The organism is Sphingobacterium sp. UBA1897, from assembly GCF_002337775.1.
Classification (GTDB): domain Bacteria; phylum Bacteroidota; class Bacteroidia; order Sphingobacteriales; family Sphingobacteriaceae; genus Sphingobacterium; species Sphingobacterium siyangense.
Map to the genome: position 1 here is coordinate 1,373 of NZ_DDGR01000018.1, position 57,671 is coordinate 59,043.

Sequence of the window (57,671 nt, forward strand, 5' to 3'; positions counted from 1 at the left end):
GACGCCAATAAGCTAATATATCATCAAAAAGGAATTCTGAGATAATAGACTTTAATCTTCTTCTGTATAAAAGTCGATCAACGAGGAGATATAAGGATCTTCCCATCCATCCGAGATATTTTCAAAGTCTTCATCCGGTATATTTGTCTGCCTAATCTCCAAGGATGTTCCTTTTTTATGTTCATGCAGCTTTAATGTAACGATAGAAGGGCTGTCTGTTTCACCGAAATACCATTCTTGTACAATTTTTGTCGAAGGTTCCAGTTCCAAGAATCGGCCAGTTATAGCACCATCCCACAAAGAGAATTCCCCATTGACAGTAGGGTCTATAGACACAAGGTCCCCTGTCCAAAGACGAGCGGTAATTTCGGTCGTTAATGCAAGATACAGCTCCTCTGGAGTTGCAGGAATAATAGCATATTTCTTGAATTCTTTCATGGTACAAAGTTACTCTTTCTTGTAATTTACCACTTATTTTGACTTCATTTTTATTTATCTTAATTTTATCGCAAACTATTGGGACAATATGAGTAATTTTCTGCCAAATTCTTTAGTGAAAAAGTTAGGAGTGAATCCGTTATTTGATACTGATGCATTTATTAAGATACATGAGGAAGGTATTCGGGCGACAGCAATACGCCTAAACCCTAATAAATTAGAAGATTGTCCGTTTCCTAATGCAGGGCAAGTTCCCTGGTGTAATGTGGCTTATTATCTTCAGGATCGTCCAGTGTTTACATTAGATCCATTATTTCATGCTGGAGCATATTATCCACAAGATGCTTCGTCCATGTTCATTGATCATATCATTCGAAGTTTGAAGTTACATGAGGGGAGTATTCGGGCGTTGGATCTATGTGCCGCCCCCGGAGGAAAGTCTACCTTATTAAACAGTAGTTTACATCCGGAATCACTCTTGGTTGCAAATGAAATTATCAAAACGAGAGTTACAATCCTACAAGATAACTTAATGAAATGGGGAAATGCGAACACAGTAACTACAAATAATGATCCTGCAGCGTTTAATCGTCTTCCTGGATACTTCGATTTGATGGTTGTTGATGCGCCATGTTCTGGATCTGGAATGTTTAGAAAAGATGCCGATGCCATCGATGAATGGTCCGAAGCTAATGTTAAGCTTTGTAGCGAAAGACAACAACGGATTTTGGTTGAAAGCTTGAGTGCTTTAAATAAGGGCGGATATTTGTTTTATTCAACCTGTTCTTATTCGCCGGAAGAGAATGAAGATATTGTCGATTGGCTATTGGATAGCGGCGATTTTGAATCTGTTGAAATCGTTATTGAAAAGCATTGGGGAATTGATCATACAAGTTCTAATAAGCATCGTGCACACGGTTATCGATTTTACCCGCATAAATTAGGTGGAGAGGGCTTTTTTATTGCTGTCCTTAAGAAGGTTGGTGAACAGGAAACATTCAATAGAAAACGAATTAAACCGGAGAAATCAGATGTACCCAAAGGAATTTTAGATAGCTGGATTTCGGATAGTACTAGTTTTCATACTTTCCTTCATCATGAGGATGTATATGTTTTCCCAAAAATGTATGAGGATGATCTAAAGTATCTACAAAATGTGCTCTATCTTAAGAATGCGGGAACCAATGTCGGCAAGCTTAATAGAAAGGAGCTAATACCAAGCCATGCACTGGCCTTGAGTAATCATTTGACCAAAGACTTTCAATCGGTAGAATTGTCGCTTGAAGATGCCCGTAATTACCTTAGAAAGGAAAATATAACTGTGGATACGATTGGCCAAAGTCTTCAAGGATGGACAATAGCAAGTTTTGAAGGTAAACCTTTGGGCTGGATAAAGGTATTGACCAACCGAATCAATAACTATTATCCAAAGGAATTGAGGATTGTAAATTTGTAAAATATAGCGGCATTGAACACGGAGAATGTGTTTATAAAAGTTGTGCTCAGGAAAGGCTTACGATAATTGAACAGATATCTTTAGCAACTTCTTCTTTCGATTTTAGGCTAAACTCATGGGTATTTCCAGCCCGATCGATTATAGTAACTTTATTGGTATCTGTTGCGAAGCCGGCCCCTTTATCCTGCATGGAATTGAGTACGATAAAATCCAGGTTTTTTCGAATCAATTTGTCTTTTGCATTTTCGAGCTCATTATTGGTTTCCAATGCAAACCCAACGAGTAATTGCTTTTCTTTCTTTTTAGCCCCTAAAGTAGCCAGAATATCTGCCGTTTTTTTCAGCACAATGGAGAATTCGTTTTCTTTCTTTTTTATTTTTTGGCTAGCGACTTCAACTGGTGTGTAGTCTGCCACAGCAGCACTCATCACAACAATATCTGCGGCTTCAAAATGTTCTTCACAGGCATGTAACATCTCAGCTGCCGAGGTTACTGAAATGGTATCGACGCCTTTGGGTAGTTTAAGGGCGCTGGGGCCTGATACTAGCGTGACGTCTGCGCCAAGTTCTTCAAGTTGTGTGGCGATAGCATAGCCCATTTTTCCACTTGAATGATTGCCAATGAATCGGACTGGGTCTATAGCTTCATAAGTAGGACCTGCAGATACTAACGCTTTCTTTCCTGCTAAGGGTAGTCCTTTTTCCGAAAATTTAACTAAGAAATCCAGTATTTCTTCTGGTTCCGCCAAACGTCCCTCACCCACTAGGCCACTAGCCAATTCCCCTTTTCCTGGAGGAATTAGGATATTGCCATAAGAACTAAGCTTATTGATATTGGATTGTGTGGACGGGTGTTTCCACATATCTAAATCCATTGCTGGAGCGAATAGCACCGGACATTTCGCTGATAGATACACGGCAGTTAGGAGGTTGTCACAAAATCCATTGGCCATTTTGGCCAGTGTATTTGCCGTTGCGGGAGCGACTAAAATGTAATCCGCATTTAAGGCAATTTCGACATGATTATTCCATTCCCCGGTATTCGGCTGATAATAATCAATTAAAACAGGATTTTTGGAAAGAGTGGAAAGCGTAAGCGGAGTAATAAAGGCTGTCGCTTCTTTTGACATGACTACGTTAACTCGGGCATCTGCTTTTACTAAAAGGCGGATGAGGGATGCAATCTTGTATGCGGCAATACTGCCGCATACAGCAATTACAATATTTTTCCCAGCTAAAGCCATTGTTTAAGGATTAGTCCTGCTCTTTTGAAGGATTTCTGTAGTAGACTTTATCGTGTAAAAATTCATCAATAGCAACCAAAGTAGGCTTTGGCATACGCTCGTAATGTTTTGAAATCTCAATTTGCTCACGGTTTTCGAATACCTCTTCCAAGTTATCGTTGTTACTTGCAAATTCCGCAAGTTTTCCGTTCAATTCTTCTTTAATGTCTACTGCAATTTGGTTCGCGCGTTTAGAAATAACTACAATAGATTCATAGAGATTGTCTGTGCCTTTGTCCAATTGTCTCAAGTCACGTGTAACTGTAGAGTTTGGAATTGAATTGTTATTTTTTTGACTCATCTTTTTGGGTATTTTCTTTTTCTTTTTTCGCCTTTTGTTCTTTGATATATACTTCCTGCTCTGCAACGGCTTTATTATAATCCTTCACTTGAGAGAGGGCGGTTTTAATCCCTTTTTCAGAATTTTCACGAAGGGATTCTGCCTCTTTCATATGTTTGCTATTCGGAAAATTACTTGCGAAGCTACGATAATAGTCCAAGGCATCATCAAATCTACTTTCTTGTTTCAGGAAGAAACTTTTGGACGCATAGATGTATTGTGCTTTTAACGTTAAAAACTCAATCTCTTCCGCGTATTTTGTATCAGGGTATTCTTTTAATACATTCTGTAATGCGATGACAGCTGCCCTGTAATCATCCGTCAGCCCCATGTCATAGTACAGTCTTGCATTAGCAAATGCTTTAAGCTCAAGCTTATCTCTTAATTTCTGAATAAGATCTGCGGCTTCTTTGGACCGTTCCGATTCGGGATAGAGATTGACAAAGAGCTGTAATGCATCAATTGCTTTTTTTGTATTCGCTTGATCCAACGTTGATCTCGGAGAATCCAAGTAATAGCAATAGGCATGCATAAATCTACATTCTTCTGCTCTTGCACTGTTTGGATAAACATCTGCAAAATCCTTAAAGTGAAATGCCGCAGATGTATAATCTTTCAGCCGGTAGTTGGCAAATGCCAAATAATAGTAAATATTTTCTGCTTCAGCTTGTCCACGGAATTTGGTCCGCAAGTCATCAAACAAAACTAACGCCTTTGTATATTTCTTTTTCTCATAAAGTTTTACGGCCTCTTCGTACTTTTGAGCGATGTTATTGCTTGCGCGCAATTTCTCAAATTTACTTTTACAACCAGTAAATACCAATAGAAACATCATGCCGGCACAGATAGCCGCTATACGCCTATTTAAAAACATTTTACAAAGATAAGTGAATTTGTTATACTAATCAATTAAATTTTACTGCGCAATATAGTTTAATAATTATTTGATCGCAAAAACAACATTTCTTATTAACATTCTTTAACTCGATTAGAGCTATGAAGAAGATATATTGTCATATACTTGTTGTTTTTCCATTGGTAGCGAGGCCTAAAAATACACATTTTAAAATATTTGATTATCTTTACATATTACAATCATTGAATAGCATTAAGAGTATGACTTTAAAAGAAAAAGTTGAGCAAGCATTAGATACCTTGAGACCATATTTGGAGACTGATGGCGGAAATGTGAGTGTTGAAGAGATTACAGCGGATAATGTCGTGCGTTTAAAATTATTGGGAGCATGTGCTTCATGTTCAATGAGCATTATGACCTTTAAAGCTGGTTTAGAACAGGCAATTAAGAAAGCTGTTCCTGAAATTACAGCAGTGGAGGCTATTAATTTAACAGATCCCGATTCCCCAGAAGCAACTTTACCCCCTGTTAATTAGTTTTTCTACTTAACACAATTTAACGGCTAGTTCGGCTACTTTTGTTTAAATTTGTTCCATGAAGTTGCTGGTTTCTATATTATTTGCTGTATTCCTATCTTTTTGTTCCTTTGCTTTACATGCTCAGGAAAGGAAGATTGTTCAGTACTCCGGTATCGTAACAACGGTTGGGTCTAGACTTCCTGTAGGTTATGCGACCGTCACTAATTTATCTTTCAGGAATGAAGCATTTGCGGCAAATAACGAGGGCTATTTCTCTTTTGTAGCACACGTAGGAGATACCATTCGTTTTACTTCCGTCGGTTTTGATCCTTTAGTTGTCACTATTCCTGATGTTCCTGGAGATAAATATACCGCAAATATCATTATGCAAAATCTGGTTACGGAACTCCCGATGGTAACACCTTATCCATGGGCAAGTATCGAAGAATTTAACATTGCATTTATGAATCTAGACGTTTCTGAAGATAACATCGTGAGAGTTAGGAGGTCCTTGTCTTATGAGTCATTAGCGGCAATGGCAGCTGTAATACCACGTGACGGAAATGAAATGCGTTCAATTAACAATGCGCAAAGCTTTAATACGATGAATAATAAAGTCATCAACCAACGTTATGCTAATCCATTGTTAAATCCTTTTGCATGGGGCAGTTTAATTCAACAGATTACAAAAGGTAGCCAGAGCCGAAAAAGCTCAAGTTATTAATCAGTTGCCTTTAATTTATTTAATTCTCTGACACTTAGCTTTGCTGAGAAATAGGAAACCAGACCAGAGATGCTAGTCACGGTTATGAACACCAAAATGTAGTCACTCCACTTACTTACCATAGGATAGCTGTCAATAATTGTATTTGCTCCATCTTCTACACGAATGATTCCATAGGCTGACTGGATATAGTTGAATATGCCGCCAATCAATAGGCCCAATACACAGCCAATAATGGCGATCATAAGGCCTTCATAAAAGAAGATACGTTGAATTAGATCATTCGACCCACCGAGACCTTTCAGTATCGTCATATCCTTTTGTTTGTCTAGTACAAGCATGGTTATGGAACCTACAATATTAAAGATTGCAATCACACTGATCAAGGTCAGTATAAAGAAGACAACCCAGCGTTCAACACGTACATTTTTATATAAGGTAGGGTTTTGTTTTTCCCTATTCTTTACAATGTAATCCGGTCCTATTTTCTTCTGTACTGCTTGCTCAAATGAATTAACATCCACACCATCTTTTAGGTAAAACTCGATCGATGAAACGCGCTCATATTCTCCGAGAACCTCTTTAGCAAATGAAATTGGTGTAATAATCAAATTGTCAAAATCTTGTTGATAGCGCAATACTCCTCCCGGAGCTATGGATCGTATGTTGAATTCTTCTGCAGGATTGGAAGAATTCTTTACTCCCTTTCTCGGAGAATACACTTGAATTTGTTCCACAGAGTTCTGCATAGGAATTGCCAGATTTGCCTGTACGCTTGCCCCTATAATTGCGAGGTTAGTAGAATCATGAGTAAGTTCGTACTGACCATCTACGAGGATACTGTCTCCGGCCTTTTTACTTAGCGATTGAGGTTCGACGCCTTTTATATTTGCAATAAATTGTCTATTTGAATATTGCAGTAATACTTTCTCTTGTAGAACCTCCGTGTAATGAACCACATTGGAATCTTTTCGTAATTCACTGAAGACAGCCTGTTTACTGTCAAAGAGTTTTCCTTTCTTGGGTTCAATCTTCAGTTCAGGAGCAAACTTACTGTACATAGATAGTATCAGCTGTTCCATTCCATTGAATGAAGATAGCAAAATGATTAAAGCAGCACTACTTACCATTACGCCAATTACACTAATAGAAGAGATGATATTAATGGCGTTAACTGATTTCTTAGAAAACAGATATCTTTTTGCAAATAGAAATGGCAGATTCATGACTTTTATCCTCGGATAAATGGATTAGAATTTTTTTCAAAGCCAATCGTTGTCGATGGCCCATGCCCAGGATAGACGATCGTGTCGTCGGGCAAGGTATAAAGTTTTGTTTTTATGCTATCCAAAAGCTGCTGATGATTTCCCCCAGGAAGATCAGTACGGCCAACGCTATTGCGAAATAGGACATCTCCTCCGATCAAGAATTTTTGATTAGCTGAATAAAAGCAGATATGTGCAGGGGAATGTCCAGGTGCAAGAATGACCTTTAGCTCATCATTATCCAAATAAATGGTATCATTCTCATTTAGAAATGTTTCTCCAATTGGTGAGATGTCATATCGGATGCCCATTTGAGGAGCGTAATTCTGAACCGCTACTAAAATTGGTACTTCACCTTCGTGGAATTGTGGGAGCAAGCCAAATTTCTCATGGACAAAACTATTCCCCAAAACATGGTCAATATGGCAATGTGTATTTAATAGGAGTGTCGGCTTGAGATTATTGTTTGCGATGAAAGCTAATAGTTCTTGCTGATCTTGCTCGCCATACATCCCTGGATCAATAATAATGGCATTTCCTGACTCGTTATAGAGTAGGTAAGTATTTTCCTGATATGGATTGAAAGTGAATGTCTTTATCGTAAGCATAATGGTAAAATTACAGTTTTTATTGATTTCTTACTATTGAAAGCTCAACTATTCCAGATTTCCCAGTTTTTTTCTGCTTGTAGAACCAGCATTTCATATCCGTTTTTCGTTCTGGCGCCTTTTTCTTTGCTTTTTCGAAGAAATGCTGTTTCCTCTGGATTGTAAATGAGATCATAACAGAGGTGGTTCTCAGTTAAGAATTCGTAAGGAATTTTCGGATATTCTGCCGTATTGGGGAATGTACCAACCGGTGAACAGTTTATAATCACTGTATGGTCAACTAGGATCGCAGCATTAAGGTCATTATAAGTGAGCTGGTCTGCCTGTTTGGTTCTGCTTACTAAAGTATGCATTATTCCAAGTTGATTCAGGGCATAAATGACAGCCTTTGCAGCACCTCCATTACCTAAAATCAAAGCTTTCTTATCCGCCAGGGGATTCAGTAGCGGCCTAAGCGATTCCTCAAAACCGTAGGCATCAGTATTGTAGCCTTTTAGATGTGTTGTGCCATCTGATGAGTGGCTGATTCGAATGCAGTTTACAGCTTGTATTGCACGAGCTTCTTCTGAGAGCTCGTCCAAGTAATCCATAACCTCTATCTTATAGGGAATGGTCACATTAACACCATAGAAATCTTTATTGGAAGCAATCGTTGTAAAATCGGCTATTTGAGCAAGTGGATATAAATCGTAATCCACATCGGTAATATGTTCTTGATGAAATTTTTCTAAATAATATTTTTTTGAAAAAGAATGCCCTAATGGGTATCCTATTAAGCCTAATTTTTTCATTTGAATTGCGAAAAGTACGTTTTGGGGAAAGGAATATATCTTCATTTTAGTACCCGGTCATTGCGTGGCAACGACCGGATGTGGCGCCTATTGTATGTTTAATCTTTCGGCTTTGTATATTTTTTTACAATTTCAGTAATAATCTGATTCCCTTGTAGCTGTGGAAGGTAATCAAAAAGAATATGATGCTTATCGGGATCCGTCGCCAGACCAAGCTCTAAAAAGTTCAGCGCTTCATTGTATTGTCCATTGGCAAATAGATAAGCAACCACACGATAGTACAGCTCTGCAGCATTTGGATTTTGTGTGATGGCATCGGATATTACATCAATGGCTTCTTCAATTTTACTTTGTTCAAATAGAATGGAGGAATAATCGAGCCACGCATCTATATCTGTTGGGTTCAAAGCGACTACCTTTTTATAGGCTTCTTCTGCAAGATCTATTTGTTGTAGTTTGTATCGGGCATCGGCAATCGCAAACCAGTAATCGGGGTTTGTATCTTCCAGCTCCAATGCTTTTTTATAGAAATGAAGAGATTCAAAATAACGCTCTTCGAAATCTAAGGTGACCCCAATACCGAACCAGGCATCAGCAAGCTCCGCATCTAATTTGACTGCCTTTTTATAATAATTGCGGGCTTCCTCCATCTGCTCAAGTTTCTCATAACATTCGCCAATCGCACAATAGGTATCAGCACTTGGTTGCTCATATTCAAATGTTTGTTTGTATACGTCCAATGCTTCCTGATAGCGATCTAGATTAACAAGAGCGTTCCCCTTATTGAAATAAGCTGAAGAAAAGTCTTCTTTAATTAATATAGCATAGTCATAAGCATCCAGAGCTTCCTCAAACCGACTTATTTTATGGTAAGAATTTCCTAGATTATACCAAGCATAGTAGGAGTATGGGTCTGAATCAATGTACTTCTTATAAAAGGAGATACTTTCTTCCTGTCTATCCAATATATCATAACAATAGGCCAATTCATAGAGTGCTTCTTGGTAATCCATATTGAGCTCAAGTGCTTTCTTTAGATAAATTATTGCTTTTTCATAATTCATTTGCGCTTGAAAGATCATCGCAATATGGAAGTAAACTTCATCTTTATTATCTAATAGCGGAAGTGCTTTGAAGAGCTGTTCCAAAGCATTATCAAACTGGCCGATACTACCTAATATGCCACCACGGATTAAGAAGATGTCTCCTTCTGAAGCTTCCAATAATTCCGCTTTATCAAGTGCCGCAAGTGCATTCTGATATTGTTGAATCGTTGAAAACAGTTGTGCCTGTTTCAATAAAAAGGTAATATCAAAAGGGTGTTGGCTGATCGCAAATTCGGTAACCTGTAGGGCCTTAACAGGGTCATTTTTTTCAGCGTAGTAATCAATAATTCCTTCAAAAGCCTTGGAGTCAAAAAAATACTGATCCTCGTTTCGAAGCATTTCCTCATATCTGTCCACCGAGATTTTTCTTTCTTCGGGGTTTTCAAATTCAAAATCCTCTTCCATTCTCAAAAGTTTAAAACCAGTATTCTGTTCTTTAATTCAAAATACTAATTTCTTATCTAATTTGTTCGAACTAATTTTCCACAAATCGGATATCCTCCACAAAGTTAAGGATAAATACGGGTAAAATAAAAAAGCCGGCTTTAAAGCCGGCTTCTAATATAATGGTATAAGTTATATACGATTATTTTTTGATCTCAACACGACGGTTTTGAACACGACCTTCTTCAGTAGCATTAGATGCAACTGGGTTTTTCTCTCCGTAACCGTTAGCAGTGATGCTTGATGAAGAAACACCAGCGTTTACTAAATATTGTTTTACAGAGTTCGCACGGTCTTTAGATAAAGTCACGTTATAAGCTTCAGAACCTTCAGCAGATGCATAACCATCTAATTGTACAGATGAATTGTTATCACGTAATTCTTTAGCCAATTTGTCTAACGTAGAGTAAGATGAAGTTTTCAATACTGAGCTATCAAATTCGAATTGAATTGGAGCGTAGTAACCGTTAGAAGTAACGTTGTTAACAACTGGCTCTGGGAATTTGATTGGACATCCTGAACCATCTACTGGAGTACCAGCTGGAGTACCAGGACATTTGTCAAATTTATCAGATACACCATCACCATCAGCGTCAGCGCTTAATGTGTTAACAGTACCTTCTAAAGTGCTTACACGTTGTTTTAAAGCTTCAACTTCGTTTCTCAATGAAGGATCTTTCAACTCATCGTACAATGTCGCAACTGGGTTAGCAAAAGTCAAGTTTTGTTTGTCTTTCGAACCTAAAGTGAATTCTAAACCAGCCATAACTGTAGAGAATTTACCTTTGTAATCAGTACGAGCTGGACCATACAATAAGTTATCATCAGTGAAGTTCATCGTGTAACCTAAGTTCAACGCAACTACTTCAGATAATTTAAATTTAGCACCAACACCTACTGGAACGAAAGCTGTTAATTTGTTATCGCGGTCACCTTTGCGTTCGCGATCTCCAAAAATACTTGATCCCCATTTCTGACCATCAGGATTGTTCGCGACATTGTATACTTCTGTACCTGTGAAGTCATTATTAGCAAATTGAATAGGATTATTTGCTAATACTCCTAAACCTACTTTAGCGTAGAAGTTAACTGCATTTTCTCTTCTCAAGAAATCAATAGTACCCAATTGGAATACACCGTTCAAGCTAGCTGCCCAGTTTACGTCAGTTTGTACTGATTTTGCACCCAAAGAATTTTCTGCAATAGGTCCAGATTGATCGTGATTGTAAGTTTTGATCTTACCACGGTTTGCTTCTAATTCTAAACCAAAAGTGTGAGAAAATTGTTTACGTACTGTTAAACCATAGTACTCACCTACTTTATTTTGGAAGTAACCAACTTTTTGTCCAAAAGCATTTGATCCTGGAAGAATTGTATTAGGTGTAGTGATACCACCTTGAACTCCGATAGACCAAGTTCTGTATTGTGATCTACCACCGAATACTTGTTGAGCTTGTGCTGTACCAGCGAAACCTAAAGCGGCAACTAATGTAGCAGCAACAGCTGTTTTTTTAATTGTAGAATAGTTCATACTCTTGTTTTTAAGGTTATTATTAATTTTAATTGTTTTCAAACTTAATTCATTGTATTAACACATGGAACAGTACAATTGCCGTGCCAAAGTCTTAAAATTATGTTAAAATTTTGTTTTTGCTATATTTTGTACTAAATTAAGTATTTAATGTGAAACAACAAAACAAAAATCCGCTACGAAAGTAGCAAATTTTTGTTTTGTTTCAATAGGTTTAAGAAAAAAATTAAGTATTTTTTTTCTAAAGCAAATAATGTACGACCAATAACGACAATGCGCCCAACAAAGCTGAAACTGGAATTGTCAATATCCAAGCCCATAACAAGCTGATTGTTACCCCCCAACGTACTGCTGAGACACGTTTGACAACACCAACACCGATGATTGCACCTGTAATGGTATGCGTTGTTGAAGCTGGTATTCCAAAATGTTCTGTGATACCCAAGGTGACAGCTCCTGCAGATTCAGCACAAACACCTTCCAAGGGTGTTACTTTTGTAATCTTGGTTCCCATTGTTTTTACAATTTTCCATCCACCGCTCATTGTTCCGGCAGCGATTGCTGCGTAACAAGTCAATGGAATCCACTCTGGCATGTGTTCAGTCGTTGGGACATAACCACCAGCTACCATAGCGACAAGGATAATTCCCATCACTTTCTGTGCATCATTACCTCCATGTGCAAAGCTCAAGGCGGCCGAGGAAACAAGTTGCAATATCTTGAACCATTTTTCGGCAACACTTGGGCGGGAATTTTTCGCCAGATTGATTACAATCAATGTGATGATAACCGATATCGTCATACCTATGATAGGGGCAAGTACGATAAATGCAATAATCTTTAAAGTAGCATCAATATTGATAGCGTGAATAGGATCTGCGCCAAGGATGAAAGCGTATGCCATACCCGATCCTGCAAAACCTCCAATAAGTGTATGGGATGAACTGGATGGTACGCCATAGTACCAGGTAAATAAGTTCCAACCGATTGCTGCAAGTAACCCTGCGAAAATAACTTCTAATGTAATGTATTCTTCCAATACTGTTTTTGCAATGGTATTGGCTACTTTATGATCTGTAAAGTAGAAGTAAGCTGCAAAGTTGAATATCGCAGCCCATAAAACGGCCATTGCTGGCGTTAAAACTTTTGTTGATACAACTGTCGCAATAGAATTGGCTGCATCATGGAATCCATTGATGTAGTCAAAAGCAATCGCAAGGACAATTACAACAACGAGTAATGTTGACATCATAATCTCGTAGAATTTTTGTGCACTTAAATCGAATGATTATGCGTTTTTAACCAGAATGCTTTCTAATACGTTAGCAACATCCTCACATTTATCGGTTGCATCTTCCATTGCAGATAACACTTCCTTGTGTTTAATTAATGAAATTGCATCTTTTTCAAATTCAAAAAGGTCAGCTACAGCTTTATCGAAAATATAATCCGCTTTGTTTTCTACGCTATTGATGCGAACACATGAATCCGTAATATTGCGGATATTTTTCAAATCTCTAAGCTCATGAATAGCTTTTGATACATGTTCTGTAGCTTCGACTAGTAAGTCAGCAATTTCAATCATTGGCTCGGTGGCCTTTTCAACCTTGTAAAGGTCCATTCTATTGGCGGCTCCATGGATAAAATCTGCGACATCGTCCAATGAGCTTGCCAAAGAGTGTATATCTTCGCGGTCAAAAGGAGTGATAAAGTTCTTTCCCAGCTCCAAATGAATTTGATGCGTGATGTTGTCGCCTCTATGTTCCAAATCTTCCACTTTGCGTGTTAATTCCTTTTTCTTTTCAGGGTTGCTTGAGTTAACAATATCTTTTAACAACTTTGACATCTCGATCAAGTTGTTGCCGGCTTGTTCAAACAAAGGGAAGAATTTTTTATCCTTTGGAACGAAGTATTGAAAAATGCTATTTAAAGACATATCTTAAATTTATTTTTGCAAAAATAATACCTTAATGTTAAGTTAATGTTAACATTGATTTTGTTTAAACACAAAAGTGTCATCAATTGTTTAATTACCGGACTGAACTTTTTGTAAAGTAAAGCCAAATGTTGTTCCAATCCCTTCTGTACTACGCACATTTACGTTTTGCTGATGTGCTTCGACAATGTGCTTTACGATAGCCAATCCTAATCCTGATCCTCCAATATCGCGTGATCGGCTCTTATCAGTTCGAAAAAAGCGCTCGAATACACGGCTTAGATTTTTTTCTTCGATGCCATAACCGTCGTCTGTAATTTCGATAAGAACCTGTTCAAACAGTGGGAAAATCTTAATTTTAGTTGTCCCGCCCTCTTTTCCATACTTTAGGGAATTGTCTATCAGGTTGTATAATACCTGATGAATTTTATTGCGGTCAGCTTTAACCCAATGGGGTGTACCCGCTTTGGGTTTGAATTCTATTTTGATATTGTGTTGTTTAGCTTTGTCTTCAAGAGAGTAGGTGGTGTCTTTAATGAGGTCGACGATATCGAATTTTTCTATATTCAGGACCATTTTTCCGGATTCCAGTTTGGATATTTCATCAAGATCCTGAATCAGGTAATTTAGCCGGTCTAGATTCCGGGCAGCCTTATCTAAGAAATTCTTGGCCATTTCCATGTCTTCTTCAATCAGGCCATCTTGCAGGGTCTCAATGTAACCTTGGGTAGCAAATAACGGCGTTTTGAATTCATGAGAAATGTTGGATAAAAATTCTCTTCGGAATTTTTCTTGTGATTTTAACTGCTCTATCTCGTTTTTTTTATCTTTTGCCCATGCTTTGACTTCGTTTTCAGCATCCGTAATCGGATCCTCACTGACATGTTCTCCGATAGCATCCTTAAGATCCTTGCCGAGTTTAAGGTTATGAATTAATTTATACATCGTATTGAGTCTACGATATATGTATTTTTCAAATAGATAGTTAAATAGGAGGAAACTCGTTACCACAGCAACAAAGAAAATGATCAACGCTGTCTGTAGGTCATGTTTATAATAAAAGCTGATCGTGGATATTGCAATACCGACAGTTGCGGAGTTTGCCAATAGTAATTGTCTAAAATTCATTTGCAGAATAAAAAAGGCCCCTGATTTGGAGCCTAAGTTACTTATAATGATATTAATAAATTGTTAAAATTTTCCGATAATCGTTTTTGCTCCAGTAACCTTATCACCAATGTTAACATTGATTTCAGTCCCTAAAGGAAGAAACAAATCTACGCGGGAGCCGAATTTGATAAAACCAAACTCATTGCCTTGCACGACTTCGTCTTTTTCTTTTACATACCATACAATGCGGCGCGCTAATGCTCCTGCAATCTGGCGGAAAAGAACTTCCCGTCCAGCCTTATCTTTGACAACGACTGTTGTTCTTTCGTTATCGGTAGATGATTTGGGGTGCCAAGCCACTAGAAATTTGCCAGGATGGTATTTAAAGAACGTGACTAAACCACTGATTGGGTTTCTGTTGACATGCACATTGACAGGAGACATAAATATCGACACCTGTATCCGCTTATCATGGAAATACTCATTTTCCTCAGTTTCTTCGATAACAACAACTTTTCCATCGGCTGGACAAAGAATCACACCATCCTGCGGGTTAACCACTTTTTTGGGACTTCTGAAAAACTGAACAACTGTAATGAATAGGAATGCTGAGAGCGCATAAATAAGCCATTTAGTGTATTGCGGAGCGTCATAATAATCCGCAACGGCATTGATGATGAAGATAAAAAGTACAGCGATCGCTAATGTGGTATATCCTTCTTTATGAAATTTCATATCTATTTATTTCTGCAAAGATAATTATTTACTCGAATTGTCTATTTGTCTTTCGATTTTAATTGAATGGGTATAGATTTTTCCGTCATTGCCCTGTGTGATTCCGCCAGATACTCTGATAAGGTCGTCTTGAGGCTGATTGTCTTTATATGTAGGGAAATAGAAGTCAACACTTCTCGCAATACGGCTCAAAATGCCATCGAATGGCTCGTCGCCGGAATCTGATATTAACTTGAGGCTTTTTAGATTAGCCATTCCGCTTTTCTTTACTTCCACTAAGTAAGAAAAGTTAACCTGTTTGGTGATGTCTAACCCGGTTTTATTGAGATTGTCGTTAAAACGTTTGGTTAGGAATGCATAAAAATTGGAATAATCATCAAAGCTGCAGGACTTACCGTTAAATAGTTCCGCTCGTATAAAATAGTCGTAAGGGAGGATACTTAGCGACATGAAATCCTCATTATTTAGATCTCCATTGTCGTCATAGGTCGTTGTGAGTACACCATTTGCAAAGCGTTGCGTCATGGCGTAAACTGCTTGCTGACCTACATTGTAGAAATATGTATTCCAATTTCCCTGCGGTCTACCGTTTTTTACCTTCCCTTTGCGTAGGTAGAAATCAAAACCGAACTCCGTAAAACCTTCAAAAGGAATAGAAAATTCATAGTTGCCTTCGCCGTCTATCACCTCCTGTTTGCCTCTGTTGTCCCAGTAATCTTTGATAAAATAGCCTTGCTCATTATATGTAATGGTTAATAAGGGTTTTCCATCCGGGTAGTAATATTTCCAATCACCGGTTGGATGGTTGTTTTGAAAATTTACTTCCCATTTTAGCACTCCATTCGGATGAAAGGCTTGGAATAAGCCTTCTTTTTTACCATCTTTATAGGAACCAATGAGTATTCTCGATCCATTTGGCGCAAAATCGCGGAACTCTCCATCAAAAACTTGCTTTGCAAAATCAAATTTGCTCACACGTTCGATCGTTTTAAACTCACATTCTTTTGAAACTAAATAATAATATTTGTCAAAATAAAAGCGAATCAATCCCTGGTCTAGTTTTTCATAGAATACAGGTTTGTCATCTTGTGCATGTAGCTTTGTAAAGCTACAGACACACAATAATAATAAGATATGGATGAGTTTTCTAATCATAACTTTAATGTGCTTCTAGCCAATTTTTGCCTTCTCCAATTTCTACGATCAAAGGAACACTCGTTTTTATAGCATTGGACATTTTATCCAAAATGATTTTTTTGAATACCTCTATCTCGTCTTTAGGTACGTCAAAAACCAATTCATCATGCACCTGCATGATCATTTTGCCGGATAAACCTCGCTGCTCAATTTCCTTTTGAATGGCGATCATGGCAAGTTTGATTAAATCTGCTGCTGATCCTTGGATCGGAGCGTTGATAGCATTTCTTTCTGCGAATCCGCGAACAGTCATGTTTGCGGAATTGATATCTCTCAGATAACGTCTCCGTTTTAAAATTGTTTCAACGTAACCATTCTCTTTTGCAAACTCGACGGCATCACTCATGTATTTTTTTATCCCTGTATATTGGTTAAAATATTCATTGATGATATCGGATGCTTCCTTACGTGATATGCCAAGATTTTGAGAAAGGCCAAACGCCGACTGACCATATATAATGCCGAAGTTAACTGCTTTCGCGTTGCGACGTTGTTCAGAAGTAACAGCATCAAAATCCATATTGTATACTTTCGCGGCTGTTGCTCGGTGGATATCATGACCTTGGCTAAATGCTTCCATCATATTTTGATCTTTACTTAGCTCTGCAATTAGGCGAAGTTCAATCTGCGAATAATCGGCTGAGAGGATCACATTGTCTTCAGATCTTGGGATAAAGGCTTTTCTGACTTCTCTCCCCCGTTCGGTACGGATCGGGATATTCTGCAAGTTCGGATTCGTTGAGCTCAGACGGCCTGTTGCGGCAACCGCTTGATTGTAGGACGTATGAATGAGCCCTGTTTCGGGATTTATCAACTCAGGTAGTGCATCAACATAGGTTGATTTGAGTTTTTGCATTTGCCTAAAGTTTAAAATATCTTGGACGATATCGGATTTATGGGCCAAAGCTAATAACACATCTTCACCTGTTTTATATTGTCCCGTTTTTGTTTTTTTAGCTTTAGGATCCAGTTGCAGTTTGTCGAATAAGACTTCACCCAATTGTTTAGGGGATGCAATATTGAAATTTACACCTGCTTTCTCAAAGATAGCTTCCTCGAGATTTTTAATGTCCTGCTCCAGTGTTTTTGAAAATTCTTCAAGTGCCGGAACATCAATTTTTACACCGTTTCGTTCAATTTCGGCGAGTATATATACTAATGGGAATTCCACATCCTGAGCGAGCTGCATAGTGTTGGTCTCGACAAGAAGAGGTTGAAATATATTTTTTAGCTGTAGTGTGATGTCTGCATCTTCAGCGGCATATTCTTTTATTTTTTCGACTTCAACGTCGCGCATATTCCCTTGCTTCTTTCCCTTTTCACCGATAAGTTCGGTGATTGATACCGGGCTGTAATTTAGGTAATTTTCTGCGAGTACATCCATTCCGTGACGGGTATCTGGATCAATCAGATAATGTGCAAGCATGGTGTCAAAAAGGGTGCCTTGTACTTTTACACCATAGCGTGCTAATAACAAAATATCGTATTTGATGTTTTGTCCTATTTTTTCAATGTTTGGGTTTTCTAAAGCCCCCTTGAAAATATCGACTATAGCCTGAGCACTCTCCCGATCGGCAGGTGTAGGAACATAATATGCTTTTGCGTTCTCAAAAGAAAATGATAAGCCCACAATGTCGGCAAGGTTTGCATCCAATCCTGTTGTTTCTGTGTCAAAACAAAAACTATCCAAAGAAGCAAGCTGTTGAGCGAGCGCTACTTGTTTTTCGTTTGTATCAACCAAAACATACTCATGTGCGGTATTATGGATGTTATTTATTGCTGCATTTTCGACGCTAACTTCGGTAACAATTTCGGTCGTGGTAATTGTCGTTGTTGTTGTCGAAAATAGATCCATTTGTCCATTTGTAGGGCTGCTCTTGTCAAGGACGGAGAAATCTTCGCCGAAAACTCGTTTTCCAAGTGTTCGGAATTCTAATTCAGCAAATAGCGGTTCAAGGATTTCTTTGTTCGGATCTTCCAGTTCTAGCGATTTTTCATCGAGTTCAATTGGTACATCCAATAAAATAGTGGCTAATTTTTTGGAGATGAGCCCTTGTTCTGCAAAATTCTCTACGTTTTCACGCATTTTTCCTTTGAGTTGGTCCGCGTTAGCGATAATGCCTTCGACAGATCCGTATTCCTGAACAAGTTTTTTTGCTGTTTTCTCTCCAATACCAGGTATACCAGGGATATTGTCCACGGCATCGCCCCAAAGACCGAGGATATCGATGACCTGGCAAACATCAGAGACTTCCCATTTTTCAAGAATCTCTTTGACACCTTGTACTTCTGCTCCATTACCCATGCGGGCAGGTTTGTAGATAAAGATATTTTCAGACACAAGTTGCCCAAAATCTTTATCGGGTGTCATGCAATAGATTTGAAAGTCCTGTTTCTCGGCCTTTTTTGCAAGTGTTCCGATAATATCATCAGCTTCGTATCCATCCATCGTGATAATCGGGATATTGAAGCCCTCGATTAACCGATTTATATAGGGGATAGAGGCAGCAAGGTCCTCTGGCATTTTCTCCCGATGTGCTTTATAAGCTTCAAATTCAATATGTCGAGCGGTAGGTGCCGCTGTGTCGAACACTACTGCTATGTGGGAAGGTTGCTGATTTTTCAATACATCCAATAATGTATTGGTAAATCCCATGATTGCTCCTGTATTTAATCCTGTTGAGGTAATTCGAGGAGTTTTGCTCAAAGCAAAATAAGCTCTATATATGAGAGCCATTCCGTCTAAAAGAAATAGTTTTTTCACAAAATTGAATTTTAGTCTCCTTACAAAGGTAAGAAATTCATCAAAGGGTAAGTTTAATAAATTTTTCCGATTTTTGTACTATGACACATTTAATGCAACAGGATTTATGAGAGGACTGGTAACTAAATCGACAGGTAGTTGGTATCAAGTTTTGGGTGAAGATGATAAAAGATACGACTGTCGTATCAAAGGAAAGTTTCGTACCAAAGGAATAAAAACGACTAATCCTGTTGCTGTGGGTGATTGGGTGCATTTTGATGTGGAACCTGATCAGGAAAGTGCGGTCATTCACGAACTGGAACCTCGTCGAAATTATATTATTCGAAAATCCGTCAATCTGTCCAAGCAAACTCAAATTATCGGAGCAAACTTGGATCAGGCTTTTTTAGTGGTGACACTTGCCTCACCACCAACTTCTTTGGGTTTTATCGATCGCTTTCTAGTAACAACAGAGGCGTACGGAATTCCGGCCGTAATTATTTTCAATAAATTGGATCTATTTAGTGATGAAGGATTGGAGATATTGGCCGACTATAAAGCTATTTATGAACATATTGGTTACCCCTGTTTCGAGGTTTCTGCGTTAACCGGTACAAATATCGACGTTGTCAAGCAACTGCTTAAAGATAAAATAACCTTGGTATCAGGCCATTCCGGGGTTGGTAAATCAACGTTAATTAATGCAATCGTCCCTGAATATGGGTTGAAAACTGGTGAAATCTCCGATTGGTCCGACAAAGGAAAGCATACAACTACTTTTGCTGAAATGTTCGATCTCCCTTTTGGAGGGAAGCTAATTGATACGCCTGGTATTCGTGAGTTGGGAATTGTCGATATAGAAAAACAGGAGCTATCTCATTTTTTTCCAGAGATGCGCGCGTTGATGAATCAATGTCGATTTCATAATTGCAGGCATATCAATGAGCCCGGTTGTGTCATTATGGAGGCTGTGGAAGAAGGCTCTATTGAGAGTTCGCGCTACGATAGCTACCTCAGTATATATCATAATGAGGATAGTAGATCTTAATCTATATAAATCTTAATCTTTATAAAAAAATAGCGCCTTCTTACATCAGGAAGGCGCTATTTTTTGTAAAGCGCGGTAGGATGAAGCCCTTAATGTATCGCTTGTGTTAAATTTAAAAAATCACGGAGATAGGTACACTCCCGCGAAGCGATTGTAAAGAAAGGCGTATCCTTATATTGTGTGCTCAATTCTTTGAAGTATTTATTTTGCATCGAAAAACGATAGAAAGGATTCTTTAATGGCGAGTCATAGTATTGCCAACGCGATTCATTGGTATAGACAAAATCTTTCTGCTCGCATTTGGCAAGCATAAAGGTACATTTCGCTTTGAACTCTTTGTCTGTGCTCAGCGTACGCGCTTTGCTGTACCATTCTTTTGCTGATTTTGTCTGTAGATAATTTCGTTGCCAGTGAAGTGTCGAAGCGGCGTGGTTGTCTGTGGACGACCAGTCATAGGACACCAGGGACCAAGCATTTCCATAGGTACTTGTCTGATAGATACCTGTGGCCATTTGGAAATAATACTCGGCTTTTTTCTGGTTGTTCTTTTCCGTTTTTATGGCATTTTCCAGGCGTGCCATGCGTTCAGCATATTTTAGCTTAGTGGTGGATTCTTTACCATATTTTTTGGGGTAATCATTTATCGTTACAATAAATGGATTCGGTGTAATATCGCTATCATCCGCATCGTACCAGTTTTTAATTTCTTTTATTTTATGGTCTTTAGGAAGTCCCGCTAAAGTTTTTGCTGCTTTTTGGAAATCCAGCTCGCGCAGGTAGGTTGTACCCAGTAATTCCGTGAGATAATCTTTATTGAAATGTTTGATATCCTTCAATAAGAATTTAGATAGGGTATTCTGTTGGGAATTATCCGACAGTAAATTTCTTATTTTTAACAGCGTTTTAGGTGTAAGGCTATTTTCCCAGAAGTGCATTGTTGTCCACTGCATATTATCTTCCAGCGAGTCTTTCACAAAGCCATAGTTGTAAAAGGCATCCGCCTTTACAGCAGCTAAACTAGCCATGGCGGTATCTTGTGTATTCAAATAGTGTTTTACGACAAGATTTTGTAGAATATTCCGGCAGATTAAGCTATAGTTGCTATATTCAAAAGCACTATATCCCCAATTTTGCTTGCGGATATCTTCTTTACCATCAAGTTTTGCTTTTTCTTCTAACCAAGATAGCGTTTTGGTCAATTGAACTTCATCTAGTTGCTTACTACTTTGCCAGTCAGTTAATTGCGTGAGCAATCGGGTAATTTGAAGCTGATCAATCAATTTTGGACTGAGGTCAGTATCTTTTATTTCGGAAAGGTATTCTTTTGCTAACGTATTTTCCTTATTCATCCAGCTTAGGTAGGCAGCAGTAATAAGGCCCAATTGGGGTTGAACATATTTTTTGTCGCGATAAAGTTTTAGGGCAAAATTGCGAAGAGAATCCAGATGTAGTTTAACCTTTCCTTTATCGTCATTTTTACTGTAGTAATTATAATTATCGCTACTGAGGTAAAAAGACTCGTTCATTTCTGTTTCTATCTTATTGACTTCGCGTCCCAATAGTACGGCATTTACGGTGTTGGCAGGATCGAGCTGATAGCAGTCGCTCAGATATTTCAGGGCATAGTCACTTGTGCCAAAGCCTATGATAGCATTGATATTGAACCGATCTGCATCATTTTTTGCATATTGAAATATCTCAGCATCACTGGCTGTGATATAATGGAAATTAGCATAAGCGAGGATGCGCCTTTCTGGACTGGCAGTGAATAATTTGGAAAAGAGATAAGCTGCCCTTGCTGCATCGCCATTTTTGCGGACAGCGCCAGCGTAGTTGGATAGTGCCCAATTGAGGATGGCTTCATCTCCCTTAGCGGATTGCAGGTACTTTTCATAGATCGTCATGCTCTTGGCGTATTCCTGTCCAAATAGATATAAACGGGCGGCTTGATAAGCATAACGGATATAGAGAAAGCTATTTTTTGGGTATTTGGAGATCTGCAGTTCAGCGAGCTCAGCAAATTGAGTAATTTCTTTGAAATTTCGGGTATCCGGATCCCAATAGTTATGTTGAATATTCGTGATGGGTTCCTGCTTTTTGGTGAACATAAAATAAGCGCGTTCAGCTTCATGTTTTCCGTCAATCAACGTGCTTAGGAACGTATTTCCTCTAATGGAATCGGGAAGGTTTGTCCAAGTCGACTTTTGTTGATTGCTCGCTAAATTAGCGGTTGCATCGTTGCTATTGTACATCAATTGTTCGATATCCTTAACCTTGACCTGCGAACCTAAGTGTTTAGCCCAGGTTTCGGCATTGATTAAACTTTCTTTGACTGGAGCTTCTTCCGTATAAAGAAATTGGTAGGGGATAAATTGAAAGGCAGAAAATCCATTGTCCTCCAGATTGGGGAGATAATATGTCGTTTGATTGTCGTAAGGATCCGCTTCAGGACCACAGGCGATATTGGTTGCAATCTCCCCAAAGAAGAAAGCTAATGTAGTGCTAGAAAGTAGCAATAATTTTTTGTAATTCGGCATTGCCATGGTTTGCTAGTGTAGCTTGATCTAAATGATAAAAAATAATCCGGTGTTCTTTTCCTTTCAGCTCTCCCTTCAAAAATTTTGCCGTTTGTAAGAGCTCCTCCTGATTTGTGGATTCAAAACGTATAACATCTCCCTTTTTAAGGTTTGCTTTTGGGAGATCTTTCGTTAAAATATAGAGGTTCGTATTGGGGTTATGGGTAAACAATGACGAGTCTTTGAGATCTTCTTCATTGATATGTTTTGAAATACCGATGTAATTATTATTTCTGAAAACGACAAACCACTGAAATAGCGGTAATGCAATATCCATTTCCATGGGATAGTTGCGTAATGTTCCGCTTAGATAGGTCTTGAGGTCCTGTTGATTTAAAATGGAGTTTTGATTGCCAAATTGTCTGAGATTTCCCATGTTGTAACACATTAACATCGCTTTTTTCACAGGCGGAATTCCGCTGGTGACTGTGTTTTTGACCTGGTGTAGCCGCAGAGTAGAGCTCACGACAACATCTTTTAAGGCCGGCAATTGTTGTAAATAGGTGAGCAGGTAGAAAAATTTATCACGGGATGTCTTTGTCCAATCGCAGTCCAGTTGGAGTTCGGTAAATTTTTCCTTTCCTGCTTGTTGTATTTTAGCCGTCACAAACGGAACAATTTTATTTGCCAGTCCTCTGATTTGCAGGCTATCCATTTCTACAAAAATACGTTGATTGACAAATACTACAGGAATCAACTGCTGTTCTTTGGGGACAGGTTGCGAAAATGTAATGGGGCTAATAGGGACGGCTTGTACACCAGATGGATCGAAATCAATATCCATAATGCGGACATAGATAGATTTCGCGTCAATTTCCTTTAAAGAGCGGCTTTCTACGGTGTCCAACTGGAATACTGTCTTCCAAAAATAGAAGCCTGTTTCATGCTTTATTTTGGTGCAGGAACTTAAAAAAAGTAGAGAGAGCGGTACAAGAAATAAAAATAGTTGTGTTTTACGCAGCATATTCACTTTATTTAGTCGTAATTCAAACAAAATGGGCTTAATTTTGTTTGTTATTCAATAAAATAAAGACGAAATTACAAAGAGATTGTGACTTTATGAAGCCTATTTTCAAATGGATCCTTGGTATTGTAGCGTTTATCCTATTGGCATTGGCTGGAGGTATTTGGTATTTTAGCAATAAATGGAAGCCTCTTTTAGATACTAAAATCAAACAGCTGGTGTCTCAAGCAACGGACAATTTGTATACTATTAAATACGACGATATCCACGTCAACCTATTATTAGGTAATATAACAATAGACAATCTGCATCTCGTGTCAGATAGTTCCATCTATAAAAAGTTGGAGCTGGTCAAAAAAGCGCCAGATAACCGTTTCGAAATTTCCATCAATAGGTTGAAAATAAAAAGCTTTGGTATTCGAAGGGTATTGATGGATAAGGAGCTTTTCCTGAATGATATCACCGTCGAAAGACCAACGATTCATGTCATTAATGAGGTACACCGTTATAATGATACGGTGAGTCGGGGACCTAAAAAACCACTGTATGAGAAAATAAAGGATAATCTGAAAAAAATTCAGGTGCGGGCTGTCAATTTGAATGACATCGATTTTAGATATACGCAAGTCCAAAAAGGGGTTTATCAAGATTTCGAGGTCAAGAAGGTCAAGGTCCGGATAGATGATGTTTTGATCGATTCAACTTCTGAGCACGACAGGCAGCGCTTTTATCATACGAAAATGATTGATATTGAGGTGCCTGGTTTTACCTATAAAACTCCGGATGGGTTTTATAAAGTAAACTTTGATCAGTTGAAAATCAATAGTAAAAACCGCAATGTCCTGCTGACTAAAGTTGCTTATCAGCCGACCCTGAATAAGGCGGCTTATTACCGGAAGAAAGGAGAGGGTGGAAGCTATATGGTGCTGAAAATGGACACACTTCTTTTGACGGGATTCAATTTTGCCGAGCTTTCCCGGGATAAGAAAATATATGCACAAAATGCACGCTTAAAAAATGGTTCACTTTCGATTTACAGTGATAAGCATTATAAAAGCCCTCCAACCAGTCAGATTGGAAATGCTCCGCATATGAAGTTAATGCAAATGTCGACACGCCTGGGAATTGATTCATTGATCTTGGATAATATAGGAATTTCGTATTCTGAAATGAGTGATGAGTATAGTCAAATCGGAACCATTACTTTTGATCACACTTATGGAACACTATTGAATGTGACAAATGATTCGACAAAATTGCTTAAACAGAAGCTAATGCGTGCAAATCTGAGTAGCAATTTTATGAATGCTGGTAAGCTTTCTACCAACTTTGTTTTTGATATGACCTCTAAAGTTGGAGCCTACACCTATAAGGGTACACTTGGGAAAATGGATCTAACAGTCGTTAATAAAATGATCCGTCCATTGTTAAATGTTGAAGTTAAATCGGGCAATCTCAGTCAGATTACATTTGACATTTGGGCTAACGATTACCGTAGCAAAGGAACCTTTAAAATGGATTATGACGACCTCAAAGTTAATATCCTGTCAGAGGCAGGTGATGATGGTCGTCGAGAAAAGAAGGGGCTGCTGTCTTTTATGATTAATCAGGTTTTATTTAATCCGGGCAATCCGGATTTATACGGTAAATATACGGTGGGGCATATTAACAAGCGTCGGGATCCCAATCATCCGTTTTTTAAAGCGATGTGGCAGACTTTGTTGGTTGGAATTAAACAATGTGTCGGCCTTGGTCCAGAACGGGAGGCTAAACTGATGAATACGGCTGGAAAAGTTGAAAAAGTCGTTGGGGGAATCAGCAAGGCCAAGAAAATGATTTCAAGTATATTTAAGAAACACAAAACTCCGGAGGAGTTGCTGAAGGAAGAAAAAGAAGATGAGGCCAAAGAGGCGGCAAAGATTGAAGAGAAGAGGAAGCGTGACCGTGAAAAAGCCGAAAAGGAACTCGAGAAAGAAGGAACGGGAAATTGAGGGGCCGTTTCACGTGGAAAGGTTCCCGTTTGGTGCCGTTGCCCTTATTTTTTAGAAATGGTTGAGGAAGCGATATACTGTATTTATAAATCCTCATTGTCGACTTCGTTAGCGCACCAAAAAATACAACGGAGATAGATTTGCATTTATTGACAGATTTATCTTAGTTTGAGACATTATGATAGATTCGATTTTAAGTTTTATCCGATTTGTTTTCAAATATAAAAATGGACTTGTAGACAAAATCATGTTCTATGTGAGCATGATTTGCGCCGCAATCGTTATTTTTAATGTGGGCTATGTTACTGATCCTACATTGGGGAAATTGCTTGGTAAAACAATTCATTATCTTTTCTTTGTCCTATTTGTCATGATTGCTCTCCGCGAGTCATCTTCCATTTACGCACTCAAAAAAATTGCTGTTGAGCATTACGCGGGCTTAGTTATCCTCATTTACTTTGTATTTATTCTTATTGCCCGTTTTGCAGAATTTGGAGCGCTTTCTGTTTTTTCAAGAGAACAGTGGGTTTATCTAGGAATCTATCTTATTTTTATCGCGGAGTTATCGAAGAGCACACTTTTCTTTGACAATTTTTATTTTAATCCGACAATATTGTTTGTCATCAGTTTCCTGGTTCTTATCTTGCTCGGGACCGTACTCTTGATGCTGCCCCGTACCACGGTAGAAGCTCCGTTAAGTTTTGTGGACGCCTTATTTATGGCAACGAGTGCTGTTTGTATCACAGGCTTGTCAGTTGCCGATATTTCAACCAATTTTAGCATGTTCGGACAAACTGTAGTCATTGTTTTGATACAGGTTGGCGGGTTGGGTATTATGACATTTACAGGTTTTTTTGGCTATTTTTTCTCTGGCGGATTTTCTTTTAAGAATCAATTGATGTTTGGTGAAATTCTAGGTGAAAATAAAGTGGCCTCTGTCATTAAAACCCTATTGACCATGATATTTATTACGCTGCTGTTTGAATTTCTTGGCGCTATACTGATCTTTAGTACCTTAGAAAGTGCTAATTTTCCAAATTTAGGGAGCATGGTTTTCTTTTCGATCTTTCATTCTATTTCTTCATTCTGTAATGCTGGATTTTCGATCTTATCAGGGGGCATTACCAATGAAGCCTATAAATTCAATTACCCATTCCAGTTGGCGTTATCTTCGCTTTTCATTCTTGGTGGTTTGGGTTTTGGAATTGTATTGAATTTCTACACCTATATTAAAGAATCTATATTGCTTTATTATCACCGATGGATCACAAAGAAAAACTATAAGCATAAAGCATGGAGCTTTAGCTTTAATTCTAAATTGGTGCTGGTCTGTAATGCGATTATTATTGTAAGTGCAACTTTGTTTTTCTACTTTTTGGAGCGAGGGAACACCCTTTCTCTTGAAAGGGGAATCGATGGTGAATGGGCAACTTCCTTCTTTATGGCCAATGCAGCGCGTTCAGCAGGTTACAATAGTGTTGATTTGAGTTTTGTCGGGCCACCGACTGTTTTTTTGATTATGATTCTGATGTGGGTCGGGGCTTCTCCCGGATCTACTGGTGGGGGAGTAAAGGTAACTACCGTTGCTGTTTCGCTGTTGAATATTGTTTCTCTGGCTAAGGGAAAAGAATATATTGAGATTTTTAAAAGGAGGATAGCCGGCGAATCTGTTAACAAGGCTTTTGCGATTATTCTGTTGTCGCTATTCGTCGTAGGGTTCAGTTTTTTTATGCTCATTTTTACAGATCCCGATAAGAGTATGAAAGCACTCCTCTTTGAATCACTATCAGCCTATACAACATGTGGATTAAGTTTGGGGATTACACCATCACTCAGTATGGGCGGAAAATTGATTATTGCCCTAACAATGCTCGTCGGACGTGTGGGTATGCTGACTCTGCTGGTCGCTTTTATTAAAAATACAACACGGAGAAATATTGTATTTCCGGAAGAAAAGATCTTGTTTTAGGTAGACCGACAAGCGTATTGACTAACTTTTGATGAACTTATCGGAGTAATATGAGCAGGTAGAGAGAAAGAGAGCTTGGAAATAACAGTAAATTTATTTTAGTTTGAGATATGAAGTATATTGTTTTAGGATTGGGGCATTTTGGACGCTCTTTAGGAGTACATCTTACTGAGCTCGGACATGAGGTGATAGGGGCAGACCGAAATCTCAGTATCGTTGAACAACTCAAGGACAAGATAACGCACACGGTATGCCTAGATACAACCGACCGAGAAGCGGTATCGTCATTACCCCTTAAAGATGCCCATGCAGTCATTGTTGCTATTGGAGAGGATGAGGGAGCTTCGCTCATGACCGTAGCCCTCTTAAAACAGTTGAAGGTTAAACGTATCATTGGTCGTATCGTTTCAGATTTACAAAAGACTGTTTTGGAAGCAATGGAAATCAATGAATATATTATGCCCGAAGAAGAAGCTGCTGAACGATTGGCGATGCGCTTGGACAATATTGATATTGTCGATTCGTTTAAGGTTTCGGATAAATATTCCATTGTGGAGACTAAAGTGCCTGCTCGTTATGTGGGCATGACATTACGTGAAGCGAACCTGACCAATTTATACAAGGTTATCGTGTTGACCACTGTGAAGATCACAGAAACGAAGAAGGACGGTGTGACCAAAGAACAAAAGGAAGCTTCTGGAATTGCTGCCTCGGAAACGATCATGGAAGAAGGCGATATTTTGGTTGTTTTTGGGGAGTTATCCAATATTAATAAGTTAATTCAAAAAGGAGAATAAAATATGTTATTGACAACAACTGGTACTATTGAGGGACACCAAATTGAACGTTATTTGGGGATAGTCTCTTCCGAAGTGGTTCTGGGAGCGAACGCAATCAAGGATATGATGGCGGGTTTTCGTGATTTTTTTGGCGGAAGATCCAATTCTTATGAACGCGCATTCCAGGAAACACGTGAAGCTGCGTTGCGCGAACTTGAAGACCGTGCACGCGCATTGGGTGCTGATGCCGTCGTTGGAGTGCGATTAGACTTTCAAACGGTAGGAACGGGCGGAATGATGATGGTGGGCGCAACGGGAACGGCCGTAAAAATGAAATCTTAATTACCAAAAGCCCTAAATAACATTAGGGCTTTTTTAGTGCTTAAAAGACATGACATTGATCGATCGTATTTAATACCTATTATAAACTTTCTGTTAACAGGGCACTGAGCGATAATTATAATTGTATATAAAAACAAATTTATCTAAGTTTGGCTTTTAAGACTTTTAAACAACCTAAGAAGGTAAATGAAATCATCGAGTTTTATCAAACCGCGTGTAATGTGTTCATAAATACAACGAAAGGCAAGTTATGAATGAACGATTATTTGGTAAGTTGAATAAATTAGATATATTCATCACCTTAAAATGACAAATTTATACGGATGAAAAATTGGTTTAAGGCGAATTCAGCACATTTGATCGTTATTGCGATATTTATTGCGCTCGTATTTTTTTATTTTACCCCTGTTTGGCAAGGAAAAACACTGGCGCAGTCGGATGTGGTACAAGCGCAGGCGGCACAGAAGGAATTATTTGATTTTAAGGCAAAGGATGGTAAAGCGCCTTTATGGACTAACTCTATGTTTGGCGGGATGCCGACTTATCAAATTTGGCAAGAAAATGAGAATAACATTGGTACTTATTTCTTAAAAGCGGTTAAGTTCGCCTTTCCGAGCCCAATGGATACAGTGCTATTTTATTTGTTGGGTGCTTATTTCCTTTTTAGTGTCTTACGGATCAAACCCTGGCTGGCAGCAATTGGTGCAATAGCCATTGCGTTTACATCCTATAATTTTATTTATATTGAAGCTGGGCACATAACAAGGGCTAATGCAATTGCATTTATTCCACCCGTTATTGCTGCGGTTATTATGTGTTATCGGGGAAGTAAATTGTGGGGGCCTGTATTATTGGCGCTGTTTCTTTCGCTGGAGATTCGTGTAAATCACTTGCAAACAACCTATTACCTGTTGATAGTCCTGATGGTATACGTGATTTTCACTTTCGTAGATGCGATTAAACAAAAACAATTAAAAGGTTTTTTTATTGCTTCGGGGAGGCAGATTATCGCTGTGGTCATCGCTTTGATGGTAAATGCATCTATTTTATTACCAACTTGGGAATATAGTAAATTAAGTACGCGTGGACATGCCAATATCACGAAGGTTGATAACAACAACGCCAAAGAGAAAGGGCTTGATAAAGAATATGCCTATGAGTGGAGCCAAGGGATTGGTGAAACCATTACCTTTTTGATTCCAAATGCCTATGGTGGTTCAACTGGTGGACAATTGGACGAAAAATCACATGTTGCTAAATTCCTAATGGAACGAGGAGGTGCGTCGGAGATTCAAGCTGCTCAGATGGCACAAGGTATGCCAACCTATTGGGGCGACAAACGTTTTACGTCGGGACCATGGTATTTTGGGGCCGGAGTTTTCTTCTTATTTGTTTTAGGCCTTGTTATTGTCAAGGACCGCTTCAAGTGGTGGATTTTGGCAACAACCATTTTAGCATTGCTTTTGTCTTTTGGAAAAAACTTTACACTTGTATCAGATCTGTTCTTTGACTATTTCCCGATGTACAATAAGTTTAGGGCTGTTGAATCCATTCTTGTTGTGGTTTCCATTACAGTACCTATGATGGCAATTCTGGCTGTCAACGAGCTTTTGACACGGGCGAAGGAGATTCCAAACTTAGATAAAAAAGTGCTGTATACTTTTATTGGTGTCGGTGGCGTCTGTCTGCTTATTGGCGTGATGCCCGATCTCTTTTTGAACTTTAGAAATGCGGGGCATAGCAATTTAGTAGCAACTTTTGAGCACGAGATAGGCGACAAGGCCTTTGCGACGGATTTGGCAAACCAGTTGGTTCTGGATCGTAAAGATATCGCAAGCAAAGATGCTTATCGTTCCTTTGTCATCGTTCTACTAACTTTTGGATTTGTTTGGGTCTTTTTAAAGAAGAAACTGAGCGAAGGTGTATTACTGGGGACATTGCTGGTCTTATTCTTGTTTGATTTATGGAGTGTAGATAAGCGCTTTTTGAATGACAAATCTTTTATGGAGAAAGGGGCTACAGCACAGCAAGTATTCCAACAACGGGAAGTGGATCAATTGATCTTAATGGATAAAGATCCAAGCTATCGTGTGCTAGACTTGACTTCGGATCCGTTTTCGGATGCCCGTCCATCCTACTTCCATAAATCCCTAGGAGGATACCATGCTGCAAAATTAATGCGCTTCCAGGAAATTTTGGAAAATCAATTTAATGGTGCCCTTAATGAAGATGTGCTGGATATGTTCAACGTACGTTATTTGATTACGACAGATCCTCAGAATCAGTCGCAACGTATTGTAAGAAGAAGTACCGCGGCAGGAAATGCTTGGTTTGTGGATCGGGTAAGTTTTGTGAAAGGAAATGCCGAGGAGATGCAAGCAATCAGTTCTTTTGATCCACATAAGGAGGCGTTTGTGAATCAACAATATCAAAATGAGATTAAGGCTAAAACTTCGAATGCTTCAACGACAGGGGAGATTAAGTTGACATCTTACCATCCGGATAAAATGCAATATGAATATACGGCTGCCAATGATGCCTTTGCGGTATTTTCTGAAGTATTTTATGATAAAGGATGGAAAGCCTATGTGGATGGAAAGGAAACGCCGATTATCCGTGCGGATTATATCCTAAGAGCACTGCAATTACCTGCGGGAACGCATAAGATAGAATTTGTTTTTGATCCAGAGTCACACAAATTTGGTAATTTATTGACATTAATCTCGTCTATTGTTCTTGTATTGGGAATAGGAGCGGCGATATATTTCTCCTTTAGAGGGAATAAAAAAGAAACAGCGGCTTAGTTGCTGTTTCTTTTTTTATTGTGTGAGCTTTAGAATAATTTGAGCTGCGGATCGGTTATTCTAAAGCTTTTTCTATGATGTGGAGTGGAGCCGTGTGCCAATACAGCTGTTCTGTGCTTAACTGTCGGATACCCTTTGTTGTTGAGCCAGTCGTAATCGGGATAATCCAAGGCGATGTTGTCCATGTATTCATCCCGGTACGTTTTAGCCAAAATAGAGGCCGCAGCAATGGATAGGTATTTTCCATCCCCCTTCACAATACATGAATAAGGTATCTCTTGGTAAGGAATAAACTTATTCCCGTCAACAATAATATACTCGGCTTTGGTCTTTAAGAGATCAAGTGCCTTATGCATCGCCAGGTAGCTCGCATTGTGGATATTTATGCGATCTATTTCTTCTGCTGAGACGCTCGCAACGGCATAAGCAAGGGCTTCGCGCTCAATGATGGGGCGTAAAGCCATCCTCTTTTTTTCACTTAGTTGTTTGGAGTCATTAAGAAGTTCGTGATGGTAGTCTGTGGGGAAAATCACTGCTGCAGCGAAAACTGGCCCTGCCAGACAACCTCTTCCCGCTTCGTCACAGCCGGCCTCTATCCACTGCTCCTGATAATATGATAATAGCATGTTCAGTTCTTTAAAATAGCCGAAAATACAAATAAATTTAGAGTTATCTATTGTAACTTCTGTGTGAATATCGACCGTTTACATTAATTAACACTAATAATGTCTTCTTTTGTAAAGATTTAGAGCGCTAGACTATTAAAACGTTGGAATAATTTCCATTAACAAAATAAAAGTTTGTTCTTGTCTAGGCCATATTGTTTCAAATTAAACTTGAGCAATAGTTTTAGAGTCAAAGATTTATCAATTATAGAAATATAAAAATACGTATTATGAGAGGCTTTGTGCTTTTTTTGTTTAGTATGCTGATGGGATGGACCGTTTATGGCCAGACGAAGAGCGTACAGGGAATGTTGAAGGACGACAAGAATCGAATTGTCGCCGGTGCAACAGTGAAATTAACGTCAAAATTGGATTCCATGACGACAGGATCTAATATGGCCGGGATTTTTATCTTTGATAAAGTCAAGGCGGACACCTTTAAAATTACGGTTTCAAACCTTGGGTTCGAACGTTTTGAGCAGGAATTAAGTATCCCTAAAGGCGAATCAAAGCATATTATTCCAAGTTTGACTTTACAACAGAACTCACAGATGCTACAAGAAGTTGTTGTTGATGGAGTCCCTACAGTCGTTGTCAAAAGTGATACCCTCGAATATACCATGAAAGATCTAAAACTCCGCGATGGCGCGGTTGCCGAGGACGCTTTGAAAAAATTACAAGGGGTCGAAGTCGATAAAGACGGCAATGTTACGGCACAAGGAGAGTCTGTTAAGCGGGTTCGTATAAATGGTAAGGACTTTTTTGGTGGAGATGTAAAGACAGCAACACAGAATCTACCGGCAAATATTATCCAAAAGATGCAGGTCATCGATGATTATGGCGATATGGCCAATGTCACCGGTAATAAAACGGGTGATTCAGAAAAAGTATTAAATATTCAGATAGACCCAAAATACAATACAGGACATATGACTACCCTACGGGCAGGCGTGGGAACCGAAGATCGTTACCAGGCTACAGGGATGTGGATGGGGATGCGCGAAGGTGAACAAATTTCTGTATTGGGAAATTTGAACAACACCAATGCACCCTTATTTGACTTTAGTACCGTTGGTGGCGGTGCGCGTCGTGGCCAGGGTGGCGGCGGCCGTCGCGGCGGCGGCATGTTTGGCGGATCGGACGGTTTAACTAAAATCGGTTCTATCGGGCTGAATTACCGTAAAGACTTTAATGATAAATTGACGGTTTACGGTAGTTACAGTTATAGCCATAGCAACAATACAACAATATCGCAGCGCTTTCAGGAAAATACACTACCTAATATCATGCAAACGGATAGTGTTCAATCTAATTCCAATACAGTAGGAGCAAGCCACCGTTTTGAAGCAAATGTTGAATGGAAGCCTACTACGAAAGACTATATCAAAATCTCTCCTCAGTTTGGTTACGACAATAGTGATGTAACGACAGGTACCAATTCGCTAACTTACCGTAGTAGCGTATTTAATAATTCACAGGCCCAAGATATTGTTGCAAATTCTACTGCACCGAGATTTGGAATTAGCGGATTGTACAACCATAAATTTAATGATAAAGGAAGGAATGTTTTTGTAAACATGAACTTCAATAATGCAAAAACAACGAAAGATCAGAATGCCATTCTAGATAGGTTGTTGGCGGATCCCAACAATGCAAATGCTCCACTAGATTCGATCTATGAAAAGACGATTCTAGAAGCAAATAATAAAAGTTGGAATGGGGGCGCTTCGGTGAATTATACTGAACCTGTTTCTGAGAAGGGAAAAGTGGAATTTACCTACGACTTCAACAAAAATAAGTATGACAATTCGAACAAACAACAAGGGTTTGATCGCGATGGAAACCTTATTGCAGAAGATCCCAAGTTGAATTTTGATTATAATTATGATTATTCCTTCACAACACATAAAATCGGGGCAAACTATTTGTATAGTGGCGATAAAATAACCTATTCCATTGGAGCTGCGGCTCAGCCTTCTCAATTAAGAGGTGATGCGATCAGTTCAGGATTAGTGGTTCCAATTCATCGCAACAACATGAACTGGATGCCTATTGCACGTTTTGAATATAAATTTTCGAGACAGTCCAATATCTCTGTGAATTATTCGGGAACACCGAATGAGCCTTCAGTAACGCAGATCTTGCCGTTTGATATGAGTACAAACCGGACCAGTATCGTAATTGGTAATGCAAATCTGAATCCGGAATTTAGCCATCAATTGAATGTAAGATTCCGTCAGAATGATTTTCAAAAAGGAAACAACTTTTTTGCGTTCATTAATGCCGGTTTGACTAACAACAAAATTGTGAGCTTGAGCAAAAGCTATTTTGATGATCTAATGGATTATCAAACTGGCCAAACAAATTCGACGTTAGTTTCCGAAACCCGCTATTTGAATGAAACAAGCGATAAGCCATTTAATGTGAGTTCTTTCTATCATTATGGTAAATCACTGAAAGAAAAAACATATAATATTATGTTAATGGGGGGTGTGTCTTACAATAAAAATATTGGATATGTTTCCACAGAGAAAGATGATAACGTAGGTCAAAAGAACATCGCCCGGAATATTGTATTAAATCAAGGTTTAATGTTTAGATATAATCCTTCCGAGAACCTAGAAATCAATCCAGGGGTACGCTACCAATTTAATCATACAGAGAATTCATTGACAAATCGTACGACGAATGTCTCATCCTGGACACCAACATTGATTGGTTCTGTTAACATAACAAAAACAACCATTTTCGGAGCGGATCTATCCAAGCAATTCAACAGTGGTTATGGAGCCGGCATTAATGCAAATCCTTTCGTCATAAATACCTATTTGGAGCAGAAGTTCTTGAGTCAACAACGCGGTACTGTACGTCTACAAGCATTTGACTTGTTAAATCAACAAACGAATGTTTCAAGAACGGTGAGTGAGTCTATGATTACAGATAGCCGTACCAACCGTTTGGGACGATATTTTATGATTTTGTTTACTTACAAGTTCCAAAAATTCGCTATGGGGAACCCTGAAGGCGAGAACAGATTCCCAGGCGGAATGAGACCACCGCGTATGTAATTTGAATAATCTTATTGCTATAGGATATAAAAACGGTCATAGTGATTTCGCTATGACCGTTTTGCGTTTAAAAATGCCTAGTTTTGTGATCACTTCATGTGCCCTATGATTTGAAGATTGAGCAAAGTGGCGAAAGAATGTACGATTGTATATTTTTTTGGAGGAGATAGTCAAGGCTAACGGGCACACAAAATAGATAGACTAAAGAAGTTACAGCAAGTTTATACTGCATGGAATACGAAATTATTAGACTTTCAAACGGAATACGCGTAGTATTTCAATATCAGAATTTACCGGTTACACATGTCTGCATGGTCATCAATGCGGGGTCTCGTGATGAGTCTGCTGGAAAATATGGTGTAGCCCATTTTATTGAGCATCTTTTATTCAAACGAACAGAAAGACGCTCGACACAACAGATTATAAATCATTTGGAATCCGTTGGCGGAGATTTGAATGCTTATACAACGAAGGAATATACCTGTGTACATGCCTCTATTCTTCAGCCTTATTTAAGTCGTGCCTTAGATCTTTTTGAAGATATCTTTTTTCATTCCACTTTTCCCGATATAGAATTGGATAAAGAAAAATCTGTCATTGTAGATGAAATGGCGTCTTACCTGGATAGCCCAGAAGAGTCTATTGTAGACGATTTTGAGGATCTGGTTTTTCAGGGGTCGGGTTTAGGACACAATATTTTGGGACTGGAAGATCAGCTTCTCGCACTACAAAAGGGCGATATCGTCGACTTTATGCAGGCAAACTATGATACAAATGAAATGGTTATTGGTATCACAGGTAATTATACGCTAAAAGAAGTTGAGCGATTGTTGCACAAGATCTTTGGTGGTGTTCCAGCAAATACAATTATGCGGATGAGAAACGATGTCAATCCAATTATTGAACAGCATCTTGCAGTTGCAAAACCAATTAATCAGGTTCATTACATGCTTGGATCTTTGGCTTACGGTTATCGTGATGAGCGTAAGACAGGGCTGTTGCTTTTGAACAATATGCTTGGCGGCATGGGAATGGGTTCTATTCTGAATCTTTCTATTCGGGAGAAATATGGAATAGCCTATACCATTGAATCTAATTATACTATTTTTTCGGATACAGGGTTATTTAGTATTTACCTCGGTACCGATGAAGAAAAAGTTGAAAAAGCTAAAAAACTCGTCTTTAAAGAACTAGCGAAGCTAACCGAGCAACCGCTATCCGAAACTGCAGTAAAAAAGGCGAAGCAGAAATTTATTGGTCAGATTGCTTTGACCGAAGAGAACCGTATGAGTATGATTATCTCTGCCGCGAAAAACGTGATGGACTATGATCGTGTCATCTTATTGGACGAAGTAATTGAAAAAATTCAGGACTTGACTAATACAGGGCTGCTGGAAATAGCGCAAGATGTATTTGACCCGAAGAAGATGTTGTCGCTAAGTTTTGTTCCCGAAGACTGAATTTAAGGATCGATAGATCCTTCTGAGGAAATGAACAATATGAGATCGAACGGCCGAAGATGGGAATATAGCTGGCTGAAATGAATTTATATTGCATATAAAAAGCAATTTATCTAAGTTTGCGCTTACGGGAATTCGTTCTCATCAACCATTGACTGCAGAAAGCAGATTCAATACCTATTGTAGCAGACAAATAAACGAATAAAAAATATAAGGGATGAAAACAGCATATGTATTTCCTGGTCAAGGGGCCCAATTTGTTGGAATGGGGCAAGACCTGTATAATTTAAATGATGAAACGAAAGCTTTGTTCGAACAGGCTAACGATATTTTAGGATTTCGCATCACGGATGTCATGTTTTCCGGTACAGACGAGGAGTTGAAACAAACCAACGTAACCCAACCGGCTATTTTCTTGCATTCGGTCATTTTGGCAAAAGCATTGGGAGAGTCTTTTCAACCGGACATGGTTGCAGGTCACTCATTGGGTGAGTTTTCGGCTTTGGTAGCAGCGGGCGCACTGAGCTTTGAAGATGGCTTGAAATTGGTTGCACAACGCGCCAACGCGATGCAAAAAGCATGTGAGCTTCAGCCTTCAACGATGGCTGCGATATTAGGTCTGGAAGATGCTATAGTGGAAGAGATCTGTGCTAAAGTTGATGACGTAGTGGTGGCAGCGAATTATAACTGTCCCGGACAATTGGTGATTTCGGGATCTATTGAAGGTGTGGACAAAGCTTGTGCTTTGCTGACCGAGGCCGGTGCTAAGAGAGCATTAAAATTAAACGTGGGTGGAGCATTTCACTCACCATTGATGGAATCTGCCAAAGTCGAATTGCAAGCGGCTATCGAAGCTGTAAACATTTTGTCGCCTCGCTGTCCGATTTATCAAAATATAGATGCCAAACCACAGACAGATCCAGCGGTTATCAAGGAAAATCTTATTGCGCAATTAACTGGCGCTGTACGGTGGACGCAGACAGTACAAAATATGTTGGCCGATGGTGCAACAGCTTTTGTAGAAGTAGGTCCAGGAAATGTATTGCAGGGATTGGTTAAGAAGGTTGACCGTCAGGTGCAGACTTCTGCGGCTTCAGTGACCGCGTAACAAAATGTTCAGTATAAAAAAAGGAATTATTTTGCTGTGCCCTCAAAAAGTGTCCAACTTTTTGAGGGCATTTTTTATGAACGAAAAATCGGAATCACATCAAGAATTACCTGTCCATCCCTGAAAAATGTTTACAAAAGGTCTAATACGGTTCTTACTTTACTTCAAGAATTAACCTGTAAAAATGGTGTCCATTCCTGAAAAAGGTTTACAAAAACCGAATATTAAAATCTTAAATTTAATATTATGAAAAAGCGTATGACAAAACGTAAATCAGGGGGACAGCAAGTTTACAGTGATAGCTTCAAGATCCTCGTTTCCAGAGAATACCTTGCCGGCAAGCTGAGTTATTCGCAACTTGCCCAGAAGTACAATCTTCCGGGGGAAGCCACTCCGCGGTATTTTATGAAATGGTACCAGCAGTGGGAAAACAATCTGGAGCTGGAAGTTTCCCAGACTGTTGAGCCAGAAGACACTGGGGTGAAAAATGAGCAGGATCTCAGGGATGAACTCTTCCAGGCGAACCTCAAAATTACTGCCCTGGAGATGTTGATCAAAAAAGCGGAGGAGCTCCATGGGGCTGATTTTGTAAAAAAGTCTGGGGCCAAATCGTCCAAGAAATGAAGTCGTGTTACCAGAATGTTTCGGTCTCCAGACTTTGTGGACTATTTGGCAGAACAAGGCAATCCTACTATAAATATATGGGCAGAGAACAGGAATACTCCGTTCGCAGCGGGCTTGTGCTGGCGCGGGTACGTGAAATTCGGAAGGACTCCCATCGCATGGGTACCCTTAAACTCCGCAGCATATTGGTCAAAGAAATGGGTAGTGCGATGGTTGGACTGGGAAGGGACGCTTTCTTCAGACTGTTGCGCGAAAATGACCTTTTGGTCAAATGCAAACGCAGGTATGCCATCACCACCCAGTCCGACCACCGTTTCAAAAAGTGGCCCGACCTTGTGCAGCGCAGGCAGGCCCTGCGTCCCGAGCAGATATGGGTAAGTGACATCACCTACATCCGCATCCGGGACAAATGGATCTACCTGTGCCTGGTCACAGATGCCTATTCCCGAAAGATCGTGGGCTACAAACTTACGCACAGGCCAACAGCACAGGCCTGTATATCAGCGCTCAGGATGGCAATATCACATAGAATGTATCCACAGAGCGATCTGACCCACCACTCCGATCGCGGCATCCAGTATTGCAGTACAAATTATGTCACTATATTGCAGGAAAATAGGATTACAATAAGCATGACACAATCCGGAAGCCCGTACGACAATGCCGTGGCAGAAAGGCTAAATGGCATCCTAAAAAGCGAATATCGCATGGCTGAGACCTTTCCAGACTACAAAACGGCACTTGCACAGCTGGTCAAGGCAGTCAATATATACAATCATTTTAGGCCACATATGTCCTGCAATATGATGTCTCCCCAGCAGGCACATCAGCAATTGCAGAACCAAAAAGTTCCCAAAATGTTTCAAAGACGTAACGCTGAGTCAAAAAAGTTCCGCAGCAAAACTAGGGAAACTGTGGTTAGGGAAAGGACAACCGATAACAGTCAGAAAACGGACAATGACAACCAAATCCAGTAGAAAAAATAGGATGTAAAATCTATATAGTAATCTGTTCGGTAAATGTAAACCTATTTCAGTATAAGACATGGATAAGACATAGCGATCAGTTTCGGAGATTACTCGGTGCTTATTCGGTACTTGTTCGGAGCTCGTTCGGTACTTCTTCGGTTGCAAGCGAAGAAACACCGAACGAGCTCCGATCGATATCCGTTTTTTAACCGAGAGAATGCAGAATCAACTATGAGCGTAAAAACTATTTATCCTTAAACATGCTGTAATGATCTTTCATGACCTGCAGCACGAAGTCGTTGGGAGTCATTTTTTCAGGATGTTTGACTTCCATAACCGCCTCAAGACGCTGGACCAAAGCTGTTAAAATGCCCACATCTCTTCTGTCAAAAGCTGTTTGGTAGATCTCTTTGACCGAATTAGCATCCTTGTCGCTCAATTTGATAACCTGTGGAAATAGAATTGGATGATTGTCGAAAGTCTCTTCGTAAATTGTGTCGCTCAATTTTAATGTAGGTTTGAGGCTGATAACGGAAGTTTCTGCGGCGATATCTCCAATGCGTTGCCCATTTTTGGATAAAACGATCGAGGTAATGGCGACACCACCCATCGTCATCCAAATATCTACAATAGATAGACTCCATCTGGACAAGTATTGATAAAAGTTGGCTCGCGAACCGTCAAGTTTAACAACCTTTATTTTCATGATTTTCTTACCTACTGTCTGACCACCAAAGGCGGTTTCGGTAATCAATGTGTAAAAAAACGCGGGTAGGGTCAATGCCATCATAACGCCATAAAAAAGATAGGGATCTCCTGCGTTCATGTTTATGCTGTCCAAGAGAAAGAAGCAAAAGAAATAATAACAGACTATAATAAAATAATCTATTGCAAAAGCGATCATTCTTGAACCAAGACTGGCAAGATTATATTCGATTTTTACATTTTGTGCTGTATTTATCTCAAGCTTATTCATATGTAAATTATTTGAGTTTAATAGCAATATAGCATATCTAGGTCATTTTAGCTCCAATTTGTGCTTTTCAATCATGGATATTTCCTATATTTGGTTCAGCCAGTTAAAAAAATTAATGAGAGAAGCATCCTTTGTAGAACGAAATAAAGAAAAATGGACGTTAATTGAAAATAATTTATCAATTAATATGCAGGTTGATCCAGATGAACTGGCCTCAAATTACATTGAGCTCACTAATGATCTGGCTTATGCACAAACTTTTTATCCTGAAAGTAAGGTAAAGGCTTACCTGAATGAACTGGTCGTGACCGTGCATCAGAAAATCTATAAAGATCAGAAAGCTTCCAATAATAAGTTTAAATCTTTTATCAATGAAGAGATACCGCAGGCGATCTGGTCAATCCGTAGACCTTTGTTGTACTCCTTCTTAATTTTTGTTTTGGCTTCAGTCATTGGTTTTGTATCGTCTGTATACGATATGGATTTTATTCGGCTTATTTTAGGTGACTACTATGTCGATTCGACGATAGAAAGCATAAAAGCAGGAGATCCTGCTGCAGTATATGGGAAGGGGAGCAACTTTGGATCAGCGATTTGGATTACGATTAATAATGTGCGGGTTGCTTTTATGGCCTTTGCTGCCGGACTATTTTTCAGTGTAGGGACAGGTTATGTGCTGTTTAGCAATGGTATTATGCTTGGTGCATTTCACCATATGTTTTTCCAGTATGGCGTTATGGGGAAAGCCATGTCGGCGATTTGGATTCATGGCACTATTGAGATTTCGGTAATTATTGTGGCAGGAGGATGCGGATTGGCCATCGGTAATAGCATTCTATTTCCCAAATCGTTTACACGTTTGACATCGTTTGTCCGTACAGCAAAGATTGCAATGAAAGTTCTCGTCAGCACGATTCCTTTTTTTATTATAGCCGGAACATTGGAAGGTTTTGTAACACGGTATTATAATATGTCAATTTGGTTATGTTTAATAATTATCGTTTTATCCGTACTGGCTATCCTTTATTTTTATGTTATTAATCCTTATCGACTAGCAAAACGATTTCAATGGAAATAGATTTTGAGTTTCAAAAAGAACGGAAGGTGGGGGACTTTATCCAAAGTTTCATAGATCTTTTTAAATTGATCTATAAGCACTTTGTTTCTACTATTTTTGGTTTATCTGCTCTGCCACTGGCGGGGATTGCCTTGGTTTATTATTTTCTGTCTACAAAAATCACATTCTCTGCCAACAGTGATTCTTTTGAGGATATCGATGCTTTTACGTGGGCTGGATTACTCATTCTGGCGCTGATAGCTTTGGGGCTGTACGTTTATGGTATTTCTATCGAATATTTTGTACTGCTCAAAGAACGCAAAAGTACGGCATTTTCGGGAGCGGAGGTGCTGAAGAATTTCAGATCAAACCTCGGGAAATACTTTATGTTTTTGATTGCCATGATATTGGCGTTAATTGTTGTCTTTATTCCCCTGGCCATCGTCGCTGCAATTTGTGCTTTTATCCCTTTCGTCGGAAGTTTTGCGATCGGTATTTTGGGGTCTATGGTTGGCATTTGGTTATTTTGCTCATTTTTATTTTATCGGGAAGGTTATTCGGATTTAGGGAGCTGTTTTACAGATGCCTATGTCATGCTGAGCAAAAAATTGATTCAATATGGTATTGCCACCTATATCGTGAATTTTATTTTTCAAATGGCGGTCATGATGATTTCCATTGTGCCATTGATTATCATGGGGCTTTTATCATTCAACTTCTTAGGTATAGATACCGCCTTTTTTGATTCATCCTGGGGAAAACTGTTGATGACATTGGGAGGCTTATTTATCACGTTATTCACCCTCTTTCTGTATATGTCTGGAGTTTTGGCCAATGGTATTATTTATGAAACGGCCAAGGACCTCAAATTTGGGGAACGTATTTATGGCATGATCGAAAAGATAGGAGGAAAAGATGAATAAACTCTTGTCTTTTTTCTGCATTGCCTGTTTGTCGATTATGTATGCCTGTGATCCCAAACCAAGAAATACAGAATCCAACAGCGATAGGATTGATTCACTTCATGTGCAAATAGATTCGACCTTAGTGGTAGCCGATTCTGTCGCTATTGACTCAATAGCCGTAAAGGCTCCTAATGGCCAGCAGGAAAAAGATGAAATTGACCTGTGGGATCCAACATTATTTGATTCAATCCCAAAATATACCGAAGAACGTTCGTTTAAAATGGATCCTTATCAGGATATCATCAAAAGATACGAGACGGACGATTTTGTTTATTCAGAAAATATTAAAGATCGCGTAGGCGTATTACAGCGCATCCTTGCGCGGCTCGCGGAGTGGATTGGAAGTATCATGCCAGATAATCCCTATAAATTTCGGGAAGAGTTTGGTTATGTATTTGCCTTTTTAGCTGTTATTGCATTAGCGTTTATCCTTTATAAAGTGCTCTACAACAGAAAACAATATTTTATTAAACATAGTGAAGAGGAGAGTGAACTGGACGTTTTAGCGTATGTAGAGCGAAATCTGATGAATAGCAACCTAGAACCTTATATTCAGGAGGCTATTGCCCAAAGGAATTATGCGTTGGGAATCCGATACTTACAGCTATTGAATATTCAGAAACTAGCGCAATCAGATCATATAAAATGGAAGCTGAGCAAAACAAATGCTGAATTTGCAGAAGAGATTCAAAACGAGGAGCTCCGTCGTGGATTTGCTGAATGTACAAGAATATTTGATTATGTCTGGTTCGGTCAATTTGAATTAACAGAAGACAATTTTAGTCAATATCAGCAATTGTTTCACCAATATCAAAAACAGATTAAATGAAGGGATCGGTAAAATTTGGATTGATATTATTGACTGTTGTGTTAGTGCTAATAGCTCTTATCGATGCAACAAGTAAGAAACCTATTATCTGGGATCGGACTTTTGATGCAAAGGATAAAAATCCCTTTGGAGCTTATGTATTGCGTCAAGAACTGAAGCATATCATTGATCAAAAGAATACAACGATTGAGCGACCATTGTATGAGTATCTGGATAGCACAAAGAAAACAGACGCTAACTTATTTTTTTATACGTCCTATTTTTCGTTGGGTGAAGCAGCGGAAGATAAGTTACTGGATTATGTAAACCGAGGTGGGAAAGCAATGATTGTAGCCGAGGATATTGATAATTACCTATTGGATTCCCTGGGTTTGGAAGCAGATAATTTCTATGGTTTTAAAAAAGGTGTAAATATAAAAAGTCAGTTGCGCGTGCGGTTGATGAACGATAACAATAAAATTCATTACAGTAAATCAGATCTTGGCGAAGTATTTAAAAAACTTCCTAAAAATGCGACTATTTTGGGCTCGATCACCTATAAGGAATTTGGGCTACCGAACTTCATCGCGGTTCAATTTGGTAAAGGAACGTTCTATCTTCACCTGACCCCTGATTTATTTGGGAACTATTACTTGCTGAATTCCGCCTCGCAATATGCCTATGTTGCTAAGTCGTTATCTTATCTAAATGATAAGCCGATCGCTTGGTATGATTTTAAAGCGAATATGGAGCAATATCGGACACCTTTGCGTGTATTGCTTATGAATGATGGTCTTCGGCAAGCCTGGTATGTTTTGTTAGCGGGGCTAGTCCTTTTGCTTGTGTTTAGAAGTAGACGTGAGCAGCGGGCTGTGGCGGTAGTGAGTCCGGAACCAAATCTCTCGAAGGAGTTCTGTGGAACCATCGCTACTTTATATTATGAAAATGGTGCACCAGGTAATATGGTCGCAAAAAAAATAGATTACTTCCTGCACGATCTTCGGATGCGCTTTCATTTGGACACGCTGATGTTGCGGGAAGAAGAGTTCATTGAGGAACTGGCAGAGCGGTCTGGGGTTTCGCTCGCAGAGACACAGTCTTTAATCAGGCTGATTGTTCGTATGCAAGATGCTAAACAACATGATGTGGCTGATCTCAAATTGATTAATGATACAATAGAAGAATTTAAACATAAAGCAAAAATGATATGAGTGACTTCGATAAATATATATCTTTTGAAAATCGAATAGATGTGTCCGTTTTATTCGATAAAATGGCGCAGGTAAAGTCGGAGGTGAAAAAAGTAATCGTTGGGCAAGATCAATTGATTGACATGCTCTTAATCTCAATTTTGGCTTCGGGGCATTCTTTGATCGAGGGCTTGCCGGGGGTGGCAAAAACATTATCCGCAAAATTGATTGCCAAAACTATTCACAGTGAATTCAAGCGGATTCAATTTACACCGGATTTAATGCCTTCGGATGTAACGGGATCGTCGATACTCGATTTGAAAAGTAATGAATTTGAATTTCGTCGGGGACCTATTTTTGCAAATATTGTTTTAATCGATGAAATCAATCGTGCTCCGGCAAAGACACAAGCCGCACTTTTTGAAAGTATGGCGGAGCAACAAGTGTCGGTCGATGGAACGACCTATCGATTGCCAGGACCGTTTATTGTTTTTGCGACACAAAACCCCATCGAACACGAAGGTACTTATCGATTGCCGGAAGCTCAGCTCGATCGTTTCTTGTTTAAGATCAATGTGAATTATCCTGAACTTGAACAGGAACTGGAAATATTAAAGGAGCACCATGCCCAAAAAGCAGAGAATAAAGAGGATCAGGTTCAGGCTGTCGTTTCGGCCGCAGAAATTTTAGAATTCCAGAAATTGATCAAATCTATCTTTGTTCACGAAGAGTTGTTAACTTACATTGCTCAAGTTATTATAAAGACACGAACGAATCCAAGTTTGACCCTTGGGGCATCACCGCGGGCTTCTATTGCTTTGTTGGAATCAGCAAAGGCTTCAGCTGCCTTGACAGGCCGAGACTTTGTTACTCCTGAGGATATTCGGAGGGTGGCATCTGTCGTACTGGGCCACCGTGTTATGTTGACTCCAGAAAGGGAAATGGAAGGATTTACCACCGCTTATGTCATCGACCAAATCATTAATTCTGTAGAAATTCCAAGATAATGAAGAAATTAAGGCAGCTTTTTCTAACAAATCAATTCTTCTACACCCTATTAGGTGTAGCAACACTCTTTACATTTTCTTTTTTCGTTAAAGGATTGTTGATTGTGGCTTGGATTGTTTTTTGGATCTGGTTGGCTGTTTTGGCTTTTGATTTTATTGTCTTATTTTCAGGAAAGGGGCGAATTGAGGTCACAAGGGTATATCCTGAAAAATTATCCAATGGCGATGAAAACCCGATGCGTCTGATTGTGAATTCTTTTTACCCGTTTGGGACAAAAGTTGATATTTTGGAGGAGTTTCCGGTACAGCTTCAAATTCGGGATAAAGATTTTGCGACAAGTTTGCTGGCCTTTCAGCGCTCGGAAATTTCGTTTTCCCTGCGACCCACACAAAGGGGTGTTTATCAGTTTGGTCGTTGTATGGCTTTGGTTCAGCGTTTTGGATTTTTCAAAAGAAGGTTTGTTACCAATCAAGAACAGGAAATACCCTGTTATCCGTCCTATATTCAACTCCGAAAATACCAGCTTTTGGCAACAAGTAATCGGTTGAATGAACTGGGGATCAAGCGTATTCGACGGATTGGTTCGGCTATGGAATTTGACCATGTTAGAGAATATGTGCAGGGGGATGACTATAGACACATGAACTGGAAGGCATCTGCAAAAGTAAAGAAGCTGATGGTCAACCAGTACGAAGAGGAGAAGTCTCAACCAATTTATTCTTTTATTGATCTAGGTCGGGCAATGCGTATGCCATTCAACGGTCTTACCTTATTGGACTACTCGATCAATGCTGCGCTGGTCCTTTCCAATGCGACCATCTTAAAGCAGGACCGAGCCGGATTATTAACCTTTTCAAAGGATATCAATGCATTTATAGCCGCTGAGAAGAGGAATAATCAAATGCACAAGATTTCGGAGGCACTATACCAGGTGTCGACCAAATTTGAGGAGTCGGAATTTGGAAGATTATATAGTTATGCCAATGCACATATTAATAAACGTTCGCTGATTTTTGTCTATACAAATTTTGAGACCTTAGATTCCTTAAGACGTCAGCTAAATTACCTGTCGATGTTAAATAGAAGCCACATTATAGTCGTTGTTGTTTTTAAAAACGTAGAAATAGAGGATTTAGCGAAGAGTACGCCGAAAAAGACAATCGACATTTACAACCAGGTCATTGCTGAAAAGTTTATCTATGAGAAACAACTTATCGTACAGGAACTGATTCGCAATGGGTTTCAGACAATCTATACAGCACCGGAAAACCTGACCATTAACTCCATCAACAAATATTTGGAAATTAAGGCACGTGGCCTTATTTAATGATGGAGGTATCTTTGACCATTACTTTTGTCCACAAATGCTGATATTTTTCGATCGCTTTTAAATGAATCGGATGTGTCTCGTACGTTGTAATATCTTTAAGGTTTTTGAAAGTGACAATCAATGTATAGTCAAAGCTGTTGTCTACGACAGGTCTCGGGTTTGTCTGCGCCGGAACTCCATAATTGAGCGTTTTGATGATGTCGATTTTTCGAAGGTCCTCAAAAAATCCAACAAAATTCTTTTTTTCTTTTTCACTGAGATCTTTTTTTAGCCAAAAATTGACAACGTGTACAATGGTGCTGGACTCGATAGCCTCATCCGATTGAACTGTATTTGCCCATGTGGGAGCAGTTACGAGCACCATGGGTGCTAGAAGAAAGTTGCGTCTTTTCATGATTGAAACGGTTTAGAAGCTTTAAGATACAAAACCTTCGTGAATTCACCAATACCAATGACGCTCATCGTGAGAAAAGGTTTTTTGTGTTTAATGAAAAATAGGCGTTTTTAACAAACAAAAAAAGGAAGACATCATGTCTTCCTTTTATCTTTTTATGGAGGGTAGGTTCTTACAAACCAAACTCTTCTTTCACTTTATCGATATAATCCAGTTTTTCCCAAGTAAAAAGTTCAACCTCAATTTGCTTTTTCTCGCCAGTTGAGCTCTCGAATTCCTTGGTTACTTTTTTTGGTGTTCTTCCCATGTGTCCATAGGCAGCCGTTTCTGAATAAATTGGATTTCTCAGACCCAAACGCGTTTCAATTCCGTAGGGAGTCATATCAAACAAATGAGCAATTTTTTCAGCAATCTGACCATCGGTCAAATTTACTTTGCTCGTTCCATAGGTATTTACATAGATTCCCATCGGATCTTTTACACCAATTGCATAGGAAATCTGTACGAGAATTTCATCTGCAACACCTGCTGCCACTAAGTTTTTGGCAATATGGCGCGTTGCGTATGCAGCAGAACGGTCTACCTTAGATGGATCTTTTCCTGAGAAAGCCCCTCCACCATGTGCACCTCGGCCGCCGTAGGTATCGACAATGATCTTGCGACCGGTAAGTCCTGTATCTCCGTGAGGTCCACCGATAACAAATTTTCCAGTTGGATTGATATGAAACTTAATTTCATCGTTAAATAACAACTGAAGTTCTGGTTTCAATTGTGCTTTAACACGAGGAATCAAGATCGTTTTGATGTCATGTGTAATTTTATCCAACATAACTTGTTCCGTATCGAAGTCGTCATGTTGTGTGGAGATTACGATTGCTTCGATTCTTTTTGGTTTGTGATCGTCACTATACTCAAGGGTAACCTGAGATTTTGCGTCCGGGCGCAAATACTTGATTTCGTTATTTTCGCGACGTAGCTCGGCCAATTCATAAAGTAAGCGATGCGATAGGTCCAATGCCAGAGGCATAAAATTCTCAGTTTCGTTGTTTGCATAACCGAACATGATACCTTGGTCGCCCGCACCTTGTTCTTGCCTTGTCTTGCGGTCTACGCCCTGGTTGATATCAGCAGACTGCTCGTGAATCGCCGAAAGAACGCCACAGGAGTTTGCCTCGAACATGTATTCAGATTTGGTGTAGCCAATCTTTTGGATCACCGAACGGGCTATTTTCTGAACATCGAGGTATATGTTTGATTTAACTTCCCCGGCAAGGACAACCTGTCCTGTGGTTACTAGTGTTTCAATAGCGACGCGAGAATCCTCGTCCCATGCTAAAAAATTGTCTATTAATGCATCTGATATTTGATCCGCAATTTTGTCTGGATGCCCTTCAGAAACAGATTCTGACGTAAATAAATAAGCCATGCTTTACGTAATTTTTAATATTGGATTTGCGCTAGAATGAAATAACAGCAAAGTGATAAGAGCCGTGATAGCGAAGGGTTTTTAGCACTTTTTTACTGTGGTTGCAATCTCCTTGTCGTTGCCTTGTAACGCAACAGCACGCAAATCAGTCCACATTCTATTTTTTGTGCGACAAAGCTACAATACTTTGAGGATTATTTAAAATCAAATTTATATTTTAACTTTTAAAAGCATAGGGAAGTGCGCTAATTAGTATAAAGATTACATTATTTTAAGAAATTGGTAATTTCCGCTATCTTTGGATATGTCAGAACGTAAACAAATACTGTTTGTTATTAATCCTATTTCAGGGGGGAAAAATAAAACTTCCTTTAAAAAACAAGTGCTGGATGTGCTTGATCTGCAGAAGTTTGACCCTACTTTTCAGCAGACCGCGAGACCGAACCATGCTTACGAAATTGGGCTGAAAGCGATCAAAGAGGGCTATGATGCAGTCATCGCGGTAGGTGGTGATGGCACGATCAATGAACTGGGCTCCGCTTTGGTGGGATCTGGAATTCCATTGGGGATTATTCCTGAAGGCTCTGGTAACGGCCTGGCGCTCTACTTGGGGGTTCCAATGAATGAAGCTGCTGCTATCCGACGGATTAATCGTTTTGAATCGATAGAGGTGGATTGTGGTGTGATTAATGATAGACGATTTTTTAATATCGCGGGTTTAGGTTTTGATGCCTCTGTAAGTGAAAATTTTGCCAATGAAAATATTCGTGGACCTTTGGGCTATATGAAGTCCGTTTTTAATGTGCTCAGTAAATACCAACCTGCCCATTATAAATTAACGATTGATGGAAAGGTTTACGAAAGGCAAGCGTTTATGATCAGTGTAGCGAACTCTCCCCAATATGGAAATAATGCCTATATCGCACCACAGGCTTCGGTTAACGATGGCATTTTAGATGTCTGTATCGTGCACAAATTTCCGCTTTACATTTTGCCAAAGATGATTTTCCATCTTTTTAATAAATCGGCAGATCAGTCCAGTTATGTCGAGATCATTCCTGGAAAGAACATACAGATCGAGATTGATAAGGTGTCACCGGTTCATGTGGATGGGGAGCCGATCGAACTTGGCGATAAATTGGATATTTCCATTATGCCAAAAGCGTTAAAGATAATTTGTTAAGATCATGAGTAAAAATAAGAAACAGTCCTATGAGGGCGTTGTATATTCAACAGACGACAGCTTCAGCTATCAGCTGGCTGATTTTTTTCAGGAAGCAGATACGTTACCTGTAAATCAGCAAAACTTAAAAGTGCAGCTTGACCGGAAAATGCGGAAGGGGAAAGTTGTTACGTTGGTTACGGGGTTCGTTGGAAAAGCGGAAGACTTGGAGAACTTAGGTAAATTGTTGAAAACGAAGTGCGGAGTGGGTGGAACAGTGAAGGACGGGGAGGTCATCATTCAGGGAGAGTTTAAACAAAAGATCTATGATTTGTTACTTAAAGAGGGGTATCGCGTAAAATTGGTTGGTGGTTAAACAAGTATATCAGGGATAATAGTGGTAAATCTAATGAATTGTCTATTAGGCAAGTATGCTTTGAGTGTGGGATGTCTGGCTGTTCGAAAACATGAGTAATCACTTACTTTTTGTCGTTTAAAATCCTTGATTTTTTTGCATATCAAAAAAAAAATGGCTTTCATTGTAAAATAATTATTGCGAATAAGCGATTTAGCATAGAGTAACAATGATTATATAACGGGAACTGCTGAGAAAAATAACACTGATTAATGGTGTATTCAGTTTTAAAAACAAATTTGATTTTTTTTATATATTTAAGAGGAATATTTTAAATTTGACATTAAATATTAAATTTGCTTTGCAAAATTGGTTTCAAAAGCGAATAAGAGTGCATATAATTTAAACAACATTATATATTTAAACAACAGTAAAAAACTAAAAATTAGAAAAATGGCAAACGCACCTAAAACTGCTGCAAAACAAGAGAGCAACAACGGAGGATCTTTCTTCGCTCAAGCTGCAATCATCATCTGTTTCATCGTTGGTTTCTGTTTATGGAAATTTGTAATGGGTAACCCTGCAAACTTTGTTGACAACAATAATGAAAATGCTCCAAATCCAGGTAACTATTTAGGAATGGTTTACCATGCTGGGGCTATCGTTCCTGTTTTGCTTGGTTTATTCTTAATGGTATGGGTTTTCTCCGTAGAACGTTTTATCGTTATTAACAAAGCTTCTGGTAATGGTAACGTAGGAAACTTCGTTCGTAAGATCCAAACGTTAATCAATGGCGGAAACATCGATTCAGCTATCGCTGAGTGTGACAAACAAAAAGGTTCAGTAGCAAATGTTGTAAAAGCTGGTTTATTGAAATACAAATCAGTATCTGCAGATCCTGAAGTAAACACTGAAAAAGCTGCTATTGCAATTCAAAAAGAAATCGAAGAAACTACAGCATTAGAAATGCCAATGTTAGAGAAAAACTTAAACGTTATCGCTACATTAGTTTCTATCGGTACATTATGTGGTCTATTGGGTACGGTAACAGGTATGATCAAAGCCTTCTCGGCATTGGCAACAGGTGGTGCTCCAGATTCAGCTAAATTGGCAAACGGTATCTCTGAGGCCTTGATCAATACAGCAACTGGTATCGCGACTTCAACATTCGCTATCGTATTGTATAACATCTTTACTGCAAAAATCGATAAATTAACTTACTCTATCGACGAAGCTGGTTTCTCAATCGTACAAACATACGCTGCAAACCACAAATAAGAACTATGATGAAAGTTTTTGATTTTATTTTATGGAAATCAAAAATCAAAAGCATCATAGGATAGAAGATTGAGTTTTTAATTTAAAAAGAAGAATTTAAAATGGGTAAAGCAAAAGTAAAAAGAGCCAGTACGTCGATCGACATGACAGCGATGTGTGACGTATCGTTCTTACTGCTTACGTTCTTCGTCTTAACGGCGACTGCGCGCCAACCGGAGGCTTTGCAAGTAGATACCCCAGCATCGACTACAAAAGATAAGTTACCTGATTCAAATGTAGGTATGATCACAATAGGCGATCAAGGTAAAGTTTTCTTCGGTACGACTGATCAACAGGTTCGCGTAAAAGCACTAGAAAGAATGTCCGCAAAATATGGCGTTGGCTTTTCACAAGAAGATTATGATCGTTTCAAATTGATGGAAAACTTTGGTGTACCAATGTCTAAATTGAAAGGATTATTGGCCCTGGATGGAAGTAAGCGTACAGAAAAAGGTCTGCAAACTGGTATCCCGGTTGATAGTACAGAGAATACTTCAAATGAGTTGTATTACTGGGTTCAAAATGCCCGTCTTGCAGCTGAGGAAGTAAATAAGGAAAAAGAAGCATCTGATAAAAACTTCGTGCATCCAGGACCTTTAAAGATGGCTATCAAAGCAGATGCGAATGAAAAATATCCTTCGGTTAATTTAGTTATTGAAACGTTGCGCAATCAAAAGCAAAACAAATTTAGTTTCATAACAGGCATGCGTGCTGAGGAGAAATAATTGACGATTTAATAAGAACAAACAATGGCAGAATTAAATCAGGATAGTGGTAAAAAAGGCAAAGGCGGGAAAGTAAGATCCAAGAAGAATGGCGGTAAGGTCGACCTTACAGCGATGGTGGATTTGGCATTCTTGTTGATTACCTTCTTCATGTTGACCACGTCCTTAAATAAACCGCAAGCGATGGATGTGGCTATGCCAGACAAAAATAAAATCAAGGAGCAACAAAGCGATGAATTGCTTACAGCAGATAATCGTTCACTTACAATTTTATTGGGTTCTGACAATAAAGTCTCTTGGGTATATGGTCAAGTTGCTCGTCCGATCGAAGGTCCTACTGTTGCTGGTTACGGTGCAGATGGGATTCGTAAGGTTTTGATGGAGAAAAAGGCATATGTACCTCGCGTTTCAGGCGGTAAAGACATGATCGTAATCATAAGACCGAGTGATAAATGTACACAACGTAATCTTGTTGACATTCTTGACGAGATGAAAATTGTAGACGTAAAACGCTATATGATCGGAAAGATTACTCCAGAGGAAGTGGACGTGTTAAAACGTGACAATATCTATAATGATTAGTTATTAGATTGACACAAAAAACTAAAATAAGATGATAGGGTCAAAATTAGATATTTTTAAGAAAGAATGGCTTGACGTCGTTTTTCAAGGCCGCAATAAGGAGTACGGAGCTTATGAGCTTCGTAAGCTAGCGCCTAAAGCGACTAACAGGGGACTTCTTGTCGTTATCGGCATTGTAGTCATAGCCAGCTTCCTTAGTGTTTATGGAAGTAAGCTGTTCCCGAAGAAAGCCGTTGAGGCTCCTCCTGCAGTAACTGAAGTTACTTTGGAAGACCTTGAAGAAATCAAACCACCAGAGCCTGAAGAAGAGGAACCGCTTCCACAAGAACCGGAAGAAAAACCTCAACAAGTGGCTATGGATGTACCGAAAGAAGATTTGGTTCGTTTCCCTGAACCTAAAGTAGCTCCTGCAAACAAAGTTGTGGAAGAAGTTGCTTCTCAGGAAGAGTTGAAAGATCCAAATAAAACTCCAGCGCGTATTACTTTGAAAGGTAGCCCGACTGGTACTTCTGTTGCACGTGGTGAATTTGGTTCGAAGAAACAAGATGGCGCAATCACTGGTGCTGCAAAAGGCGATCCAAATGGTAATGGAGATGAAATTCTTCCATTTAATGCCATCGAGGTTCAGCCAATGCCTGTAGGCGGTATGCAAGCATTTATGTCTTGGGTAGGTTCAAACTACGAGTATCCAGCTGCGGCAACTGAAAATGGTGTAAATGGTGTCGTTGAGGTATCTTTCGTTGTAGAAAAAGATGGTAGCTTAACAGACATCAATATCAAACGCGATTTGAAATATGGTACTGGTGATGCAGCCGTAAGGTTGCTTAAGAAAGCGAAGAAATGGAAACCTGGTATTCAAAATGGTCGTCCAGTTCGTGTAGCGTACACTTTACCAATTCGATTGAACCTTCAAAATTAGAATGACAAATTTTAATTCGAATAATAGTTCAAATTATAGACAGAAATCGCCTCTGAAGCGGTTTCTGTCTATTTTGGGACTATTTATGTTTGGCTTTTATTTTGTTTTGGGCCTTTTGATTATATTCTGGGACAATTTTCCCATTGAGATTAATCCAACCTACAAAACAATCTTTGGTGTCGTATTGATCCTGTATTCTTTTATGCGATTTGTACGGCTTTGGCAAAATAATTTTTAATTAACTGCCCTCTTCTTTTTGGCTACAACCAATTCTCTCTTCAAAAATTAAACTATTTTTTAATTAAACTGTCTTATTTTATGATGTATCATATGAGAAAATATAAAATGGTTCTTGTGATGCTTGGCATCTGTATGGGCATTTTTGTTTCCTGCAAAAATAAAACAAAGCAAGCGAAAGAGGGCGATGATATTTTAACAGGTAAGCTGCCCGTTATTGTGGATCAAACTTTGTTGCCTATTATCCAAGAATCTGCGGATGTGTTTGAGAGCTCTTATCCAAATTCGAGTTTGGAGCTTATTGCTCGTCCTGAAATTAAAGCGGTGAATGCATTGCTTGGCGATTCGGCCTATGTGGTTGTTTTGACGCGCAAGCTGACAAATGAGGAAGATAGCTACTTTAAAAAGCGAGGGATTCAACCTAAAATATTCCAAATGGCGTCGGATGCCGTTGTATTGATCAATAATCGTAACAGTGCTGATACTATAATGCCTCAAAAAGACGTTAAGTCTTTGTTGGAAGGTAACTTAGCAGGACAACGACTGATCTTTGACAACGCCAATTCAAGCACACTACGCTATTTGAAAGATTATTTTAAATTGAACAAAATCGATCCGAAAGCTGTTTCTGCTTTGAAAGATAGTGAGGATGTAATGAAATATGTGAGCGAGAATGCAAATACAGTGGGCGTTATTGGTTATAATTGGTATTTAAAAGCTGTAGAAAAAAATTCGAATTTATTGGATAAAATTCGTACATTGAGCATCGAAAGTGTTGGTAAGGAGGGCGAAAAGGTCAGTTTTTATAGACCATCCCAATCGACTATCGCCGACGGCTTATATCCTTTTGTAAGACCTGTCTACATTATGAACTATCAGCCGAATATGGGCTTAGGTTTAGGCTTCAGTGCCTTTTTGACAGGAGATCGTGGACAACGTATTGTATTGAAAGCTGGACTGGTTCCTGCTACAATGCCTGGACGTGAGATCATTATTAGAGATGAAAGTTATATTAAATAGATAATAAATAGTACAAAAATAGATTATGACAAACAGTAAATTATTATTTAGTCTTTTATTGGCGGGATCTGTGGGCACAGTAAGTGCACAAAGTTTGAAAGATGCTAGAGCAGCCATCGAGGCTGAAAATTATGGTAAAGCGAAAACTATCCTTCAACAGTTAGTGACTAAGCAACCTAAGAATGGAGATAATTATTTCTATTTGGGTCAAATTTATTTGGTAAACGACAGAGCGGATTCTGCCGCTGCGATTTTCAACCAAGGTTTGGCTGCTGATCCAAAGGCTACAATCAACAATGTAGGTTTGGGCTATGTTGACTTAATGAAAAAGGATAAAGCGAGCGCTGAATCTAAATTCGCTTTGGCAACAGCAAAATTAGGTAAGAAAGATTACGAGCCATTATTGGAAATCGGTCGTGCATATATAAAAACGCCTGAGCCCGATTATGCGAAAGCTTTGGAATACCTAACGCAAGCGAAAGAAAAAAACAAAAAAGATGTTGCAATTCCTATCGCATTAGGTGATGCATACCGTGGTTTAAAAGAAGGTTCATTAGCTTATACAAGCTATGGTGAAGCGACTGATATCGATCCAAATTCAGTACAAGCGAAAGTTGGACAGGCTGTTATCGTACGTGGAGCGCAGGCTTTTGATGAGGCAATTGGACAATTGCAGACTATCGCTACAGAAACTCCGGCATACGCACCTACTTACCGTGAGTTGGCTGAAACATATAACCAATGGTCTAGATTGCCGGGTACTTCTGACGAGAAATATGTCGAGTTAAATAAAAAAGGTGTTGAGCAATACAAAAAATACCTGGAAGTTGCGGGTGATAATTCATTGGAAGCTAAAATCCGTTATGCCGATTTCTTGGTTTACGCGCGTCAATACGACGATTTGAAAGTAGTTTCTGAAGAATTAGCTCAAAACCCTTCTGTAGATCCAAAAATCTATCGTTATTTGGGGTATATCGCCTTCCAAAAAGCTAAAGATTATCCGAAAGCATTGGAGTACTTAAACCAGATGTTTAGCAAAATGGAAAAAGATCGTGTAATTCCATTGGATTATATGTATCTAGGTATGTCTGAGATTGCTGCAAATAGCCCAAAACCAGCGGCTGCTGGTGCAGATAGCACGGCTACTGCGGCTCCGGTATTGACAGCAGAGAATACGGCGAATATTCAAAAGGGTATTGCTGATATTAAGAAAGCAATTGATTTAGACAAAGAATTGTTGGGAGAAACAGCTGAGTTGGCATTTGCTAAATACCAAGAGCAAGAATTGCAGACAGCAGCCTCTTTATTCGAGCTAGTTGCTTCTTATAAAGATAACAAAACATATTTGTTTGATGCAAACTACTATGCTGGAGAAGCCTATTACCAAATCGGTGCAAAGGAAGATGCTGCTAGTAAGAATGAAGAACAAGTCGTCGTTAATCAAGAATTGAGAGATAAAGCAATTGCTGATTTGCAAAAAGCACAGACTTTCTTATCTGTTATTGAAACGACAGACAATAAAGAAGCACAAGATAAATATTTGATCAATGCGCTTTATTATAAAGCTTTTGCTGCCTTAACCGCGGACAACTTGGAGCAACCTAAAGGTGATTTTGTTGCACCATTCCAAAAATTGATCGAAACCATCAATCAACGTGGCGCACAAGAGAAGAATAAAAATTATTTGATCGATGCAAATACATATATCGGACTTTACTATTACGTGAAGCAAGATCTTCCTAAAGCGAAGGAGTGCTTCCAAAAAGTATTGGCTATAGATCCGGCAAATGAAGCTGTTAAAGGTTACTTAGAGGGCCTGAAATAAGCTTAAATAAAATCATTCTAAATTAGGCGTAGATAGTAATATCTACGCCTTTTTTGTTTTGATTTTTACCTTGAAATCTCTATATTTAGAGATAGTTACCAATATAAATTTTAATTGAGATGGAGCAAGCCAATAGTATGCCGATAGACTACTTGCCTATATTTATACAGCTTTTAGTAGCTGTAGGATTTGGAGTAGGTACCATAATTATTACACATCTTATCGGGCCAAAAGTCCGCACGGAAAACAAGCTTGGAGCTTTTGAGTCGGGAATTGAAGTTGTCGGAAATGCCAGGCAGCCTTTCTCCATAAAATATTTTTTGGTCGCTATCCTGTTTGTCATATTTGATGTTGAAGTTATTTTCATGTATCCATGGGCAGTCAACTTCCGGGAAATGGGACTACAGGGCTTGATCGAGATGTTTATTTTCATGGGACTGCTCTTGTTGGGCTTTATCTATGTGATCAAGAAAAAAGCATTGAGTTGGGATTAGATATTCCCGTGATGGTTGGCCTTTGGGCCAGCAATACTTAAACCTATAAATCGACTTTTCATGAGTGATATAAAATTGGCAGAAGCTCCTCCGGGAGTAGAAGGCGCAGGTTTTTTTGCGACAAGTTTGGACAAAGCCATTGGCTTGGCCCGAGCCAACTCCTTATGGCCTTTACCCTTTGCCACATCCTGCTGTGGTATCGAGTTTATGGCTACGATGGGCTCTACTTACGATTTGGCTAGATTTGGTGCCGAACGCCCGAGTTTTTCGCCGCGTCAGGCAGATATGCTATTGGTGATGGGTACCATCGCTAAGAAAATGGCTCCGGTGTTAAAGCAGGTGTATATCCAAATGGCCGAGCCGCGCTGGGTAATTGCTGTAGGGGCCTGTGCATCTAGTGGGGGTATTTTCGATACGTATTCTGTGCTACAAGGA

At 39.1% G+C, this 57,671-nt stretch carries 51 protein-coding genes (1 of these 51 cut by a window edge); 30 read left to right on the forward strand and 21 right to left on the reverse strand.

Annotated features, from left to right (window positions below; translation table 11 throughout):
- Positions 1–51: 51 nt before the first annotated feature.
- Positions 52–438, reverse strand: a complete 387-nt coding sequence (locus tag B4N43_RS08325) for an SRPBCC family protein (RefSeq protein ID WP_088163349.1) — start codon at positions 436–438, stop codon at positions 52–54.
- Positions 439–526: 88 nt separating this feature from the next.
- Between B4N43_RS08325 and B4N43_RS08330 the strand changes: the two genes are divergently transcribed.
- Positions 527–1,894 (forward strand): methyltransferase RsmF C-terminal domain-like protein, encoded by a 1,368-nt coding sequence (locus B4N43_RS08330; protein WP_286734103.1) that lies wholly within the window; start codon positions 527–529, stop codon positions 1,892–1,894.
- Positions 1,895–1,940: 46 nt separating this feature from the next.
- Here B4N43_RS08330 and coaBC read toward each other — a convergent pair whose 3' ends face one another.
- The 3 genes from coaBC to B4N43_RS08345 are packed head-to-tail and all read right to left on the reverse strand — an operon-like array spanning position 1,941 to position 4,390.
- Complete coding sequence (gene coaBC, locus B4N43_RS08335) at positions 1,941–3,137, reverse strand: bifunctional phosphopantothenoylcysteine decarboxylase/phosphopantothenate--cysteine ligase CoaBC (protein WP_286734106.1); 1,197 nt, start codon at positions 3,135–3,137, stop codon at positions 1,941–1,943.
- A 10-nt stretch (positions 3,138–3,147) separates the two neighbouring features.
- Entirely contained in the window at positions 3,148–3,477 is a 330-nt protein-coding gene (locus tag B4N43_RS08340) for a DNA-directed RNA polymerase subunit omega (protein WP_075990346.1), read from the reverse strand.
- Complete coding sequence (locus tag B4N43_RS08345; protein WP_075990345.1) at positions 3,461–4,390, reverse strand: outer membrane protein assembly factor BamD; 930 nt, start codon at positions 4,388–4,390, stop codon at positions 3,461–3,463. The genes B4N43_RS08340 and B4N43_RS08345 overlap by 17 nt, the downstream gene beginning before the upstream one ends.
- 242 nt (positions 4,391–4,632) lie before the next feature.
- Here B4N43_RS08345 and B4N43_RS08350 point away from each other — a divergent pair, with 242 nt between their 5' ends.
- Positions 4,633–4,908 carry a NifU family protein gene (locus B4N43_RS08350; RefSeq protein ID WP_075990344.1) on the forward strand — a complete coding sequence of 92 codons (276 nt, stop codon included), beginning with the start codon at positions 4,633–4,635 and terminating at the stop codon, positions 4,906–4,908.
- 58 nt (positions 4,909–4,966) lie between these two features.
- Positions 4,967–5,614 carry a hypothetical protein gene (locus tag B4N43_RS08355; RefSeq protein WP_286734109.1) on the forward strand — a complete coding sequence of 216 codons (648 nt, stop codon included), beginning with the start codon at positions 4,967–4,969 and terminating at the stop codon, positions 5,612–5,614.
- Here the strand turns inward: B4N43_RS08355 and B4N43_RS08360 are convergent.
- The 11 genes from B4N43_RS08360 to polA form a co-directional block, all read right to left on the reverse strand.
- The gene (locus tag B4N43_RS08360; RefSeq protein ID WP_286734112.1) at positions 5,611–6,840 is read right to left on the reverse strand and encodes an FtsX-like permease family protein; all 1,230 of its coding nucleotides are present in this window, start codon (positions 6,838–6,840) and stop codon (positions 5,611–5,613) included. The two genes, B4N43_RS08355 and B4N43_RS08360, sit on opposite strands and share 4 nt — an antisense overlap.
- Before the next feature lie 5 nt (positions 6,841–6,845).
- Positions 6,846–7,487, reverse strand: coding sequence for an MBL fold metallo-hydrolase (locus B4N43_RS08365; protein ID WP_088163344.1), 642 nt, complete (start codon positions 7,485–7,487; stop codon positions 6,846–6,848).
- 44 nt (positions 7,488–7,531) lie between these two features.
- Complete coding sequence (locus B4N43_RS08370) at positions 7,532–8,278, reverse strand: shikimate dehydrogenase family protein (protein WP_286734116.1); 747 nt, start codon at positions 8,276–8,278, stop codon at positions 7,532–7,534.
- 98 nt (positions 8,279–8,376) lie between these two features.
- Positions 8,377–9,789, reverse strand: a complete 1,413-nt coding sequence (locus tag B4N43_RS08375; RefSeq protein ID WP_286734118.1) for a tetratricopeptide repeat protein — start codon at positions 9,787–9,789, stop codon at positions 8,377–8,379.
- A 181-nt stretch (positions 9,790–9,970) separates the two neighbouring features.
- Entirely contained in the window at positions 9,971–11,359 is a 1,389-nt protein-coding gene (locus B4N43_RS08380) for an OmpA family protein (protein WP_286734639.1), read from the reverse strand.
- Between the two features lie 241 nt (positions 11,360–11,600).
- Positions 11,601–12,611, reverse strand: a complete 1,011-nt coding sequence (locus tag B4N43_RS08385; protein ID WP_046671636.1) for an inorganic phosphate transporter — start codon at positions 12,609–12,611, stop codon at positions 11,601–11,603.
- Positions 12,612–12,647: 36 nt separating this feature from the next.
- Complete coding sequence (locus B4N43_RS08390) at positions 12,648–13,295, reverse strand: DUF47 domain-containing protein (protein ID WP_046671637.1); 648 nt, start codon at positions 13,293–13,295, stop codon at positions 12,648–12,650.
- Between the two features lie 90 nt (positions 13,296–13,385).
- Entirely contained in the window at positions 13,386–14,423 is a 1,038-nt protein-coding gene (locus B4N43_RS08395; RefSeq protein ID WP_286734119.1) for a sensor histidine kinase, read from the reverse strand.
- A gap of 63 nt (positions 14,424–14,486) precedes the next feature.
- The gene (locus tag B4N43_RS08400; protein WP_286734120.1) at positions 14,487–15,140 is read right to left on the reverse strand and encodes a phosphatidylserine decarboxylase family protein; all 654 of its coding nucleotides are present in this window, start codon (positions 15,138–15,140) and stop codon (positions 14,487–14,489) included.
- Positions 15,141–15,164: 24 nt separating this feature from the next.
- Complete coding sequence (locus B4N43_RS08405; RefSeq protein ID WP_286734122.1) at positions 15,165–16,295, reverse strand: toxin-antitoxin system YwqK family antitoxin; 1,131 nt, start codon at positions 16,293–16,295, stop codon at positions 15,165–15,167.
- Positions 16,296–16,299: 4 nt separating this feature from the next.
- Complete coding sequence (gene polA, locus B4N43_RS08410) at positions 16,300–19,101, reverse strand: DNA polymerase I (protein WP_201666988.1); 2,802 nt, start codon at positions 19,099–19,101, stop codon at positions 16,300–16,302.
- 106 nt (positions 19,102–19,207) lie between these two features.
- Between polA and rsgA the strand changes: the two genes are divergently transcribed.
- Complete coding sequence (rsgA, locus tag B4N43_RS08415; protein WP_075994557.1) at positions 19,208–20,128, forward strand: ribosome small subunit-dependent GTPase A; 921 nt, start codon at positions 19,208–19,210, stop codon at positions 20,126–20,128.
- Positions 20,129–20,217: 89 nt separating this feature from the next.
- Here rsgA and B4N43_RS08420 read toward each other — a convergent pair whose 3' ends face one another.
- Positions 20,218–22,671, reverse strand: coding sequence for a hypothetical protein (locus tag B4N43_RS08420; RefSeq protein ID WP_286734127.1), 2,454 nt, complete (start codon positions 22,669–22,671; stop codon positions 20,218–20,220).
- Complete coding sequence (locus tag B4N43_RS08425; RefSeq protein ID WP_286734129.1) at positions 22,631–23,668, reverse strand: hypothetical protein; 1,038 nt, start codon at positions 23,666–23,668, stop codon at positions 22,631–22,633. The genes B4N43_RS08420 and B4N43_RS08425 overlap by 41 nt, the downstream gene beginning before the upstream one ends.
- 95 nt (positions 23,669–23,763) lie before the next feature.
- Between B4N43_RS08425 and B4N43_RS08430 the strand changes: the two genes are divergently transcribed.
- From B4N43_RS08430 to B4N43_RS08450, 5 genes are all read left to right on the forward strand, one after another.
- Positions 23,764–25,659, forward strand: coding sequence for a hypothetical protein (locus B4N43_RS08430; RefSeq protein ID WP_286734131.1), 1,896 nt, complete (start codon positions 23,764–23,766; stop codon positions 25,657–25,659).
- Positions 25,660–25,837: 178 nt separating this feature from the next.
- Positions 25,838–27,628 (forward strand): TrkH family potassium uptake protein, encoded by a 1,791-nt coding sequence (locus B4N43_RS08435; protein ID WP_286734132.1) that lies wholly within the window; start codon positions 25,838–25,840, stop codon positions 27,626–27,628.
- A gap of 110 nt (positions 27,629–27,738) precedes the next feature.
- Entirely contained in the window at positions 27,739–28,425 is a 687-nt protein-coding gene (locus tag B4N43_RS08440; protein ID WP_075990332.1) for a potassium channel family protein, read from the forward strand.
- 3 nt (positions 28,426–28,428) lie between these two features.
- On the forward strand, positions 28,429–28,749 hold the full coding sequence (locus B4N43_RS08445; protein ID WP_088163334.1) for a YbjQ family protein: 321 nt from the start codon (positions 28,429–28,431) through the stop codon (positions 28,747–28,749).
- Positions 28,750–29,072: 323 nt separating this feature from the next.
- Positions 29,073–31,553, forward strand: a complete 2,481-nt coding sequence (locus B4N43_RS08450) for a YfhO family protein (RefSeq protein WP_286734137.1) — start codon at positions 29,073–29,075, stop codon at positions 31,551–31,553.
- A 29-nt stretch (positions 31,554–31,582) separates the two neighbouring features.
- Here the strand turns inward: B4N43_RS08450 and B4N43_RS08455 are convergent, their stop codons facing one another.
- On the reverse strand, positions 31,583–32,179 hold the full coding sequence (locus tag B4N43_RS08455; RefSeq protein ID WP_145330958.1) for a ribonuclease HII: 597 nt from the start codon (positions 32,177–32,179) through the stop codon (positions 31,583–31,585).
- A gap of 269 nt (positions 32,180–32,448) precedes the next feature.
- Between B4N43_RS08455 and B4N43_RS08460 the strand changes: the two genes are divergently transcribed.
- The 5 genes from B4N43_RS08460 (at position 32,449) to B4N43_RS08480 (ending at position 39,455) form a co-directional block, all read left to right on the forward strand.
- A complete protein-coding gene (locus tag B4N43_RS08460) occupies positions 32,449–35,286 on the forward strand; it encodes an outer membrane beta-barrel protein (RefSeq protein WP_286734139.1) in 2,838 nt (945 codons plus the stop codon).
- Positions 35,287–35,516: 230 nt separating this feature from the next.
- Positions 35,517–36,746 carry a M16 family metallopeptidase gene (locus B4N43_RS08465; RefSeq protein ID WP_070560942.1) on the forward strand — a complete coding sequence of 410 codons (1,230 nt, stop codon included), beginning with the start codon at positions 35,517–35,519 and terminating at the stop codon, positions 36,744–36,746.
- A gap of 217 nt (positions 36,747–36,963) precedes the next feature.
- Positions 36,964–37,854: an ACP S-malonyltransferase gene (fabD, locus tag B4N43_RS08470; RefSeq protein ID WP_112375115.1), complete on the forward strand. Its 891-nt coding sequence runs from the start codon at positions 36,964–36,966 to the stop codon at positions 37,852–37,854.
- Between the two features lie 246 nt (positions 37,855–38,100).
- Positions 38,101–38,478 carry a hypothetical protein gene (locus B4N43_RS08475; RefSeq protein ID WP_075993755.1) on the forward strand — a complete coding sequence of 126 codons (378 nt, stop codon included), beginning with the start codon at positions 38,101–38,103 and terminating at the stop codon, positions 38,476–38,478.
- The gene (locus tag B4N43_RS08480; RefSeq protein WP_157698357.1) at positions 38,475–39,455 is read left to right on the forward strand and encodes an IS3 family transposase; all 981 of its coding nucleotides are present in this window, start codon (positions 38,475–38,477) and stop codon (positions 39,453–39,455) included. The genes B4N43_RS08475 and B4N43_RS08480 overlap by 4 nt, the downstream gene beginning before the upstream one ends.
- A 235-nt stretch (positions 39,456–39,690) precedes the next feature.
- Here the strand turns inward: B4N43_RS08480 and B4N43_RS08485 are convergent, their stop codons facing one another.
- On the reverse strand, positions 39,691–40,422 hold the full coding sequence (locus tag B4N43_RS08485; RefSeq protein WP_115046318.1) for an RDD family protein: 732 nt from the start codon (positions 40,420–40,422) through the stop codon (positions 39,691–39,693).
- 115 nt (positions 40,423–40,537) lie between these two features.
- On the opposite strand from B4N43_RS08485, the gene B4N43_RS08490 reads away from it, so the two are divergent.
- From B4N43_RS08490 to B4N43_RS08515, 6 genes are read left to right on the forward strand one after another with little or no spacing between them, the layout of a single operon-like run.
- Positions 40,538–41,500 (forward strand): stage II sporulation protein M, encoded by a 963-nt coding sequence (locus B4N43_RS08490; RefSeq protein WP_201639971.1) that lies wholly within the window; start codon positions 40,538–40,540, stop codon positions 41,498–41,500.
- Positions 41,491–42,402, forward strand: a complete 912-nt coding sequence (locus tag B4N43_RS08495; RefSeq protein WP_112375114.1) for an ABC transporter permease — start codon at positions 41,491–41,493, stop codon at positions 42,400–42,402. Before B4N43_RS08490 ends, B4N43_RS08495 begins: the two co-directional genes overlap by 10 nt.
- Positions 42,395–43,273, forward strand: a complete 879-nt coding sequence (locus B4N43_RS08500) for a DUF4129 domain-containing protein (protein WP_112375113.1) — start codon at positions 42,395–42,397, stop codon at positions 43,271–43,273. Before B4N43_RS08495 ends, B4N43_RS08500 begins: the two co-directional genes overlap by 8 nt.
- Positions 43,270–44,463, forward strand: a complete 1,194-nt coding sequence (locus B4N43_RS08505) for a DUF4350 domain-containing protein (RefSeq protein ID WP_112375112.1) — start codon at positions 43,270–43,272, stop codon at positions 44,461–44,463. The genes B4N43_RS08500 and B4N43_RS08505 overlap by 4 nt, the downstream gene beginning before the upstream one ends.
- Positions 44,460–45,449 carry an AAA family ATPase gene (locus B4N43_RS08510; protein ID WP_088163324.1) on the forward strand — a complete coding sequence of 330 codons (990 nt, stop codon included), beginning with the start codon at positions 44,460–44,462 and terminating at the stop codon, positions 45,447–45,449. The genes B4N43_RS08505 and B4N43_RS08510 overlap by 4 nt, the downstream gene beginning before the upstream one ends.
- Positions 45,449–46,777, forward strand: a complete 1,329-nt coding sequence (locus tag B4N43_RS08515) for a DUF58 domain-containing protein (protein WP_112375111.1) — start codon at positions 45,449–45,451, stop codon at positions 46,775–46,777. Before B4N43_RS08510 ends, B4N43_RS08515 begins: the two co-directional genes overlap by 1 nt.
- On the opposite strand, the gene B4N43_RS08520 is transcribed toward B4N43_RS08515, so the two are convergent.
- Positions 46,770–47,174: a Dabb family protein gene (locus B4N43_RS08520; protein ID WP_201639976.1), complete on the reverse strand. Its 405-nt coding sequence runs from the start codon at positions 47,172–47,174 to the stop codon at positions 46,770–46,772. The two genes, B4N43_RS08515 and B4N43_RS08520, sit on opposite strands and share 8 nt — an antisense overlap.
- A 172-nt stretch (positions 47,175–47,346) precedes the next feature.
- Positions 47,347–48,600 carry a methionine adenosyltransferase gene (metK, locus tag B4N43_RS08525; protein WP_088163322.1) on the reverse strand — a complete coding sequence of 418 codons (1,254 nt, stop codon included), beginning with the start codon at positions 48,598–48,600 and terminating at the stop codon, positions 47,347–47,349.
- A gap of 304 nt (positions 48,601–48,904) precedes the next feature.
- Between metK and B4N43_RS08530 the strand changes: the two genes are divergently transcribed.
- From B4N43_RS08530 to B4N43_RS08575, 10 genes are all read left to right on the forward strand, one after another.
- Positions 48,905–49,783, forward strand: coding sequence for a diacylglycerol/lipid kinase family protein (locus tag B4N43_RS08530; protein ID WP_286734148.1), 879 nt, complete (start codon positions 48,905–48,907; stop codon positions 49,781–49,783).
- Between the two features lie 4 nt (positions 49,784–49,787).
- On the forward strand, positions 49,788–50,138 hold the full coding sequence (locus tag B4N43_RS08535; protein WP_075990317.1) for a translation initiation factor: 351 nt from the start codon (positions 49,788–49,790) through the stop codon (positions 50,136–50,138).
- A gap of 432 nt (positions 50,139–50,570) precedes the next feature.
- Positions 50,571–51,395 carry a MotA/TolQ/ExbB proton channel family protein gene (locus tag B4N43_RS08540; RefSeq protein WP_088163321.1) on the forward strand — a complete coding sequence of 275 codons (825 nt, stop codon included), beginning with the start codon at positions 50,571–50,573 and terminating at the stop codon, positions 51,393–51,395.
- 101 nt (positions 51,396–51,496) lie between these two features.
- Positions 51,497–52,159: an ExbD/TolR family protein gene (locus B4N43_RS08545; RefSeq protein ID WP_088163320.1), complete on the forward strand. Its 663-nt coding sequence runs from the start codon at positions 51,497–51,499 to the stop codon at positions 52,157–52,159.
- 24 nt (positions 52,160–52,183) lie between these two features.
- Positions 52,184–52,741: an ExbD/TolR family protein gene (locus tag B4N43_RS08550; RefSeq protein ID WP_075990314.1), complete on the forward strand. Its 558-nt coding sequence runs from the start codon at positions 52,184–52,186 to the stop codon at positions 52,739–52,741.
- 31 nt (positions 52,742–52,772) lie between these two features.
- Entirely contained in the window at positions 52,773–53,660 is an 888-nt protein-coding gene (locus B4N43_RS08555; protein ID WP_088163319.1) for an energy transducer TonB, read from the forward strand.
- Positions 53,661–53,990: 330 nt separating this feature from the next.
- Entirely contained in the window at positions 53,991–54,917 is a 927-nt protein-coding gene (locus B4N43_RS08560) for a PstS family phosphate ABC transporter substrate-binding protein (protein ID WP_232475640.1), read from the forward strand.
- 25 nt (positions 54,918–54,942) lie between these two features.
- A complete protein-coding gene (locus B4N43_RS08565; RefSeq protein ID WP_088163317.1) occupies positions 54,943–56,742 on the forward strand; it encodes a tetratricopeptide repeat protein in 1,800 nt (599 codons plus the stop codon).
- 119 nt (positions 56,743–56,861) lie between these two features.
- Complete coding sequence (locus B4N43_RS08570; protein WP_088163316.1) at positions 56,862–57,236, forward strand: NADH-quinone oxidoreductase subunit A; 375 nt, start codon at positions 56,862–56,864, stop codon at positions 57,234–57,236.
- 60 nt (positions 57,237–57,296) lie between these two features.
- A protein-coding gene (locus tag B4N43_RS08575; protein ID WP_088163315.1) for an NADH-quinone oxidoreductase subunit B crosses the window boundary here: on the forward strand, positions 57,297–57,671 show its 5' portion. Its footprint extends 177 nt past the window's final position; 375 of the gene's 552 nt are visible here — the first part of the coding sequence; it begins with the start codon at positions 57,297–57,299; the stop codon falls past the right edge of the window.

Bases quoted from the DNA above. Each gene is read 5' to 3' on its own strand.
- B4N43_RS08325 (WP_088163349.1), bottom strand. From the start codon at position 438: ATGAAAGAATTCAAGAAATATGCTATTATTCCTGCAACTCCAGAGGAG.
- B4N43_RS08330 (WP_286734103.1), top strand. From the start codon at position 527: ATGAGTAATTTTCTGCCAAATTCTTTAGTGAAAAAGTTAGGAGTGAAT.
- coaBC (WP_286734106.1), bottom strand. From the start codon at position 3,137: ATGGCTTTAGCTGGGAAAAATATTGTAATTGCTGTATGCGGCAGTATT.
- B4N43_RS08340 (WP_075990346.1), bottom strand. From the start codon at position 3,477: ATGAGTCAAAAAAATAACAATTCAATTCCAAACTCTACAGTTACACGT.
- B4N43_RS08345 (WP_075990345.1), bottom strand. From the start codon at position 4,390: ATGTTTTTAAATAGGCGTATAGCGGCTATCTGTGCCGGCATGATGTTT.
- B4N43_RS08350 (WP_075990344.1), top strand. From the start codon at position 4,633: ATGACTTTAAAAGAAAAAGTTGAGCAAGCATTAGATACCTTGAGACCA.
- B4N43_RS08355 (WP_286734109.1), top strand. From the start codon at position 4,967: ATGAAGTTGCTGGTTTCTATATTATTTGCTGTATTCCTATCTTTTTGT.
- B4N43_RS08360 (WP_286734112.1), bottom strand. From the start codon at position 6,840: ATGAATCTGCCATTTCTATTTGCAAAAAGATATCTGTTTTCTAAGAAA.
- B4N43_RS08365 (WP_088163344.1), bottom strand. From the start codon at position 7,487: ATGCTTACGATAAAGACATTCACTTTCAATCCATATCAGGAAAATACT.
- B4N43_RS08370 (WP_286734116.1), bottom strand. From the start codon at position 8,278: ATGAAAAAATTAGGCTTAATAGGATACCCATTAGGGCATTCTTTTTCA.
- B4N43_RS08375 (WP_286734118.1), bottom strand. From the start codon at position 9,789: ATGGAAGAGGATTTTGAATTTGAAAACCCCGAAGAAAGAAAAATCTCG.
- B4N43_RS08380 (WP_286734639.1), bottom strand. From the start codon at position 11,359: ATGAACTATTCTACAATTAAAAAAACAGCTGTTGCTGCTACATTAGTT.
- B4N43_RS08385 (WP_046671636.1), bottom strand. From the start codon at position 12,611: ATGATGTCAACATTACTCGTTGTTGTAATTGTCCTTGCGATTGCTTTT.
- B4N43_RS08390 (WP_046671637.1), bottom strand. From the start codon at position 13,295: ATGTCTTTAAATAGCATTTTTCAATACTTCGTTCCAAAGGATAAAAAA.
- B4N43_RS08395 (WP_286734119.1), bottom strand. From the start codon at position 14,423: ATGAATTTTAGACAATTACTATTGGCAAACTCCGCAACTGTCGGTATT.
- B4N43_RS08400 (WP_286734120.1), bottom strand. From the start codon at position 15,140: ATGAAATTTCATAAAGAAGGATATACCACATTAGCGATCGCTGTACTT.
- B4N43_RS08405 (WP_286734122.1), bottom strand. From the start codon at position 16,295: ATGATTAGAAAACTCATCCATATCTTATTATTATTGTGTGTCTGTAGC.
- rsgA (WP_075994557.1), top strand. From the start codon at position 19,208: ATGAGAGGACTGGTAACTAAATCGACAGGTAGTTGGTATCAAGTTTTG.
- B4N43_RS08420 (WP_286734127.1), bottom strand. From the start codon at position 22,671: ATGGCAATGCCGAATTACAAAAAATTATTGCTACTTTCTAGCACTACA.
- B4N43_RS08425 (WP_286734129.1), bottom strand. From the start codon at position 23,668: ATGCTGCGTAAAACACAACTATTTTTATTTCTTGTACCGCTCTCTCTA.
- B4N43_RS08430 (WP_286734131.1), top strand. From the start codon at position 23,764: ATGAAGCCTATTTTCAAATGGATCCTTGGTATTGTAGCGTTTATCCTA.
- B4N43_RS08435 (WP_286734132.1), top strand. From the start codon at position 25,838: ATGATAGATTCGATTTTAAGTTTTATCCGATTTGTTTTCAAATATAAA.
- B4N43_RS08440 (WP_075990332.1), top strand. From the start codon at position 27,739: ATGAAGTATATTGTTTTAGGATTGGGGCATTTTGGACGCTCTTTAGGA.
- B4N43_RS08445 (WP_088163334.1), top strand. From the start codon at position 28,429: ATGTTATTGACAACAACTGGTACTATTGAGGGACACCAAATTGAACGT.
- B4N43_RS08450 (WP_286734137.1), top strand. From the start codon at position 29,073: ATGAAAAATTGGTTTAAGGCGAATTCAGCACATTTGATCGTTATTGCG.
- B4N43_RS08455 (WP_145330958.1), bottom strand. From the start codon at position 32,179: ATGCTATTATCATATTATCAGGAGCAGTGGATAGAGGCCGGCTGTGAC.
- B4N43_RS08460 (WP_286734139.1), top strand. From the start codon at position 32,449: ATGAGAGGCTTTGTGCTTTTTTTGTTTAGTATGCTGATGGGATGGACC.
- B4N43_RS08465 (WP_070560942.1), top strand. From the start codon at position 35,517: ATGGAATACGAAATTATTAGACTTTCAAACGGAATACGCGTAGTATTT.
- fabD (WP_112375115.1), top strand. From the start codon at position 36,964: ATGAAAACAGCATATGTATTTCCTGGTCAAGGGGCCCAATTTGTTGGA.
- B4N43_RS08475 (WP_075993755.1), top strand. From the start codon at position 38,101: ATGAAAAAGCGTATGACAAAACGTAAATCAGGGGGACAGCAAGTTTAC.
- B4N43_RS08480 (WP_157698357.1), top strand. From the start codon at position 38,475: ATGAAGTCGTGTTACCAGAATGTTTCGGTCTCCAGACTTTGTGGACTA.
- B4N43_RS08485 (WP_115046318.1), bottom strand. From the start codon at position 40,422: ATGAATAAGCTTGAGATAAATACAGCACAAAATGTAAAAATCGAATAT.
- B4N43_RS08490 (WP_201639971.1), top strand. From the start codon at position 40,538: ATGAGAGAAGCATCCTTTGTAGAACGAAATAAAGAAAAATGGACGTTA.
- B4N43_RS08495 (WP_112375114.1), top strand. From the start codon at position 41,491: ATGGAAATAGATTTTGAGTTTCAAAAAGAACGGAAGGTGGGGGACTTT.
- B4N43_RS08500 (WP_112375113.1), top strand. From the start codon at position 42,395: ATGAATAAACTCTTGTCTTTTTTCTGCATTGCCTGTTTGTCGATTATG.
- B4N43_RS08505 (WP_112375112.1), top strand. From the start codon at position 43,270: ATGAAGGGATCGGTAAAATTTGGATTGATATTATTGACTGTTGTGTTA.
- B4N43_RS08510 (WP_088163324.1), top strand. From the start codon at position 44,460: ATGAGTGACTTCGATAAATATATATCTTTTGAAAATCGAATAGATGTG.
- B4N43_RS08515 (WP_112375111.1), top strand. From the start codon at position 45,449: ATGAAGAAATTAAGGCAGCTTTTTCTAACAAATCAATTCTTCTACACC.
- B4N43_RS08520 (WP_201639976.1), bottom strand. From the start codon at position 47,174: ATGAAAAGACGCAACTTTCTTCTAGCACCCATGGTGCTCGTAACTGCT.
- metK (WP_088163322.1), bottom strand. From the start codon at position 48,600: ATGGCTTATTTATTTACGTCAGAATCTGTTTCTGAAGGGCATCCAGAC.
- B4N43_RS08530 (WP_286734148.1), top strand. From the start codon at position 48,905: ATGTCAGAACGTAAACAAATACTGTTTGTTATTAATCCTATTTCAGGG.
- B4N43_RS08535 (WP_075990317.1), top strand. From the start codon at position 49,788: ATGAGTAAAAATAAGAAACAGTCCTATGAGGGCGTTGTATATTCAACA.
- B4N43_RS08540 (WP_088163321.1), top strand. From the start codon at position 50,571: ATGGCAAACGCACCTAAAACTGCTGCAAAACAAGAGAGCAACAACGGA.
- B4N43_RS08545 (WP_088163320.1), top strand. From the start codon at position 51,497: ATGGGTAAAGCAAAAGTAAAAAGAGCCAGTACGTCGATCGACATGACA.
- B4N43_RS08550 (WP_075990314.1), top strand. From the start codon at position 52,184: ATGGCAGAATTAAATCAGGATAGTGGTAAAAAAGGCAAAGGCGGGAAA.
- B4N43_RS08555 (WP_088163319.1), top strand. From the start codon at position 52,773: ATGATAGGGTCAAAATTAGATATTTTTAAGAAAGAATGGCTTGACGTC.
- B4N43_RS08560 (WP_232475640.1), top strand. From the start codon at position 53,991: ATGAGAAAATATAAAATGGTTCTTGTGATGCTTGGCATCTGTATGGGC.
- B4N43_RS08565 (WP_088163317.1), top strand. From the start codon at position 54,943: ATGACAAACAGTAAATTATTATTTAGTCTTTTATTGGCGGGATCTGTG.
- B4N43_RS08570 (WP_088163316.1), top strand. From the start codon at position 56,862: ATGGAGCAAGCCAATAGTATGCCGATAGACTACTTGCCTATATTTATA.